The sequence below is a fragment of the Gulosibacter sp. 10 genome (assembly GCF_900163695.1).
Classification (GTDB): Bacteria; Actinomycetota; Actinomycetes; order Actinomycetales; family Microbacteriaceae; genus Gulosibacter.
Genome location: NZ_FUIC01000003.1, coordinates 114396 through 160750, shown reverse-complemented (window position 1 = coordinate 160750; position 46355 = coordinate 114396). Strand labels below are relative to the sequence as shown.

General features: G+C 69.7%; 44 protein-coding genes, 1 tRNA gene, 1 other RNA gene and 1 pseudogene. 16 read left to right on the top strand and 31 right to left on the bottom strand.

All coding sequences use genetic code 11. From position 1 onward, the window contains the following. Nucleotides 1-1039 (top strand): 2-oxoglutarate dehydrogenase, E2 component, dihydrolipoamide succinyltransferase (gene sucB / locus FM112_RS01195; RefSeq protein ID WP_087002425.1); only part of this gene is annotated, 1039 nt, incomplete at its 5' end. A gap of 300 nt (nucleotides 1040-1339) precedes the next feature. On the opposite strand, the gene FM112_RS01190 is transcribed toward sucB, so the two are convergent. Next, nucleotides 1340-3265 (bottom strand): FAD-binding monooxygenase, encoded by a 1926-nt coding sequence (locus FM112_RS01190; protein WP_087002423.1) that lies wholly within the window; start codon nucleotides 3263-3265, stop codon nucleotides 1340-1342. Nucleotides 3266-3512: 247 nt separating this feature from the next. Then, the gene (locus FM112_RS01185) at nucleotides 3513-5075 is read right to left on the bottom strand and encodes a hypothetical protein (RefSeq protein ID WP_140400526.1); all 1563 of its coding nucleotides are present in this window, start codon (nucleotides 5073-5075) and stop codon (nucleotides 3513-3515) included. Between the two features lie 114 nt (nucleotides 5076-5189). Here FM112_RS01185 and FM112_RS01180 point away from each other — a divergent pair, with 114 nt between their 5' ends. Continuing rightward, nucleotides 5190-5894, top strand: a complete 705-nt coding sequence (locus FM112_RS01180; RefSeq protein WP_176386613.1) for a DUF4191 domain-containing protein — start codon at nucleotides 5190-5192, stop codon at nucleotides 5892-5894. 121 nt (nucleotides 5895-6015) lie between these two features. On the opposite strand, the gene FM112_RS01175 is transcribed toward FM112_RS01180, so the two are convergent. Next, the gene (locus tag FM112_RS01175) at nucleotides 6016-6435 is read right to left on the bottom strand and encodes a hypothetical protein (protein ID WP_087002391.1); all 420 of its coding nucleotides are present in this window, start codon (nucleotides 6433-6435) and stop codon (nucleotides 6016-6018) included. Between the two features lie 165 nt (nucleotides 6436-6600). Here FM112_RS01175 and glnA point away from each other — a divergent pair, with 165 nt between their 5' ends. Beyond that, a complete protein-coding gene (gene glnA / locus FM112_RS01170) occupies nucleotides 6601-8025 on the top strand; it encodes a type I glutamate--ammonia ligase (protein ID WP_087002389.1) in 1425 nt (474 codons plus the stop codon). Nucleotides 8026-8096: 71 nt separating this feature from the next. Here the strand turns inward: glnA and FM112_RS01165 are convergent, their stop codons facing one another. Together FM112_RS01165 and FM112_RS01160 are read right to left on the bottom strand one after the other, a co-directional pair. Further along, nucleotides 8097-11102 (bottom strand): bifunctional [glutamine synthetase] adenylyltransferase/[glutamine synthetase]-adenylyl-L-tyrosine phosphorylase, encoded by a 3006-nt coding sequence (locus tag FM112_RS01165; RefSeq protein ID WP_087002387.1) that lies wholly within the window; start codon nucleotides 11100-11102, stop codon nucleotides 8097-8099. A gap of 11 nt (nucleotides 11103-11113) precedes the next feature. After that, a complete protein-coding gene (locus tag FM112_RS01160; protein WP_087002384.1) occupies nucleotides 11114-12439 on the bottom strand; it encodes a glutamine synthetase family protein in 1326 nt (441 codons plus the stop codon). Between the two features lie 70 nt (nucleotides 12440-12509). On the opposite strand from FM112_RS01160, the gene panB reads away from it, so the two are divergent. Beyond that, a complete protein-coding gene (gene panB / locus FM112_RS01155) occupies nucleotides 12510-13343 on the top strand; it encodes a 3-methyl-2-oxobutanoate hydroxymethyltransferase (RefSeq protein ID WP_087002382.1) in 834 nt (277 codons plus the stop codon). 97 nt (nucleotides 13344-13440) lie between these two features. Then, the gene (locus FM112_RS01150) at nucleotides 13441-14193 is read left to right on the top strand and encodes an SDR family NAD(P)-dependent oxidoreductase (RefSeq protein WP_087002380.1); all 753 of its coding nucleotides are present in this window, start codon (nucleotides 13441-13443) and stop codon (nucleotides 14191-14193) included. Between the two features lie 60 nt (nucleotides 14194-14253). On the opposite strand, the gene FM112_RS01145 is transcribed toward FM112_RS01150, so the two are convergent. Both FM112_RS01145 and FM112_RS01140 read right to left on the bottom strand, forming a co-directional pair. Then, a complete protein-coding gene (locus FM112_RS01145; protein ID WP_087002378.1) occupies nucleotides 14254-14892 on the bottom strand; it encodes an SIMPL domain-containing protein in 639 nt (212 codons plus the stop codon). Between the two features lie 42 nt (nucleotides 14893-14934). Further along, nucleotides 14935-15126 carry a hypothetical protein gene (locus FM112_RS01140; protein ID WP_087002376.1) on the bottom strand — a complete coding sequence of 64 codons (192 nt, stop codon included), beginning with the start codon at nucleotides 15124-15126 and terminating at the stop codon, nucleotides 14935-14937. Nucleotides 15127-15138: 12 nt separating this feature from the next. On the opposite strand from FM112_RS01140, the gene map reads away from it, so the two are divergent. After that, nucleotides 15139-16020 carry a type I methionyl aminopeptidase gene (gene map / locus FM112_RS01135; protein ID WP_087002374.1) on the top strand — a complete coding sequence of 294 codons (882 nt, stop codon included), beginning with the start codon at nucleotides 15139-15141 and terminating at the stop codon, nucleotides 16018-16020. Between the two features lie 45 nt (nucleotides 16021-16065). Beyond that, nucleotides 16066-16851, top strand: a complete 786-nt coding sequence (gene ppgK, locus FM112_RS01130) for a polyphosphate--glucose phosphotransferase (RefSeq protein WP_087002372.1) — start codon at nucleotides 16066-16068, stop codon at nucleotides 16849-16851. 30 nt (nucleotides 16852-16881) lie between these two features. Here the strand turns inward: ppgK and rnpB are convergent. From rnpB to FM112_RS01115, 3 genes are all read right to left on the bottom strand, one after another. Then, nucleotides 16882-17221, bottom strand: an RNA gene (gene rnpB / locus FM112_RS01125) — RNase P RNA component class A. A gap of 46 nt (nucleotides 17222-17267) precedes the next feature. Beyond that, nucleotides 17268-18002, bottom strand: coding sequence for a zinc ribbon domain-containing protein (locus FM112_RS17040; RefSeq protein WP_176386612.1), 735 nt, complete (start codon nucleotides 18000-18002; stop codon nucleotides 17268-17270). A 19-nt stretch (nucleotides 18003-18021) separates the two neighbouring features. After that, nucleotides 18022-18861: a Nif3-like dinuclear metal center hexameric protein gene (locus FM112_RS01115; RefSeq protein WP_087002368.1), complete on the bottom strand. Its 840-nt coding sequence runs from the start codon at nucleotides 18859-18861 to the stop codon at nucleotides 18022-18024. A 62-nt stretch (nucleotides 18862-18923) separates the two neighbouring features. Here FM112_RS01115 and FM112_RS01110 point away from each other — a divergent pair, with 62 nt between their 5' ends. From FM112_RS01110 to FM112_RS01100, 3 genes are all read left to right on the top strand, one after another. Next, a complete protein-coding gene (locus FM112_RS01110) occupies nucleotides 18924-19439 on the top strand; it encodes a PH domain-containing protein (protein WP_087002366.1) in 516 nt (171 codons plus the stop codon). Next, nucleotides 19436-19960: an adenine phosphoribosyltransferase gene (locus tag FM112_RS01105; protein ID WP_087002364.1), complete on the top strand. Its 525-nt coding sequence runs from the start codon at nucleotides 19436-19438 to the stop codon at nucleotides 19958-19960. The genes FM112_RS01110 and FM112_RS01105 overlap by 4 nt, the downstream gene beginning before the upstream one ends. A 104-nt stretch (nucleotides 19961-20064) precedes the next feature. Next, entirely contained in the window at nucleotides 20065-20415 is a 351-nt protein-coding gene (locus FM112_RS01100) for a hypothetical protein (RefSeq protein WP_087002362.1), read from the top strand. An 82-nt stretch (nucleotides 20416-20497) separates the two neighbouring features. On the opposite strand, the gene FM112_RS01095 is transcribed toward FM112_RS01100, so the two are convergent. The 5 genes from FM112_RS01095 to FM112_RS01075 form a co-directional block, all read right to left on the bottom strand. Further along, on the bottom strand, nucleotides 20498-20695 hold the full coding sequence (locus tag FM112_RS01095) for a hypothetical protein (RefSeq protein ID WP_087002360.1): 198 nt from the start codon (nucleotides 20693-20695) through the stop codon (nucleotides 20498-20500). A gap of 5 nt (nucleotides 20696-20700) precedes the next feature. Then, a complete protein-coding gene (locus FM112_RS01090) occupies nucleotides 20701-21579 on the bottom strand; it encodes a carbohydrate ABC transporter permease (RefSeq protein ID WP_087002358.1) in 879 nt (292 codons plus the stop codon). A 1-nt stretch (nucleotide 21580) separates the two neighbouring features. Next, nucleotides 21581-22678: a carbohydrate ABC transporter permease gene (locus tag FM112_RS01085; protein ID WP_087002356.1), complete on the bottom strand. Its 1098-nt coding sequence runs from the start codon at nucleotides 22676-22678 to the stop codon at nucleotides 21581-21583. Between the two features lie 88 nt (nucleotides 22679-22766). Continuing rightward, nucleotides 22767-24023: an ABC transporter substrate-binding protein gene (locus FM112_RS01080; protein ID WP_087002354.1), complete on the bottom strand. Its 1257-nt coding sequence runs from the start codon at nucleotides 24021-24023 to the stop codon at nucleotides 22767-22769. Between the two features lie 217 nt (nucleotides 24024-24240). After that, complete coding sequence (locus FM112_RS01075; protein WP_087002352.1) at nucleotides 24241-25647, bottom strand: PLP-dependent aminotransferase family protein; 1407 nt, start codon at nucleotides 25645-25647, stop codon at nucleotides 24241-24243. On the opposite strand from FM112_RS01075, the pseudogene FM112_RS01070 reads away from it, so the two are divergent. Continuing rightward, nucleotides 25646-26573, top strand: a pseudogene (locus FM112_RS01070) (DMT family transporter). The gene FM112_RS01075 and the pseudogene FM112_RS01070 overlap by 2 nt on opposite strands. A gap of 76 nt (nucleotides 26574-26649) precedes the next feature. On the opposite strand, the gene FM112_RS01065 reads toward FM112_RS01070, so the two are convergent. The 5 genes from FM112_RS01065 to FM112_RS01045 all read right to left on the bottom strand — a co-directional run bounded on the left by FM112_RS01065 (nucleotide 26650) and on the right by FM112_RS01045 (nucleotide 30058). Then, nucleotides 26650-26722: transfer RNA gene (locus tag FM112_RS01065), tRNA-Val, on the bottom strand. Nucleotides 26723-26828: 106 nt separating this feature from the next. Then, on the bottom strand, nucleotides 26829-27809 hold the full coding sequence (locus FM112_RS01060; protein WP_087002421.1) for an aldo/keto reductase: 981 nt from the start codon (nucleotides 27807-27809) through the stop codon (nucleotides 26829-26831). A 156-nt stretch (nucleotides 27810-27965) separates the two neighbouring features. After that, nucleotides 27966-28328 (bottom strand): cyclophilin-like fold protein, encoded by a 363-nt coding sequence (locus FM112_RS01055; protein WP_087002350.1) that lies wholly within the window; start codon nucleotides 28326-28328, stop codon nucleotides 27966-27968. Between the two features lie 17 nt (nucleotides 28329-28345). Then, a complete protein-coding gene (locus FM112_RS01050) occupies nucleotides 28346-29011 on the bottom strand; it encodes an SDR family NAD(P)-dependent oxidoreductase (protein WP_087002348.1) in 666 nt (221 codons plus the stop codon). Between the two features lie 147 nt (nucleotides 29012-29158). After that, nucleotides 29159-30058: a helix-turn-helix domain-containing protein gene (locus tag FM112_RS01045; RefSeq protein WP_087002346.1), complete on the bottom strand. Its 900-nt coding sequence runs from the start codon at nucleotides 30056-30058 to the stop codon at nucleotides 29159-29161. 136 nt (nucleotides 30059-30194) lie between these two features. Between FM112_RS01045 and FM112_RS01040 the strand changes: the two genes are divergently transcribed. After that, nucleotides 30195-31214, top strand: coding sequence for a zinc-dependent alcohol dehydrogenase family protein (locus FM112_RS01040; protein WP_087002343.1), 1020 nt, complete (start codon nucleotides 30195-30197; stop codon nucleotides 31212-31214). A gap of 68 nt (nucleotides 31215-31282) precedes the next feature. Then, nucleotides 31283-32524 (top strand): multidrug effflux MFS transporter, encoded by a 1242-nt coding sequence (locus FM112_RS01035; protein ID WP_087002341.1) that lies wholly within the window; start codon nucleotides 31283-31285, stop codon nucleotides 32522-32524. A gap of 143 nt (nucleotides 32525-32667) precedes the next feature. Here FM112_RS01035 and FM112_RS01030 read toward each other — a convergent pair whose 3' ends face one another. From FM112_RS01030 to FM112_RS01010, 5 genes are all read right to left on the bottom strand, one after another. Then, nucleotides 32668-33762, bottom strand: a complete 1095-nt coding sequence (locus tag FM112_RS01030) for an SDR family oxidoreductase (protein ID WP_087002339.1) — start codon at nucleotides 33760-33762, stop codon at nucleotides 32668-32670. 300 nt (nucleotides 33763-34062) lie between these two features. Continuing rightward, nucleotides 34063-35058 carry an aldo/keto reductase gene (locus FM112_RS01025; RefSeq protein ID WP_087002338.1) on the bottom strand — a complete coding sequence of 332 codons (996 nt, stop codon included), beginning with the start codon at nucleotides 35056-35058 and terminating at the stop codon, nucleotides 34063-34065. 17 nt (nucleotides 35059-35075) lie between these two features. Then, nucleotides 35076-36809: a cytosine permease gene (locus FM112_RS01020; RefSeq protein WP_140400525.1), complete on the bottom strand. Its 1734-nt coding sequence runs from the start codon at nucleotides 36807-36809 to the stop codon at nucleotides 35076-35078. Between the two features lie 93 nt (nucleotides 36810-36902). Continuing rightward, complete coding sequence (locus tag FM112_RS01015) at nucleotides 36903-37766, bottom strand: sugar phosphate isomerase/epimerase (protein ID WP_087002334.1); 864 nt, start codon at nucleotides 37764-37766, stop codon at nucleotides 36903-36905. 48 nt (nucleotides 37767-37814) lie between these two features. Continuing rightward, nucleotides 37815-38759 carry a sugar phosphate isomerase/epimerase gene (locus FM112_RS01010; protein ID WP_087002332.1) on the bottom strand — a complete coding sequence of 315 codons (945 nt, stop codon included), beginning with the start codon at nucleotides 38757-38759 and terminating at the stop codon, nucleotides 37815-37817. 303 nt (nucleotides 38760-39062) lie between these two features. Here FM112_RS01010 and FM112_RS01005 point away from each other — a divergent pair, with 303 nt between their 5' ends. Then, on the top strand, nucleotides 39063-39989 hold the full coding sequence (locus FM112_RS01005; RefSeq protein ID WP_087002419.1) for a helix-turn-helix domain-containing protein: 927 nt from the start codon (nucleotides 39063-39065) through the stop codon (nucleotides 39987-39989). A gap of 81 nt (nucleotides 39990-40070) precedes the next feature. On the opposite strand, the gene FM112_RS01000 is transcribed toward FM112_RS01005, so the two are convergent. The 5 genes from FM112_RS01000 to FM112_RS00980 are packed head-to-tail and all read right to left on the bottom strand — an operon-like array spanning nucleotide 40071 to nucleotide 43810. After that, the gene (locus FM112_RS01000; RefSeq protein WP_087002329.1) at nucleotides 40071-40712 is read right to left on the bottom strand and encodes a hypothetical protein; all 642 of its coding nucleotides are present in this window, start codon (nucleotides 40710-40712) and stop codon (nucleotides 40071-40073) included. Next, nucleotides 40709-41542: an ATP-binding cassette domain-containing protein gene (locus FM112_RS00995; protein ID WP_087002327.1), complete on the bottom strand. Its 834-nt coding sequence runs from the start codon at nucleotides 41540-41542 to the stop codon at nucleotides 40709-40711. Before FM112_RS00995 ends, FM112_RS01000 begins: the two co-directional genes overlap by 4 nt. Before the next feature lie 30 nt (nucleotides 41543-41572). Beyond that, the gene (locus FM112_RS00990; protein WP_087002325.1) at nucleotides 41573-42379 is read right to left on the bottom strand and encodes a hypothetical protein; all 807 of its coding nucleotides are present in this window, start codon (nucleotides 42377-42379) and stop codon (nucleotides 41573-41575) included. A gap of 1 nt (nucleotide 42380) precedes the next feature. Then, nucleotides 42381-43106 (bottom strand): hypothetical protein, encoded by a 726-nt coding sequence (locus FM112_RS00985; protein ID WP_087002323.1) that lies wholly within the window; start codon nucleotides 43104-43106, stop codon nucleotides 42381-42383. Next, nucleotides 43103-43810, bottom strand: a complete 708-nt coding sequence (locus FM112_RS00980; protein ID WP_087002321.1) for an ABC transporter ATP-binding protein — start codon at nucleotides 43808-43810, stop codon at nucleotides 43103-43105. Before FM112_RS00980 ends, FM112_RS00985 begins: the two co-directional genes overlap by 4 nt. Before the next feature lie 116 nt (nucleotides 43811-43926). Between FM112_RS00980 and FM112_RS00975 the strand changes: the two genes are divergently transcribed. Both FM112_RS00975 and FM112_RS00970 read left to right on the top strand, forming a co-directional pair. Next, nucleotides 43927-44772, top strand: a complete 846-nt coding sequence (locus FM112_RS00975; RefSeq protein WP_087002319.1) for a sensor histidine kinase — start codon at nucleotides 43927-43929, stop codon at nucleotides 44770-44772. Continuing rightward, entirely contained in the window at nucleotides 44769-45434 is a 666-nt protein-coding gene (locus FM112_RS00970) for a response regulator transcription factor (RefSeq protein WP_087002317.1), read from the top strand. Before FM112_RS00975 ends, FM112_RS00970 begins: the two co-directional genes overlap by 4 nt. Here FM112_RS00970 and FM112_RS00965 read toward each other — a convergent pair. Continuing rightward, nucleotides 45407-46333 carry a hypothetical protein gene (locus FM112_RS00965; RefSeq protein ID WP_087002315.1) on the bottom strand — a complete coding sequence of 309 codons (927 nt, stop codon included), beginning with the start codon at nucleotides 46331-46333 and terminating at the stop codon, nucleotides 45407-45409. The two genes, FM112_RS00970 and FM112_RS00965, sit on opposite strands and share 28 nt — an antisense overlap. Nucleotides 46334-46355 lie beyond the last annotated feature (22 nt).

Below are 46355 nucleotides of genomic sequence, written 5' to 3'. Positions count from 1 at the left end.
GCGAGGACTGCGCCGACCTCGACGGTCTCGTCCTCCTGGACGAGGAGCTCCTGCAGCGGCCGCGCCGGCACCCAAGGCGCCCTCGGCGCCGAAGCCCCCGCAGCGTCCCACCACGAAGAGCGACCCGCGCTACGTGACCCCGATCGTGCGCAAGCTCGCATCGGAGCACGGCGTCGACCTCACCCGGATCACGGGCACCGGCGTCGGCGGCCGCATCCGCAAGGAGGACGTGCTCGAGGCCGCGAAGTCGGCGGCATCGGCCGCGCCGAGCGCCTCGGCACCCGCCGCGGCCGCCGGTCCGACGCCCTTCGAGGTCTCGGACCTGCGCGGCACGACGCAGAAGATGTCCCGCCTGCGCAAGGTCGTCTCCACGCGCGCCGTCGAGTCGATGAACCAGACGGCGCAGCTCACGACCATCGTCGAGGTGGACGTGACGAAGATCGCGAACCTGCGCCAGGCGAAGAAGCAGGAGTTCCTCGAGAAGACCGGTTCGAAGCTCTCCTTCCTGCCCTTCTTCACCCTCGCCGCGGTCGAGGCGCTGCAGACGTACCCGATCATCAACGCGCACGTCGAGGACGACTCCATCGTCTACCCCGACGTCGAGAACGTCTCGATGGCGGTCGACACCGAGCGCGGCCTGCTCACCCCGGTGGTCAAGAACGCCGCCGGGCAGTCCCTGGCCGAGCTCGCGAAGAACATCGACGAGCTGGCGACGCGCTCGCGCGACAACAAGCTCAAGCCGGACGACCTGGCGGGCGGCACGTTCACCGTGACGAACACCGGTTCGCGCGGTGCGCTGTTCGACACCCCGCTGGTGTTCCTGCCGCAGTCGGCGATCCTCGGCACCGGCATCGTCGCGAAGCGGCCCGCCGTGGTGAAGACCGCGGACGGCCAGGAGACCGTGGCGATCCGCTCGATGGTCTACCTCGCGCTGAGCTACGACCACCGCATCATCGACGGCGCCGACGCGGCTCGCTACCTGAGCCAGGTCAAGCAGCGCCTCGAGGAGGGCGCGTTCGAGGGCGACCTCGGCATCTAGCCGGTACGTCGAGAGCACGCAGGGGCGCGGATCGCAGGATCCGCGCCCCTCTTGCGTCGCCCGGCGCCGACACGCCTCGACGGCCCCTCCGGCCTGGATCCCCGCCGGAAAGGCCGTCGATTGCGGGCCGGAGGTCGGGCCGGAGCACCCGGCATGCCATGTGCACGACTCCTGCACGTCCGCGGAGACGAGGCATTCGGCGCCGCGGGTGATCGCGACGTCTTCGCGCCTGCACACCCGCGGAGACGATCGTGCCCGGGCCCCCGTCCGGGGCCCGGGCACGATCCGCCGGCGCGCGAACTACCGCTGCGGCAGCATCGAGCGTCCGAAGAACTCGGTGAGCTCCTCGCGAGCATCCAGGGGCAGGATGTTCGCGACGTACTGGTCGGGGCGGACGATCACGATCGCGCCGTCCCGGCTGATCCCGCGCAGGTCGAAGATGTCCGGCTCCTCGCCGGCGCGCTCCGGGAAGTTGATGTCGGTGATCGTGCCCGCCGAGTAGACCCGGTAGTAGTCGCGCACGCCGAATTCGCCGGTCTTCGGACGGAACGTCGGGTGGGCGTCCGTGAACTCGAATTCGGTGTAGCGCTGCTGGTAGACGACGTCCACCTCGAAGCGCGCACCGAAGTCCTCGCCCTCGGGCGTGAACTTGAGGATGGGCGACTCCGGCGAGCTGCCGAGCCATTCGGCGAGGCGCTCGGTGCGGGAATCGGCGCCCGGCGCCTCGCGGTCGGCGAAGACGTAGATGCGGTACCTGCCGTCGGCGAACGCCTGATGCCCGAGCTGCGTCGGCAGGGCGTCGCACCGGCGGATGACCGGAGCGGCCTTGAAGCGCTTGCCGATCGGATAGCCCGAGGCCAGCGCCTGGTGCTCCGTCCCGCCCGTCAGCTGCCCCTCCGAGTACTCGGTCATGAAGCCAGCCGGGAACTCGGCGGTCTTCACGTAGAACTCCTCGATCTCATGGGGCTTCGAGAACTGCTCCGTCTTCGTCGCCATGAGCGTCGACCACTCCTTGTCGAAGTTGATGAGGTCGACGGCCACGCTCTGGCGCTCGGCGGAGTAGGTGTCGAGCAGCGACTCGGCTGCGCGGCCGGAGAGCACCTGGCCGAGCTTCCAGGCGATGTTCCAGCCGTCCTGCATCGACACGTTCATGCCCTGCCCCGCCTTGGCGCTGTGGGTGTGGCAGGCGTCGCCGCCGATGAACACCCGCGGGATGCGGCTGCCGGTCTCCTCGACCGGCACGTCGTCGAACTTGTCGGTGACGCGGTGCCCCACCTCGTAGATGCTGTGCCACGGCACGTCCTTCACCTCGAGGGTGTAAGGGTGGATGATCTCGTTGAGCTTCTTCACGACGTCCTCGAAGGGCGTCGCGCGGATCGCCTTGCTGCCGCCCTCCGGAACCTCGCCGAGGTCGACGTAGATGCGCGTGAGGAACCCGCCCTCGCGCGGGATGTGGAGGATGCTGCCCGCATCGGAGTGGATGATGCACTTCGTCCGGATATCGGGGAAGTCGGTCTCCGAGAGCACATCCATGACGCCCCACGCGTGGTTCGCGGAGTCGCCCTCGAGCCTGCGGCCGATCGCCTTGCGCACGCGGCTCGCCGCGCCGTCGCCGCCGAAGACGTACTTCGCTCGGACGGTGAACTCCTCGCCCTCGGCCTCGCCCTCGGTGCGGCGGAGCGTCACGAGCACCGGATACTCCTCGTCCTGCTGCACCTCGAGCGTCACGAACTCGTAGCCGTAGTCCGGGACGGTCCGGGCGGGGCTCCGGCGGGCGAACTCCGCGAAGTAGTCGAGCACGCGCGCCTGATTCACGATGAGGTGCGGGAACTCGCTGATGCCGTGCGCGTCGTCGCTCGTGCGGCCCGTCCGGACGATGTGCCCGGGATGCTCCGGGTCGGGATTCCAGAAGGCCGTCTCGGTGATGCGGTACGCCTCGTTGATGATCCGCTCGGCGAACCCGAAGCACTGGAAGGTCTCGACCGAGCGCGCCTGGATGCCGTCCGCCTGGCCCAGCACGAGCCGGCCCGGCCGGCGCTCGATGATGCGCGTGTGCACATCGGGGTACTGCGCCAGCTGCGCAGCCGCCACCATGCCCGCCGGTCCCGTGCCGACGATGAGGACGTCCATCTGGGCCGGGAGCTCCTCGGGCCGGTTCAGGCCGATGCCCGCCGCCTCCTGGATGCGCGGCTCGCCGGACACGTAGCCGTGGTGGTGGAACTGCATGTGATGCATGTGGATGATCCTCCTTGATTCCGCGCTCCGCACGGCGTCGATGCCGTGGAAGAACCGAACGATGTTCAACGATGACGTCGGGAACTGCTCCGCACCGAGCCCCCTGTCGGATGGAACCGAAGGGCCGCGCAGTCCGTTGCACTCCCGTGAATCGTATATCGTTTCGCGCAATAAATCTGCATTTGCAGAGGAAAAGTTCGCGGGAGCGCGATCCGAGCGGTCCGGACGCCCCCTCCCGCTATCGATCGGGCAGCCAGAGCTCGCGGAACCGCCACCCCTCGGGCGTCCGCTCGATCGACGCGCCGAAGCTCTCCTCGCCGTCGGCGCGCAGCAGCTGGACGTCGCCCAGCTCGGCTGCCACCGTCCAGCCCGTCTCCGGCAGCAGCCAGGGATCGGCCGCGTCGCCCGAGGCGATCAGCGATTCCACGAGATGGAGCTCGCCCTCGAGCCCGGAAGCGCCGGCCGCGTAGACGGTCGCGAGGCACTCCGGGTCGGTGCGGTCGAGGCAGCCGTTGCGCGCCGACGCGAGCTCCGAGATCGCCTCGAGCGGGTCCAGCTCCGCCGCCGCGATCGTCTCCCGCTCCCCGCCCGGAGCGCCGGTCGGCCCGGCATCGGTCGAGTCCCCCTCCCCGGCCGTGGGCGAGGGGCCGGCCGTGACGACCGTGTCCGCGCCGCCCTTGGAGGCCTCGACCTGACCGCCGCCCGTCATGGTCGCCGCGCCTCCGAGGGCGATCGCGCCGCCGGTAGCGACGAGTGCGAGCCACAGCGCAGGCCGGACCTTCGCGCTCGCCATCGCGAGCCGCTCCCGCAGCTCCGCCGTCCGCGGCACGCGAGCCCGAACGCCGCGCCCGCGGACCCGGACCGGCGCATCGAGCAGGGTCTCGTGCTCGGCCTCCGCCGCCGCACCATCCGCCCGCGCGGGACCCGGGCCGAGGAGGCCCCGCAGCACGGGGGCGGCCTGCGCAGGCGCCTCCTGCGCGCCCGGCTCCTCGAGCGGCACGGGCCCGGGCTCGGCCCACCGGAAGAGCGAATCGACCAGCCGTGCGGCCGCATCCGACGGCGTCACACCCTCCTGCAGCGCGTCGACCAGCTGCCGCAGCTCGCCGGAGGACGGAGCCTCGCAGCGCGCCAGCACGGCGTCCGAGACGCGTCCGAGCGCGCGGAGATCGGCGCCGATCGCGAGATCGGCCTTCATCGCCGGCAGGTCGTCCAGCCGTGCCGCGCTCCCCCAGCCGTCCACCCAGGGGCGGCCGTCGCCGTCCACGAAGCAGGATCCGAGGCCGAGCGCACCGTGGGCGAAGCCGTGCGAGTGGGCGAGCTGGAGCGTCTCGGCGAGCGGCACCAGCAGCGTCACCGCGGCGCCCGGCGCCAGCGTCGCGCCCCGCGCCACCAGGGAGGACCACGAGGTGCGGGGCCGCAGCGGGAAGACCGCGATGCGCACGCCCTCCTCCTCGAGCGTCTCCTCGGCGAGCTCCACGAACTCCGAGCCGATCGCGTCGAGCAGCGCGCACTCCCCGACGAGAGCGGCCCCCTCCCGCTCGCCCGCGGCGACCACCGCCCTCCTGCGTCGGAGGACGGAGGCCCCTTCCTCGTCGTATCCCCGCCAGTGCCCGCTGCTCGCGGCCGTCGCGGCCGAGGGCAGTTCGCAGACGGCGACGAACTCCCGTCGCGATTCCCCGCACGCCGGCAGCGCCCGCACGAGCCGCCAGCCCGCGATGACATCGCCCGCGGAAGGGCCCGCGGCTCCCCCGCTCGAGGCCCTCCCCCGTGATCTGCGCCGCTGATTCCGTTCGTTGCTCATGCGCGTATCGTGCCGCAGCCCCCGTCGCGCGACCACCGGGGCGCCGGCTGCTGTTGATAACTTCGCCCCGGCCCGTACCTGTGCACAACTCAGGACGGGTAAGCTATGGGCACTATGGCGAAATCCTCCGAACCGACGACGAAGGAGCCCGGTCGCTTCCGGCAGCTCGTTGACGTCTTCAAGATGACCGCGAAGTACGACAAGGCGGGCGTGGTCATGATCGCGGCCGTCTTCGTGCTGCCCATCGTGCTCGCGATCGTGCTGTCCATCTTCCTGTACCCGGGCAACTGGCTCATGTGGATCCTGTCCATCGTGCTGGGCATCCTCTTCGGCGTCCTCCTGGCGATGCTGATGCTCAACCGGCGCGCGGAGAAGGTCGCCTTCGACCAGCTCGAAGGCCGCCAGGGTGCGGTCGGCGCGGTGATCACCTCCGCGCTGCGGGGCAAGTGGCGCACGAGCGACATGCCCGTCGCCTTCAACCCGAAGACCCAGGACCTCGTCTTCCGCGCCATCGGCAAGCCGGGCGTCGTCCTCATCACCGAGTCGAACAGCGCGGCCAGCAAGCGCCTCCTCAACGACGAGCGCAAGAAGACCCAGCGCCTGGTGCCCACCGTGCCGGTGCATCACGTCCTCGTGGGCGAGGGCGGCATCAAGCTCACCGAGCTCAAGAGCGCGATGAAGAAGCTGCCCAAGCAGCTCCGCAAGGACGAGATCCTCGCGGTCGACACGCGCCTGGCCTCGCTCAAGCGCGATCAGATGCCGATCCCCAAGGGCATCGATCCCAACCGGATCCGGTCCTCGCGCTCGCAGATGCGCTGACCCTCCCCGCCCGGAACCGGCGGATGCGAAACGGGCGGAGCCCCTCCGGGGCTCCGCCCGTTCTTCGTCTCCGGGCCGCTCGCCTTCGCGCTCCCGGCCCTCGCCCTCTATCGGGTCGGGCCTATCGGAAGCGGCGCAGCACCGTGCCGGAGAGCAGCTCGTGCATCCCGCGCTGGTCCTCGTCCATCACGAGGGCGGGGATCACCGCCGCCAGCAGCAGCTGTCGCACCCAGGGCCGCCACGGCCCCGGGGCACGGCCGTCGAGCGTGTTGACGCGCATGCCGAGGATCGTGTGGCCGATCGAGCCCCCGATGAGCCAGATGCCGATCGCCGTCAGCACGAGGAAGGAGGCCGACACCGCGACGGGGTGGTAGTCGAACAGCAGCCAGCCGATGAGCATCGCGAGCCCCCAATCGACGACGAGGGCGGCGATCCGCCTGCCGAACCCCGCCACCGAGCCGATGCCCTCCTCGGGAAGCCCGAGCCGTTCGCCGGGAAAGCCGCTGGAGGGTACATTGGAGGGGTCTTGGCTCGGAGGCATTGCCTCAGTCTATCGGGAGCGATCGGCGCGAATCAGCGCGTCGATTCCCTTTGGCACGAGAGTGTGCGTAAACTGTCAGTTACATCGTGACCCGGTTGGTTTACAAGCGGGGCCGAGACGTAGGGCCAAAGCGCTCGAACACAACAACCGAGGAGGACCTCCCACATGTTCACCGAGCCCACCGAACTCATCTCGTTCATCAAAGAGAAGGGCATCGCGTTCGTCGACATCCGCTTCACGGATCTGCCCGGCGTGCAGCAGCACTTCAACATCCCGGCGTCGGCGGTGGACGACGACTTCTTCAGCGACGGGCAGCTCTTCGACGGCTCCTCGATCAGCGGCTTCGCCTCGATCAACGAGTCCGACCTGCAGCTCATCCCGGACCCGACGACGGCGTACGTGGACCCCTTCCGCGCTGAGCCCACGCTCGTGATCCTGTGCGACATCTACAACCCGCGCAACGGCGAGATCTACCACCGCGACCCGCGCCAGGTCGCGAAGAAGGCCGAGAAGTACCTCGCCTCGACCGGCATCGCCGACACCGCGATCTTCGCCCCCGAGGCCGAGTTCTACGTGTTCGACGACGTGCGCTACAACCTCGAGCCCAACCACACGTCGTACTTCGTGGACTCCGAGGAGGGCCCCTGGAACACGGGCCGCCAGGAGGAGGGCGGCAACCTCGGCAACAAGACCCCGCTCAAGGGCGGCTACTTCCCCGTCCCGCCGGTGGACAAGCAGGCCGACCTGCGCGACGCGATGAGCACCACGCTCATCGAGAGCGGCTTCGAGCTCGAGCGCGCGCACCACGAGGTGGGCTCCGCCGGCCAGGCCGAGATCAACTACCGCTTCAACACGCTCGTGCACTCGGCCGACGACATCCTCAAGTTCAAGTACCTCATCAAGGGCGTCGCCCACGACTGGGGCAAGGTCGCCACCTTCATGCCCAAGCCCCTGCACGCGGAGAACGGCTCGGGCATGCACACCCACCAGTCGCTCTGGAAGGACGGCTCGCCGCTGTTCTACGACGAGGCGGGCTACGCCTCGCTCTCCGACACCGCCCGCTGGTACATCGGCGGCATCCTGGCGCACGGCAGCTCGCTCGCAGCGTTCACGAACCCCAGCGCGAACTCCTACCACCGTCTGGTGAAGGGCTACGAGGCACCGATCAACCTCGTCTACTCGGCCGGCAACCGGTCGGCGGCGATCCGCATCCCCATCACCGGCTCCAGCCCGAAGGCCAAGCGCATCGAGTTCCGCGCGCCGGACGCCTCCGCGAACCCCTACCTCGCGTTCGCGGCGCTCCTCATGGCCGGCCTCGACGGCATCCAGAACCGCATCGAGCCCCTCGAGCCGATCGACAAGGACCTCTACGAGCTCCCGCCGGAGGAGGCCAAGAACATCCCGCAGCTCCCCACGAGCCTGAGCGACGCGCTGCGCGCGCTCGAGGAGGACCACGAGTACCTGCTCAAGGGCAACGTGTTCGACGAGGAGCTCATCAGCACGTGGATCGACTACAAGCGCGAGACCGAGGTGCTGCCGCTCGCCGAGCGCCCGCACCCCTACGAGTACCACCTCACCTTCGGCTGCTAGTCGCGCCGCGGCGCCGAAGACGGCGAAGGCCGGGTCCCGAGGGGCCCGGCCTTCGCCGTTCGCGCCGACGCTCAGTCGCCGTAGAAGAGCGTCTCGAAGACGCTCCGGGCGCGCCGGGTGGCCGTGAGATAGTCGTTCTCGAGCTCGAGCCCGCTGCCCGGGTCGTAGCCGAGCAGCCGAGCGACGCCGTCGAGCTCCGCGGGGTCGCCGGGCAGCACGTCCGTCTGCGCGTTCGCGTACAGGTAGACCGCGGAACGGATCCGGCTCGCGAGCTCCCAGGCGCCCCGGAGGATCTCGGTGTCCTCGTCGCCCACGAGGCCGTGCTCGCGCGCGACCTCGAGCGCCGCGAGCGTCGAGGGGGTGCGCAGCCCGGGGATGTCGTGGCCGTGGTCGAGCTGAATGGACTGCACGAGCCACTCGACGTCGGAGAGCGCGCCGCGGCCGAGCTTGAGGTGCCGCTTCGGATCCGCGCCGTGCGGGAGACGCTCGCTCTCGACCCGCGCCTTGATGCGGCGGATCTCGACGAGCTCGGACTTCGCCAGCCCCCGCGGGCGGTACCGCGTGCGGTCCGCGATCGCCATGAAGCCCTCGAGCACGCGCTCGTCCCCCGCCACCGGCACGGCCCGCAGCAGCGCCTGCGCCTCCCAGCCGAGCGACCACTTGCGGTAGTACGCGTCGTAGGCCGACAGCGAGCGGGCGAGCGGCCCGGCCTTGCCCTCGGGCCGGAGACCGGCGTCGAGGTCGATCGGCATCCGGACGTCGTCGAGGAGCGCGGCGATGCGCTGCACGAACCGCCGGGCGAGCCCCGCGGCCTCGTCCGTCGCGCGCTCCTCCGGGTCGTAGACGTACAGGACATCCAGGTCGGAGCCGAAGCCGAGCTCCCCGCCGCCGAACCGCCCCATCCCGATCACCGCGAAGGGCGGGTAGTCCACCTCGGCGTCGATGCTCCGGACGGCCTTGTCGGCGCAGCGGATCGTCGCGTTGGCGACGGCGGTGAGTCCACGCGCCGTGCTGCCCATGTCGTTCACGCCCAGGACGAACCCGATCGCGAGCCGGAGCACCTCCCGGCGGCGGACGCCCCGGATGACCCGGCTCAGGGAGGCCTCGTCGTCGTAGCGCGAGAGCGCCCCCTCCGTGATCTCGTGCTCGAGCGACTCCTCGTCCTTGGGCCGCAGCGCGTCATCGCCGTCGAGCCAGATGACGGCCTCCGGGAACACCTCGAGGAAGCCCGCGCAGAACTCGCTCGAGGAGAGGATGGCGCACAGCCGGTGCGCCGCGAGGTTCGAGTCGCGCAGCAGCCGCAGGTACCACGAGGCGTCGCCGAGCTGCTCGGAGAGCTTTCGGAACGCGAGCAGCCCCTGATCCGGCCGCGGACCCTCGGTGAACCACTCCAGCAGCACCGGCAGCAGGTTCCGCATCATCGTGGATCGGCGCGAGACGCCCTTCACCAGGGCGCGGATGTGGCCGAGCGCGCCCTTCGGGTCGCGGTAGCCGATCGCGCGCAGCCGCGCCTCGGCCTGCGCGCTCGTGAGCTGGTAGCTCTCGGTGTCGAGCGCGGCCGCCGCGGTGAGCAGCGGGCGGTAGAAGACCTTCTCGTGGATGCCGCGGACGCGCCGGCGCACGAGCTGGAACCGCTCCTTGAGCGTCTTCACGGTGCCGAGCCCGACGGCGCGGGCGAGGATGCGCTGCTCCGTCTCGTCCTCGGGGAAGAGGTGCGTGCGCTGCATGTGCCGCAGCTGCACGCGATGCTCGAGCAGCCGCAGGAAGCGGTAGTCCTCGCTGAACTGGTCGCTGTCCTCGCGGCCGATGTGACCGCTGCCGGCGAGCTCGTCGAGCGCCTCGAGCGTCGAGCGCACGTGCAGGGACTCGTCGACCTGGCCGTGGACGAGCTGGAGGAGCTGCACCGTGAACTCCACGTCCCGGAGCCCGCCCGGGCCGAGCTTCAGCTCCCGGTCCACCTCGTCCTTCGGGATGTGGCTGATTACCCGGGCGCGCATGGCCTGGACCTGGAGCACGAAGTCGTCGCGCCCCGCCGCGCCCCAGACCATGGGCGCGAGCCGGGCGAGCAGCTCGTCGCCGAGCTCGACGTCGCCCGCGATGGTCCGCGACTTGAGCAGCGCCATGAACTCCCAGTTGTGCGCCCAGCGCTTGTAGTAGGTCACGAAGCTGTCGATGCTCCGCACGAGCGCGCCGTCCTTGCCCTCCGGCCGGAGGTTCGCATCGACCTCCCAGAGCCCCGGCTCGACGCCGTAGTCGCTGATCACGTGCATCGCCGTCGACGCCAGCCTGGTCGCGATCTCGATCGTCTTCGGGGTCGAGAGCCCTCCCCCCTCCACCGGCTCCGCCACGTACATGACGTCCACGTCCGAGAGGTAGTTGAGCTCCTGCGCGCCGCACTTGCCCATGCCGATGACGGCGAACCGCACCTGGTCGACGAGCTCCGCCGGATACCGGCCGAAGCCGGCGGGCGGGCTCGTGATCTCGGCGCGCGCGATCGCCACGGCCGCGTCCATGGCGGCGGACGCGAGGTTGGCGAGCGCGGCGGCCACGCGGTGCAGCGACACGCCGGCATCCTGGAGCCTCGCGTCGTAGAGGGCGATCTTGCCGAGCTCCGTGCGGTAGGCCACCCGCAGCGCGGCCACGGCCTCCTCCCCGCCGCTCGCCGCCACCCGGTGGCCGGTCCGCTCGTCCGCCGACACGCCGACGGCCTCGTCGAGCCGGGACTGCAGCGTCTCGGGCGAGGCGAGGCTCCCGGCCTCCTCGTGCACCTCGCGGAGCGCCTCGGGATGCCGCATGAAGAAGCCGAGCGATTCGGTCGAGACGGCGAAGAGGGTGATCGCTGAGCGCAGCAGCGCCGGGTCCTCGCGGAGCGGCTTCGCGGAGTCGGGCTGCCGCTCCAGGAAGCGCACGAGCGATTCGAGCGCGCCGTCGGGGTCGGGATCGATGGGCTCGAACTCGCCCGCCACCGTGATCGGCTCGAGCCCCAGCAGCGCGCCGGCCTCCTCGAGGAGCTCGGCGGCGGCCAGGGGCGAGCGGAAGCCCACGCGGATGAGCTTGGTACGGATGCCTTCGCGCACGTCGCCTCCGCCTACAGGGTGCGGCGGAGCTCGAACTCCGTGACCTGCGAGCGGTATCCGAGCCACTCGTCGTGCTTGTTGCTGAGGAAGTGCTGGAACATCTGCTCTCCCAGCGTCTCGGCGACGAGCTCCGACTCCTCGAGCAGCTCGAGCGCGCCGTCGAGGTTCATCGGCAGGTTCTCGTAGCCGAGCACCTTGCGCTCGCGCGCCGAGAGGTCGCGCAGGTCGCCCTCGATCTCGTCCGGGATCTCGTAGCCGTGGCGGATGCCGCGCAGCCCGGCCTCGAGCAGCACGGCGTAGGCGAGATACGGGTTCGCGGAGGAGTCGATCCCCCGGTACTCCACCCGGGCGGATCGGCTCTTGTGCGGCTTGTACGTGGGCACGCGGACGAGTGCCGAGGAGTTGTTGTGCCCCCAGCACACGTAGCTGGGCGCCTCGTCGCCGCCCCACAGCCGGCGGTACGAGTTCACGTGCTGGCACGTGATCGCCGTGATCTCGCGGGCGTGGTGCAGCAGGCCGGCGATGAACTGGCGCCCCGTGCGCGAGAGCTGGTGCTTGGCCCCGGCCTCGTGGAACACGTTGGTCTCGCCCTCGAAGAGCGACATGTGCGTGTGCATGCCCGAGCCCGGCCATTTCCAGACGGGCTTCGGCATGAAGGTGGCGTAGATGTCCTGCTCGGACGCGGCCTCGTCGATCACCGTGCGGAAGGTGACGACGTTGTCGGCCATGGCGAGCGCGTCGGCGTAGCGGAGGTCGATCTCGTTCTGCCCCGGCCCCGCCTCGTGATGCGTGAACTCGACCGAGATGTCGAGGTCCTCGAGGAGCTTCACGGAGCGGCGCCGGAACAGGTCGACCACGTCGCCGGCCACGTGGTCGAAGTAGCCGCCGTTGTCCACCGGCTCGAGCCCGCCGGGGCCCGGCGTGCGCGATCTGAGCAGGTAGAACTCGATCTCGGGGTGGATGTAGAACGTGAACCCCAGGTCTTTCGCCCGCTCGAGCGTGCGCCGCAGCACCTGGCGAGGGTCGGCCGCCGCGGGCTGCCCGTCGGGGGTCGTGATGTTGCAGAACATCCGCGCCGTCTCGTCGTCGGCGTGCCACGGCAGCACCTGGAAGGTCGAGGGGTCCGGGTGGAGGAGCATGTCCGCCTCCGAGCGCCGGGTGAGGCCCTCGATCGAGGACCCGTCGAAGCCGACGCCCTCGGCGAAGGCGCCCTCGACCTCCGCGGGCGCGAGGGCGATGGACTTGAGCCGCCCGAGCACGTCCGTGAACCACAGCCGGATGAACTTGATGCCCCGGTCGCTGATCTGCTGCAGCACGTAATCCTGTTGTCTGCTCATCGGCCCTCCTGATGCGCCCTCGCCGTCATACGTGACCAGGCTACCGGTGGGCATCCATAGAATGGCCCCTATGACTGAGCAACCAGTAGTAAGGCGAGTGCGCACGCGCCACTTCGCACGGGCCAAGGCGGCCGGGCACAAGATCACCGCCCTCACGGCGTACGACGCGCCGGCCGCACGCATCTTCGATCAGGCGGGCATCGATCTGCTGCTGGTGGGCGATTCGGCGGCGAACGTCGTGCTCGGCTACGAGACCACGCTGCCGATCACGACCGACGAGCTCATCACGATGTCGCGGGCCGTCGCCCGCGCCGTGGAGCGCGCCTTCGTCGTCGCGGACCTCCCCTTCGGCAGCTACGAGACCTCGGACGAGCAGGCGCTGAGCACCGCCGTCCGCTTCATGAAGGAGGCCGACGTCCACGCCGTCAAGCTCGAGGGCGGCGAGCGGGTCGAGTCGCAGATCACGCGCATCACCGCATCGGGCATCCCGGTGCTCGCGCACATCGGGTACACCCCGCAGTCCGAGCACGGCCTGGGCGGACACGTCATCCAGGGCCGCGGGGACGCCGAGGCGCAGCTGCTCGCCGACGCCAGGGCCGTCGAGCGGGCCGGCGCCTTCGCGGTAGTCCTCGAGATGGTCCCGGCCGACGCGGCCGCGCGGGTCACCGAGGCGCTGAGCATCCCCACGATCAGCGTGGGCGCCGGGCCCCACTGCGACGGGCAGCTCGTGGTCTGGACGGATGCGTTCGGCTACGGCGAGGGGCGGACCCCCAAGTTCGTCCGCCGGTACGCGGATCTCGCCGGCGTACTGCGCGGCGCGGTCGAGCAGTACGCCGACGACATCCGCTCGGGCGCCTTCCCCTCGGAGGCCGAGTCCTACGACAACGCTCCCCCTGCCGAGTAGCCCCTCCCACCGCCAAGGGAATCCGACGCTTGGAGAGCCATACTGGGACTCGGGCGCGCCGGACGGCGCGCCCGAGTCTGCAGAAAGGACGCACACCATGGCATTCCAGGACAAGGTCGCGCTCGTCACCGGCGGCGGTTCGGGCATCGGCGAGGCCGTCGCCAAGGAGCTCGCGGCGCAGGGCGTGAGGATCGTCGTCGCCGACATCAACCTCGAGGGCGCGAAGCGCGTCGCCTCGGAGATCGAGGCGGCCGGCGGGCAGGCGGTCGGATTCGAGGCGAACAGCGCCTCCGCCGAGGACAACGAGAAGGCCGTCGCCTTCGCCGTGGAGACCTACGGCGCGCTGCACTACGGCGTGAACAACGCCGGCATCGCGGGCAAGCAGGCCCCCGCCGGCGAGGTCGAGATCGAAGACTGGGATCGCGTCATCGACATCAACCTCAACGGCGTGCTCTACGGCATGCGCTACCAGATCCCGGCGATGCTCGAGGCCGGCGCGGGCGAGAGCGCCATCGTCAACATGGCCTCCATCCACGGCGCCGTCGCCGCGCTCGGCAACGGCGCGTACACGGCCGCGAAGCACGCCGTCGTCGGCCTCACGAAGAACGCCGCCGCGGAGTACGGCCCCGCGGGCCTGCGCGTCAACTGCGTCGGCCCCGCCTACATCGACACCCCGCTGCTCGACGGGCTGCCCGCGGAGCAGAAGGAGGCGCTCGTCGCCAAGCACCCGATCGGCCGCCTCGGGCGCGCCGATGAGGTCGCGAAGGTCGTGCGCTTCCTGCTCTCGGAGGACGCCTCGTTCGTCACCGGCGGGTACTACCTCGTGGACGGCGGCTACACGGCCGTCTGATCCCGGGCCCGGGGCGGGGACGGATGCGTCCTCGCCCCGTCGAGGCTCGGCCGTCCGCCCTTATCGGGCCGGCGCCGTCTCGAATTCGCCGCGGACCGTGGCGCGCACCGTGATCTCGGGGATCGACACCTCGGCCTCGCCGCCGCCGGCGTTCGCCGAGGCGAATCGCGCCTGCGCGGCGAGGGGCGCCCCTTCCGCAGGCTCCTCCACGATCGCGACGCGGTCGATCCGCTCCCCCAGCGCATCCGCGTAGTCCTCCGCGCGAGCGCGCGCCTCCGCCACCGCGGCCTTCCGCGCCCGCCGCTCGCACTGCAGGCGGAACGCCTCCGTGAGCGCCCAGTCGACGCTCGTCCGGACGCCGGCCTCCGCCAGCTCCGTGACCAGCGAGGCGACGAGGTCGAGGTTCGCGAGCTTGATGCGCACGCGGCTCGAGGTGACGTACTCGAGGATCACCTTGGATTTCGAGCCCTGCTCGTAGGTCTTCCTCGTCCAGGTGCTGATCGGGTCCGCGGCATGCCATGTGGCGTCGCCGCGCTCGCGCAGCCCGTGCGCGCGCTCCGCGATCCGGTTGTGCAGCGAGGAGGCCTCCGCGATGCTCCGCGAGCGATCGCGCGACGCGACCGAGATATGGGCGCTGACGGTGGCGCGCTCGGCCCGGTGGTGGGACTCGCCGGTGCCGTGCGCGCGGATGGTGGTCATGCGGCCGCCCGCCGCTCGGCGGGGGCCGGGAACGGGGGCATCCTATTCATCCTCTTCCGCCGCCTCCTCCTCCGCCCACCGGCGGGCGTTCTCCGCGAGCCGCTCCGGGGCGCGGGCGGCCTCGGCCTCCGTCTCGAAGGGCCCGACGAGCTCGGTGGCGACGGACTGCTTGCCCGCCTCGACCTCGCCGGTGCGGGTGTTGTACCAGAATTCGTGTTGCGCGTCTCGAGTCATAGACTTGAGGGTATGCCCAAACACCTTGACACTGGCCTGCTCGTCCCCGGCACCGTCACCCCGATGCGCTCGGTTCCCCAGCACATCGAACGGCCGGAGTACGTGGGCAGGACGACGCCCAACGAGCCCGACGGCACCGGCGACTTCTACACGCCGGAGGAGCTCGACCGGGTGCGGAAGGCGAGCCGCATCGCCGCCGCGACGCTCGAGCACCTCGAGCAGTTCGTGCGGCCCGGCGTCACCACCGAGGAGCTCGACCGGCACGCGCACGAGTTCCTCGTGGCGCACGACGCCTACCCGTCGACGCTCGGCTACCGGGGCTTCCCGAAGTCGAGCTGCACCTCGCTCAACGAGGTGATCTGCCACGGGATCCCCGACGACACGGCGCTCGAGGAGGGGGACATCCTCAACATCGACGTGACCGCCTACGCCTTCGGCATGCACGGCGACACGAACCGTATGTATCTCGTCGGCGAGGTGGACGAGGAGTCGAGACTGCTGGTGGAGCGCACCCGCGAGGCGATGATGCGCGGCATCAAGGCGGCCCGGCCGGGCCGGCAGGTGAGCGTCATCGGACGCGTGATCGAGAAGTACGCCGGGCGGTTCGGCTATCAGTCGGTGCGCGACTACACCGGCCACGGGGTCGGCCGCTCCTTCCACTCGGGCCTGATCATCCCCCACTACGACGCGCCGCATTTCACCGACGTGATCGAGCCCGGCATGATCTTCACCGTCGAGCCGATGCTCGTCACCGGTTCGCAGGACTGGGAGCAGTGGGACGACGGATGGACCGTGGTCACGCGCGACGGCTCGCGCTGCGCGCAGTTCGAGCACACCGTCTTCATCACCGAGCAGGGGCCGGAGATCCTCACGCTGCCGCCCTCGCAGCTCTGACGCATCCCGAAGCTTCGGCGGGCCGGGCGGGGCTAGGCTGCTGCCATGGCAAAGAAGCACGCGCGTTATGCGGTCGGAATCGACATCGGCGGAACCGGGATCAAGGGCGGCCTGGTCGACCTCAAGCACGGGAAGCTCGAGGGCAAGCGTCAGAAGGTGAAGACGCCGCAGGGCGCACCCATCGACGCGGTCCGCGAGGCCGTCAGGGAGGTCTACGACCTCATCCTCGCGCAGGATGTCGCCGCGCAGCACGGCGAGGCCCCCGTCGGCATCTGCATGCCGGCCGTGGTCCGGCACGGCCGCTCCGAGTCGGCGGCGAACATCGATCAGGAGTGGATCGGCTTCGACGCGCGCGGCGCCTTCTCGGAGGTGATCGGCACGCCCGTATCGCTCGTGAACGACGCGGATGCCGCCGGCTACGGCGAGGTGCGCTTCGGCGCCGCCGCGGACAACACCGGCAGCGTGCTCGTGCTCACGCTCGGCACCGGCATCGGATCGGCCCTCGTCCACGGCGGCCGCCTCGTGCCGAACACCGAGCTGGGGCACCTGGAGCTCGACGGGCATCCCGATTACGAGCGCTACGCCTCCTCCAAGGTGCGCGAGCGCGAGGGGCTGAGCTTCGAGGAGTGGGGCGAGCGGCTCACCCCCTACTTCAAGCACCTGGACAGGCTCTTCAGCCCGGACGAGTTCGTGGTCTCGGGCGGCGTCTCGAAGCAGGCCGAGGACTTCCTCCACCTCATCGAGGTCGATGTGCCGGTGATCGCCGCGACGCTCCGCAACAACGCGGGCATCATCGGCGCCGGCCTCCTCGGCGCCGAACACTGGGACTGATCGTCCCGAGCCTGGCCGGCCTGCGGGGGTTGAGCGGGTCGGCCGATACGCCGGGTTCTGTACGGACACGCCGTGACGGCCATCTATCTCGGCGACGCGTTGCCGCGCCGCTCCAGCAGCGCACCCGGGGACTCGGCGAGCAGCGTCGACATCCCCTGTTGGCCTTGCTCCGGATGAGGTTTACCGTGCGATGCCCGTCACCGGGCACCCGGTGGGCTCTTACCCCACCCTTTCACCCTTACCCTTGCGGGCGGTCTACTCTCTGTGGCACTTTCTCGCGGGTTGCCCCGGGTGGGCGTTACCCACCATCCTGCTCTGCGGAGCCCGGACGTTCCTCGGGTCGTGGACCCGCGACCGTCTGGCCGGCCCGCTCAACGCATCCAGTCTACCGCGCCGCAGGCCGGCGTCGACCCCTGCTAGCCCGCCGAGCGCTCGGTGCGGACCAGGATGGCCCCGGTATCCGGGCAGAACTGCACCTCGTCGGCCGGCGCCTTCGTGATCCGGGCGAGGTCGGCGGCCTCGATGACCTCGTTCGACGCGCCGGAGACGTTGCCGATGAGCTCGGCCGCGCCGATGCCCTTGCGCTGCCGGCGCTCCTCGTAGAGCGCCACGAGGTCCGCGTCGATCGCGGCGGTCAGCGTCTTGCGGGCGAGCGCGAGCTCCTTCGCCTCCGTCTTGAGGTTCTCCCGCGCGAGGTCTCGGCGCTCGATGAGGTCGGCCGCCGTCTCCTCGATCTCCCGCATCGCGGTGCGCTTCGCCTCGTAGTCGGCGGTGAGGCGCTCGACGATCTCGAGCTGCTCGAGCTGCCGATCGTCGAGGGCGTCCTGGCGGCGGGCGATCGTCTGCAGCTCCGCCTCGAGGGCCGCGATGTCCTTCGTGGAGGTCGCGGTCTGGAGCCGCTGCTCGTCGCGGACGCGCCGTTCGGCGACCAGCTCGGAATCGGACTGGATCGTCGCGAGCTCCGACTGCGCGTCCTCGAGGGCCCCCAGCGATTCCGCGGTCTCGGCCCGGCGCCGGCGGCGGTCCTGCTCGATCGCCACCAGGTTGACCTGCTCCGGCATGTTCTTGGCGAGGTGCTGCAGGCGCGCGTGCTTCGCGTCGATCTGCGCGAGTTCCAGCAGGCGCAGCTGTGCTTTGGGGTGTGCCTTCATGACGTCCATTCTCTCGTGCTCAGCGCTGCTCCGTCACCAGGAAGGTCCACGGATCGGTGTTGGCGTTCGACACCCGCACCTCGAGGCCCGGGTGGGCGCTGCGGATGCGCTCGGCGGCGCCCTCCAGCCAGAGGTGCTCGCCGGCGGCGTGGGCCGTGTCCACGAGGGCGGGGCCGCCGCCCTCCAGCAGGGCCTGCTCCCGGGCCTCCGAGGCGGGGTGGTGGCGCAGGTCGCTCGTGAGGTAGACGTCGGCGGAGCGGACGAGCGGGTGCGAGAGGAAGGAGTCGCCCGCGCCCGAGCAGCATGCGACCCGCCGCACCTCCTGCTCGGGGTCGCCCGCCACGCGGACGCCTCCCGCAGTGGGCGGGAGGATCGAGGCGACCCGCTCCGCGAACTCGCGCAGCGTCGTCGGGGCGGGCAGGTCGCCGACCAGGCCGAGGCCCCGCTCGGGCGCGTCCGGGAGCGGCTCGAAGGGCGTCCGGTGCTCGGGGCCCGCCGGGATGCCGAGCCGGTCGAAGATCGTCCCCGTGGGGCCGGACTCGACGACGTCGGCGTTCGTGTGCGCCGTGTGCAGCGCGCACCCCGCGCGGATGAGCCGGGCGAGCAGCGCGCCCTTGTACCGGTCCTCGGCCACGGAGGTCACGCCCCGCAGCAGGAGCGGATGATGCGTGAACAGGAGGTCGGCGCCCCAGCCGATCGCCTCGTCGACGGTCGCGGCCACGGGGTCGACCGCGAGGAGCACCTTCCCGACGGCCGCCTCCGGATCCCCCGAGACCGTCCCGATCGCATCCCAGGACTCGGCGCCCCGGGCGGGGTACAGCGCTTCGATCGTGGTTTGCAGTGCTCGCAGCGTCGTCATCCCGCCAGCCTAGTCGCGGACCGCCCCGCGCTCCTGCGCGGGCCCGCGCTAGGCTGTTCCGCATGGGACTACCGCGCCGTTTTCTGGGTGAGCACGAACACGTCGTCTTCCACATGCGCACGCACTGGAAGCGGATCTTCGGCCACGTGCTGATCGGGATCGTGCTGCTCGCCGCCGGGATCGCCGGGACGATCTTCATGCCCGCCGCCGCGCAGCCGATCGGCTCGTACATCGTCTGGGGCGTGGTCGTCATCGCCTTCATCCCCGCGACGCTCTCCCCCGTGCTCAAGTGGCTCAGCTCGACGTTCACGATCACCGACCGCCGAATCATCACGCGCACGGGCATCCTCAACAAGCGCGGGCACGACATCCCGCTGAGCCGCATCGCGAACGTCTCGTACGAGCACTCGTTCATCGACCGCATCTTCCGCTGCGGCACCCTGATCCTGCAGACCTCCGCCGAGGAGCCGCTGCGCCTCGACGACATCCCGCGCGTCGAGCAGGTGCACGTGCGCATGACCGAGATGCTGTTCTCGATCCACCAGCAGGCCGGCTCGCAGCCCGGGGATCGCGCATGAGGCCCGAGCTCGAGCGCGCCTGGTCGCACATCGTCGAGATCCCGGACTACCCGGAGCCCGGCGTGCTCTTCCGCGACATCATGCCGCTGCTCACCGACCCGGCCGATCTCCGCGCCGTGGTCGAGGGGATGCTCGAGCCGTTCGCCGGCGGGTTCGACGCGGTCGCCGGCGTGGAGGCGCGCGGGTTCCTGCTCGCGGGCGCCGCCGCCGCGATCGCCGACGTCGGGCTCGTGCCCATCCGCAAGGCCGGCAAGCTGCCCCGACCGGCCGCGTCCGTGGCGTACGAGCTCGAATACGGCACGGCCGCGATCGAGATGCACGACGACGTCGCCCCGGGCACGCGCCTGCTCGTCCTCGACGACGTGCTCGCGACCGGCGGCACCCTGGGCGCGGCGATCGAGCTGGTCCGCAAGGTGGGAGCCGAGCCGATCGGCGTCTCCGCGCTGATGGAGCTCGAGGGGCTCGGCGGTCGGGTGCGGCTGGGCGACGCGGTGCCGGTCCGCACGCTCTTCATCGGCTGAAAATCGATTCGCCGGGCCTCAGGAAATCTCCATGCGCGATCCGCAATGATCGAGGAATGCGAAGCTGATGCATTGCTCGCTGGATAATCGAAAGGATACGTGCAATGAGCGTTCAACCGCGAAAAGCAGCCATTGCCCTGCTCGCCGAAATCGCCGGGCGGATCGATGAGCGAGTCGGTCGCCATACACTCCTCGAAGAGGCCGGGACCCCGTCGACGACGACGCGCCTGACCCAGGACTTCAACGCCTTCCGCGACCGGATCGCGCTCGTCGCCGGAGAGCTCCTCTCCGCCCCCACCGCGGCGCATATCACGACCATCCTCGACCGCGTGTCCGGCCCGGATTACGGCCTGCATCCGCATTCCGTGAAGGAGCTCACGGCACTCGGCAAGAAATTGCAGTGGGTGATCGAGGAATTGCGGATCATCGAGAAGCACCGGGATATGGTCGACTGAGCCGACGGCATTCCCGGAAAGGGCGGCGGGGATATTCCGCCGCCCTTTCCTCATCCCTGCGCTTCCCTCCTCCCCGCATTCCTCATCCGCGCCGATATCGCAGCCAGAGCAGGAGGAGCGTCACGAGCAGTCCGGCGGCGAGCAGCACCGCGGCCGGATCCACCGGGCGCCCCGTGACGAGCGCGACGAGGACCGAGAGCACGGCCATGGCGGCGAAGAACCCGACGAAGCCGAGCCACATCTCGAGCTGGTTGCGCCGCACCCCGCGGTTCCGGGCCATCCCGATCAGCTCTTCACGCCGCCGGCGGTGAGCCCGGCCACGATCCGGCGCTGGAAGATCAGCACCATGATCACGAGCGGCACCGTCACGATCGTGCCCGCGGCCATGATGGCCGCGTACGGCTGGATATAGGGGTTCGCGCCCGAGAACCTCGCGATCGCGACCGTGACCGGCTCCACGTTCGGCCGCGAGAGCTGGCTCGCGAGCAGGTACTCGTTCCAGGTGGCGATGAAGGCGAGGATCGCCGTCGTGAACACGGCCGGGGCGGCGAGCGGGAGGATCACCTTCGTGAACGCCTGCCCGCGCGTGGCGCCGTCGACGAGCGCGGCCTCCTCGAGCTCCCACGGGAGGTCGTGGAGGAACGCCGTGAGCGTGTAGATGGTGAGCGGCAGCGCGAAGGAGATGTTCGGGATGATCAGGGCCTGATAGGTGCCGAGCCAGCCGATGTCGGTGAACAGCTGGAACAGCGGCGTGACGAGCGCCACGCCGGGGAACATCGAGGCGGCGAGGATGACGCCGGTCACGAAGGACTTGCCGCGGAATTGCAGCCGCGCCAGGGCGTAGGCCACCGTGATGCCGAGCAGCACCGCCGTGGCGGTGGTGACGCCGCTGATGATCAGCGAGTTGGCGATGGAGGCGAGCAGGTTGTTGCCCGCGTCGGTGCTGAGCGCCGCGGCGAAGTTGTCGAGCGTCAGGTGGGTCGGCCAGGGGGTCGTGTCGAAGGTGAAGCGCACGTCGCGGAAGGCGACGACCATCATCCAGTAGAAGGGCAGCAGGCACCACAGCACGATGATGAGGCCGCTGAGATAGGTCCCCCAGCCGTTGGCCGGCCGGGGCTTGCGCAGCCGCGGCGTCGCGGGCGCGGTTCCGGTGGTCGCGCTCATGTCATCTCCCCTTCCCGCCGCGGTCGCCGTCGGGCATGACCACGGCCCGGGTCGAGCTGGTGTCCGCCTCGTCCGATCGCCCGCGCCGGCCGGTGTCGCCGAGCGTACGGGAACTGGGCTGCGAGGCGGCGACCGCGTTGGCGCCGAGCACCTTCACCATGATGAACGCGCAGGCGAAGATGATGAGGAAGACGATGGTCGACAGCGCCGAGGCGTTCGAGAACTGCCCCTCGCGCATCGACGCGGTCACGAGCAGGGACATCGTGGTGGCCGGGCCGGAGGTGTTGCCCTGCATGATCGCCGGGAGGTCGTACATCCGCAGCGCGTCCAGCAGCCGGAAGAGCACGGCCACGAGCAGCGCGGGCTTCACGAGCGGCAGGGTGATCTGGGTGAACTGCTGGCGGCGCGTGGCGCCGTCGATCTTGGCCGCGTCGTAGACGTCCTTGGGGATCATCTGCAGACCGGCGAGGATGAGCAGCGCCACGAACGGCGTCGTCTTCCAGACGTCGGCGATGATGACGGCGGTGATCAGCTCCCACGTGCCGGTGGTCCACTGCAGGTCCAGCCCGGTGAGGCTGTTGACGATGCCGTTCTGCGCGAAGATGAACGCCCAGAGCTTGGCGGTGACGGCGGTCGGAATCGCCCACGGCACGAGCACCGCGGCGCGCAGCAGGCCGCGGCCCCAGAGGCTGCGCCCCATGATCGCCGCCATCCAGAAGCCGATGACGACCTCGAGCGAGACCGTCACCGCCGTGAGGAGGAAGGTGACCCCGATCGAGTTCCAGAACTGCGCCGTCGTGGTCCCGGCGGGGCAGGAGTTCGCTCCCCCGCCGCAGTCCTGCAGGAGCCACCGGGTGTAGTTGGCGACCCCGGCGAAGCCGCCCTCCTGGAAGAAACCGGTGGCCTCGTCCAGCACGCGGTCCTGGTTGAAGGACTGCACGATCGCGCTGACGATCGGATAGCCGATCACCAGGGCCAGCACGACCATCGCCGGGGCGATGAGCCACGTCGCCTGCTTCGCCTCGCGCTGCGAGCGCCGTCGCCGGGGCCCTCCCCGGGTCCGGCCGTCCGGCTTCTTCACGGTCTCCGCCGTACTCATGTGCCCGTCCCCTCGATGATGCGGCATGCGGATGAGCGGTCGGCGATGCCGGGGACGTCCGCGCGGACGTCCCCGGCATCGCTGGGGGTCAGCCGGAGGTGCTCGCCGTGATGGCCTCGGTCATCGCGGCGACGGCCTCCTCGACGTCCTGGCCCTCGACGATGGCCGCGTAGGCGTTGTCGGCGATGGCCTTGGATACCGCGGCGTAGTACGGCGTGACCGGCCGCGGCTGCGCGTTGTCGAGCGACTCCTTGAGCGCGGGCAGGTAGGGGAACTCCTCCACGAGCGCCTCGTCCTCGTAGATCGAGGCGAGCACGGGCGGGAAGGACTGCTCGGCGAAGGACTGCTGGTTCTCCTCGGAGATCACGAACTGCACGAAGTCGAAGGCGGTGGCCTTGTACTCGGAGTAGACGTTGATGCCGTTGTTGTACCCGCCGAGCGTGGAGGCGCCGGGCCCGTCGGGGCCGACGATCGCCGTCACGTCGAAGTCGTCGCCGACCTCCGAGGTCGGCTCGCTCTTCGCGGTGTCGTACATGTACGGCCAGTTGTAGGCGAACACGGTCTCGCCGGCGAGGAATGCGAGGTTCGTCTCCTCCTCGGTGAACCCGTTGGCGCGCTCCGGGATGTCGCCGTTCGCGTAGGCGTCAGCCAGCGCCTGGATGCCCGCGACGGCCTCGGGGCTGTCCACGGTCGGGGTCGTGCCGTCGGCGTCGACCACGCTGCCGCCCCACGCGTTGATTGCCTGGGTGGTCTGCACCGTCAATCCCTCGTAGTTGCGCAGCTGCAGCGCGAGCAGGTCGAGCTCGGCCTCATCGGCGGCGTCGCGGTACTCGAGCAGCTCGTCCCACGTGGTGGGCGGCTCGTCGACGATGTCGGTGCGGTAGAACAGCAGCTGCGCGTTCGTGTTCTGCGGCACCGCGTACAGCGTGTCCATGTAGGTCGCGCTGTCGACGGTCGCGGGCAGCAGCGCCGAGGTGTCGAGGGCGAGGTCGCCCTCGAGCTGCTGCAGCCATCCGTTCGCCGCGAACTCCGCGGTCCAGGTGACGTCGAGCGCCATCACGTCGTAGTCGCCGCTCTGGGCCTGGAGTGACTGCACGAGCGTATCGCGCTGGGCGTTCGCCTCCTGCGGCAGCTCGACGAGCGTGACCTCCTCCTCGGGGTGCTCCTCGTTCCACGCCTCGATGACTGGCTTGAGCTTGCCCGCGTCGTTGGTGCCCATCGCGAACGTGATCGGGCCGCGGTCCTCGAGGCCCGCCTCGGCCTCGCCTCCGCCCGTGCCGCTGCAGCCGGACAGCACGAGCAGCGCGGCCGCGCCCATCGCTGCGATACCGATCCTTCGATTCATGACCTGCTCCCTTGCAATGCACTGTCGAATCCGCGGGCCCGCCCGTCGGATGCGCTTCGTCGCGCCATCGACTCGCGGGGCCGCCTGAATGGTGTGACATAGCCTACTCCTTGTCAACGTCGGAGGTGGCCGCCGTTCCGCCGGAGGTCGACGGAACGCGTACCCGGGAGCCGCGCCGCTTCCCTGCGGCGCCGTTCTCAGCCCTCGGAACAGCCCGTCAGTGCGCGCCGAGCGTCTCGCCGATCACGCGCGCCGCCTCGGGGAAGCCGCCCGGGTTCGGGCCCGCGTAGTTGAGCCGGAGGTAGCGGCCGGCGGGCTCCGCGGGGAACCAGTCGTCGCCCGAGGCGACCATCACGCCGCGAGCCTCGCATTCGCGGGCGAACCGCGAGGGGTCGGTGTCGTCGGGCAGGCGGAGCCACAGGTTCAGGCCGCCGCGGGGCACGGCTTCGAGGTGTGCCTCGGGCGCGTGCTCCCGCAGCGCCCGGACGAGCAGGTCGCGACGCGCCTCGAGCCGCTCGCGCAGGGATCGGAGATGGGTGCGCCACGCGGGCTGGGCGACCACGTCGAAGGCCGCCTGCTGCAGCACCCCGCTCACATACATCGACTGCGCCTGGGCGTCGGCGAGGATGCGGGCGCGAGCGGGGCCGCGGGCCACGAGCCCGGCGACGCGGATCGCGGGCGAGACGCTCTTCGTGAGAGAACGGAGGTAGACGACGTGCCCGCCGTCGTCGCGCGCGGCGACGGGGACCGCATCGGCGGCGATCCCGAAGTCGTGCGCCCAGTCGTCCTCGATGAGGAACGCGCCGTGCTCGCGCACGATCGTCAGGATGCGCTCGGTCAGGGCGGAGGACCACTGCGCGCCGGTGGGGTTGGCGAAGTTCGGCTGGGCGTAGAAGGCGCGTGCGCCGGTGCGGGCGAATGCGCGCTCGACCTCCTCCGCATCCGGGCCCTCCGGGCCGCTCGGCACCGGGACGAGGCGCACGCCGACCTGCGCGGCGGCGAGGACGGCGCCCCAGTAGGTGGGCGACTCGATGAGGAGCGCGCCTCCCGCTCCGACGAGCGTCCGGAAGAGCGTCCCGAGGCCGCTCTGGCTGCCGGGCAGGACGACCACGTCGCCCGCGCCGGGCGCCGCTGCGCCGCCGACGCCGGAGGCGGCGAGCTCCGCCGCGAACCAGGCCCGCAGGTCGGGCAGCCCCGCGGCGGGCATCCGGTCGAGCGCGCCTTCCCCTCGCGCGGCGCGGACGAGCGCCGAGCGCACGAGCCGATCCGGCAGGAGCTCGCGATCCGGGTAGCCGGAGTGCAGGGCGATCGCGTCGTCCGGCGTCGAGCGCATCGCCGCGGCCGTGAGCGGCAGGTGCTGTCGGGGCGCGCCGAGCGCGACGGTCTGCCAGCCGTAGTCGTGCGGCCGTGGAGTCCGGCTGTCGCGCACGAAGGTGCCGACGCCGGGCCGGGACTCGACGAGCCCCTGCGCGATCAGCGTGCGGAGCGCCTGCTGCACGGTGACGGGGCCGACGCCGTGCTCGGCGACCAGCGCGCGGGTCGACGGCAGCCTCGCCCCGGCGGGGGCCGTGGCGACCCACTTGCGGAGGGCTGCGGCCACTCGAGCACTGCTACTATTGGTCATGAGACTAGAGAGTAGCGCTACTGTAATTTCCCGCGATCCGCTATCAACGCGACGGAGCGGCGTCGGCTGGGGCCTGCTCGGCGTCGCGGCGTTCTCGTTCACGGTGCCCTTCACCCGGGTCGCGGTGGAGGCGGGCCACATGTCGGCGTTGTTCGTCGGCTCCGGCCGGGCCGTGGTCGCCGCGGTGCTCGCCGCGGCGGCCCTGCTCATCACCCGGCAGCGACTCCCCCCGCGGTCGGCAGTGGCTGCAGGTGGCCGTCGTGGCGGGCGGCGCGGTCGTGGGATTCCCGCTGCTCACCTCCTTCGCGCTGACATCCGCGCCCGCGAGCCATGGCGCCGTCGTGGTCGCGCTGCTGCCCGCGGCGACGGCGGTGGTCGCGGTGCTGCGGACCGGGGAGCGCCCGGTGCGCTCGTTCTGGGCGGCCGCCGTGTGCGGGGCGATCGCGGCGGTCGCCTTCGCGCTCGCGCAGGACGGGGCCTCGGCCGGGGTCGGCGTTCCGGACCTGCTGCTCTTCGGCGCGGTGGCGGTGTGCGCGATCGGCTATGCGGAGGGCGGGCTGCTGTCCCGCAGCCTGGGCGCGTGGCAGACCATCTCGTGGGCCCTGGTGCTCGCCTCGCCGCTGATGGTGCTGCTGAGCGGCCTCGCCATCGCGCAGCGACCGCCGACCGGGACACTCGCGGAATGGGGCGCGTTCGCCTATCTCGCGGCGGTGAGCATGTTCCTCGGATTCTTCGCCTGGTACCGCGGGCTCGCCATCGGGCCGATGGCGCAGGTGAGCCAGGTGCAGCTCGCCCAGCCGGTCATGAGCATCCTCTGGGCCGGACTCCTGCTCGGGGAGCGCATCGGCTGGCCGACCGTGCTGGGCGGCGCGGCCGTGATCGGATGCGCGCTGCTCGCGGTGCGTGCCAGGAACCGCGATTCGTGACGGTCCGGGGACGAATGCGTGCGAAACGGATTCGATACGGGAACGGCCCCCGCTCCTGGGAGCGGGGGCCGGGCGGTGGGTCCTACCGGGCTCGAACCGATGACATCCACGGTGTAAACGTGGCGCTCTACCAACTGAGCTAAAGACCCGATCCGCGTCGGCGACGAGGGCCGATGCGACCATGCAAGCCTAGCATCCTGGCCGAGCCAGCCCGCGCGTCGGCCGGAGCGCGCCCCGGGACTTCGTCTTCCCCGATCACCACGCGTAGGACTGCGGTGCGGTGCCGGGGCCCGGCCAGATCCGGTCGAGTTCGGCCAGCGCCTCGGCGTCGAGCTCGACGCGCAGCGCCGCGACGGCCACCTCGAGCTGCTCGACCGTGCGCGAGCCGGCGATGAGCGTGGACACGATCGGCTGGTGCAGCAGCCAGGCCTGCGCCACCTCGGCCGGAGTGCGGCCGAGCTCCGCGCAGAAGATCTCGTACTCGGCCAACTGGTCCGAGAACCGCTCGTACGGCTGCGACTGCAGGGCTCGACGCACGGTGGGCTCGCCGTTCTTCGGCCGACCGGCGAGCACGCCCATCGCGAGCGGGCTCCACGGGATCAGGCCGATGCCGAAATGCTCGAGCGCCGGGATCAGCTCCTGCTCGATCGCGCGATTCGTGAGGTTGTACAGGCTCTGCTCCGAGACCAGGCCCAGCGCACGGCGGCCGTTCGCGGTCATCTGCGCCGTGGCGACGTCCCAGCCCGCGAAGTTCGAAGAGCCGACGTAGGTGATCTTGCCTTCGGCGATGAGCTGCTCCATCGCCTGCCAGATCTCCTCGTACGGCGTCGCCCGATCGACGTGATGCATCTGGTAGACGTCGATGTGGTCGGTCTTCAGGCGGCGCAGGCTCGCCTCGCACGCGCGCTTGAGATGATAGGCCGACAGGCGCCGGTCGTTCGGGCCGAGCCCCATCGGCTGATACGCCTTGGTGGCGAGCACGATCTCGTCGCGCCTGCCCGACCGCTCGAGCCAGTCGCCGATGATCTCCTCCGAGGTGCCGTAGCCCTTGAGCATGTCGGGCCTCTGCGGGCCGCCGTAGACGTCGGCGGTGTCGAAGAAGTTGACGCCGAGCTCGACGGCGCGGTCCATGATCTCGAACGCTTCCGGCTCGCCGGCGGCGTCGCCGAAGTTCATGCAGCCGAGCCCGATCGCACTGACCCTGAGCCCGGAACGCCCGAGGTGCCGGTATTCCATCGTGGTGTCGTTCATGCCGTCGACGCTACGGGGACGGACGGCGGAGAGGGAGTCCCTCCCGGTACCCCTCTCGACAGGGCCTCCGACGCCCGCTCAGGGGATGACGGCGCCCGAGCGCGGCGGGGCGCCGGTCGCTGCCCCGCCGCCCTGCCCGTCTCAGTCCGCGAGCTCGATGCGGGCGGGCTTCGACGCGTCCCATCCGCGGAGGACCGACGCATCGACGTGCAGACGGCCGAGTACCGCGGTGCCGGGCCAGAAACCGATCCTCGAATAGTGGAGGACGATCACTCGATTGCCGTGGTTGTAGCCGATGTCCGCGATCTCGGGGTCGCAGCCGTGCGGCATCCCCTCCATGGTGAGCCGTTCGGGCAGCTCGGCGAGCACTTCCTGCCGGGCGTAGTCGCGGAACTCGAGGTCGAGCGGCAGTTGCGCCCGGAGCGCGTCCGCGGCCGGGTTGTCGTGGAGCACCGCGTCGATCGTCCGGCCGTCGAGCGTGATGCGGATCGGGGTGTCCGCCATGGACGCCTCCTCTCGGTTCAGGCTTCGTCCGCGCCGACGGTGATGCGGAACGCTCCGGGCCGCGCGTGGAGCAGCCATAGACGCTCGGCGAGCGCGGCGGAGGCGAAGAGCGGATCGCCGCCGTCGATCGCCCCGGGGATGATGAGCTGCGCGACATGGACGCCTTCCGGCGCGAGGGCATCGTGCAGCATCGCCCCGTACGCGGACTCTCCGGCGAACGCGACGGAGGTGCCGGCGACGTCGCCGTTCGGGACGGCGGCGCTGGAGCCGTTGGGCAGGATGATCGTGCCGCGGCCCGCCTCGCGCATTCCCGGGAGGACGGCGCGGATCGCCGTCGCGGAGCCGAGGATCGACAGCTCGACGGCGGCCTCCAGATCCTCCACCGCGGTGTCGAGGACGGGCTTCAGGAAGGGCGCGCTCGGCACTGGGCTGAACTGCAGCACCTCGATCCGGCCGAGGTCTTCCGCGGCGCTCCGCAGCGCGGCCGCGAGAGCCGAGCGGTCGCCGATATCGGCGACATAGCCTTTCGCGGTGATTCCCTCCGCGGCGAGCCGCTGCTCGAGCGACTCGAGCTTCCGCATGTTGCGGGAGATGAGAGCGACCGCGAATCCTTCGCGGCCGAACCTCGTTGCTACTGCGGCTCCGAGTCCGGGGCCGGCTCCGACGATTGCGATAACAGCCATGCCTCCACGCTAGAACCGATGCTCCGGACGAGGGAGTCCCTGGCAATACCCCTCTCCCCCGGTTCGGACGACGCCCCCTCGCCGGGCGGTGAGGACGCGACCGGCGTCATCGTGGCGTCCACCGCCGACGACCGGCGGGTCCGGAGCCTACGCCTGCCTGCGGTCGGCAGGGGCGTCGTTCTGCCGGTCGGCCTCGTACTCCTCGGTGGCGGCGAGGTTCGCGAGCAGCTGCATCCGCTCGGCCGACGCGGAGCCCGGCTCCGGGGTGTAGGTCGTGAACGTGAGCCCCGGCTCGGAGATGAGATCGAGCGATTCAAACGCCAGCGTCAGATCGCCCACCACCGGGTGCCGGAAGTATTTGAACCCGGCCCCGTGCCGGAGCACGTCGTGGGAGGCCCACCGTTTCGCGAACTCGGGACTGCGCGTGCACAACTCTCCGATGAGTTCGTGGTGCTCCTTGTCGTACGGGTTGCGCGCCCCCTCCGCCCGCAGGATCCTGACCGCCGTGTTCGCCGCACGGTCCCACTCGAGATGGAAGGCGATTCCGCGCTCGTCGAGGAAGATGTACTTCGCGAAGTTCGGCGCGGTACCCGGCATGTCGAACAGGTCGCTGTAGAAGGCGCGGGCGAGCGCATTCGCCGCCAGCACGTCCATGCGGCCGTTGCGCACGACCGCGGCGGCCCCCGTGATCGAGTCGAGCATCCATTGCAGTTCGCGCGGCGGCGTCCATTCCCGCTGCCTCCTGCTCCGCACCGGTCGTGCCGCGGGGCTCGCCGCATGCGCGAGATCGAAGAGATAGGCGCGCTCGTCCTCCTCGAGCTTCAGGGCCCGGGCGATCGCATCGAGCACCTCGGGCGATGCGCCCCCGATGTGTCCGCGCTCGATGCGGGTGTAGTACTCCACGCTCACACCCGCCAACGAGGCGACCTCGCTGCGGCGGAGGCCCTTCACACGCCGGTTCTGACCGACCGGCAGCCCGACCTCCTGCGGGGTGATCCGTTCGCGCCGAGTCGCGAGGAAGTCCTTCACCTCTGCCCGATTATCCATATCGCCACCATAGGCCGACGGGGTTCGCGGAAGGAGGCCCTGCCAGTACCTCTTTCAACGGGGTCTCCCCCGTCGTCCCGGCCGGTGCTGTGATTCCCAATACCCGTGAAACCCACCTGCTGCGAAGGAGCCCCCCATGCGCGCCGTCATCATGCACGCCCCAGGAGATGTCCGCGTCGAAGACCGCCCCGATCCCGTCATCGAGGAGCCCTCCGACGCGATCATCCGCGTCACCGCCGCCTGCATCTGCGGCTCGGACCTCTGGCCCTACCGCGGTGCCGAGCCCGTCGAGGACGCCCCGATGGGCCACGAGTACATCGGCGTCGTCGAGGAGATCGGCGCGGATGTGCGGAACGTCGCCGTGGGCGACTACGTCGTGGGCTCCTTCGTCGCCTCCGACAACACGTGCGAGATCTGCGAGGCCGGCTTCCAGTCGCGCTGCATCCACCAGGTGATGATGGGCGCGATCGGTACCCAGGCCGAGAAGGCCCGCATCCCGCTCGCCGACGGCACCCTCGTGACGGTGCCGGGACGGCCCACCGAGGCGCAGGCCCGCAGCCTGCTCGCCGCCAGCGACGTGCTCGGCACGGGCTGGTTCGCCGCGGTCGCCGCCGAGGCGGGCCCGGGCAAGACCGTCGCCGTGGTCGGCGACGGCGCCGTGGGCCTGCTCGGCGTCCTCGCCGCCGCGCGCCTCGGCGCCGAGCGGATCATCGCCATGTCCCGCCACGCCGACCGTCAGGCGCTCGCACGGCGGTTCGGCGCCACCGATATCGTCGAAGAGCGCGGCGAGGCCGGCATCGCGAGGATCAAAGCGCTCACGAACGGGTACGGCGCGCACTCCACGATCGAGGCCGTCGGCACGCAGGAGTCGATGCTCCAGGCCATCGGCGCGACCCGGCCCGGCGGCCGCGTCGGCTACGTCGGCGTCTCCCACGGCGTGGAACTGCGGGGCGAGGACCTCTTCTTCGCCACCGTCGGCCTGCTGGGCGGCCCCGCCCCGGTGCGCCGCTTCCTGCCCGAGCTGATCGACCTCATCATGACCGATCAGATCGACCCCGGCATCGTGTTCGACCTCGAGCTCCCCCTCGAGGAGGCCGCGGCCGGCTACAGGGCCATGGACGAGCGCCGCGCCACCAAGGTGCTCCTCACCCTCTGATCCCGACGGCGAGCGCCCCGCGGCCGTTCGCCGCGGGGCGCTCGTCCACGCCTACACGAAAGACGTTCATGACCACTGCTCAACCCGAGGCCCGCAAGGTCGGGCCCGCGCTCGCCACGCTGCTCCTGCTGCTGACCGTGTTCGGTCCCATCTCGATGGACCTCTACCTGCCGGTGCTGCCGGCGCTCACCGCGGAGCTCGGCACCGTCACCTCGATGGCGCAGCTCACGCTCACCGCCTGCCTCGTCGGCCTCGCCGTCGGCCAGCTCATCGCGGGCCCCATCTCGGACCGCTACGGCCGCATGCGCCCGCTGCTGATCGGTCTGGTGGCCTATATCGCCGCCTCCGCGCTCTGCGCCTGGAGTCCGACGGTCGAGACCCTCATCCTCGCCCGGCTCGTGCAGGGGCTCGCCGGATCCGTCGGCATCGTCATCGCCCAGGCGGCCGGCCGCGACAGCTACGAGGACGGCGCGCTCATCCGCTTCTACGGCCGCGTGACCGTCATCGGCGGCCTCGCGGCGATCATCGGCCCGGTCATCGGCGGGCAGCTCGCCCGCTTCATGGACTGGCGCGGCATCTTCCTCTTCCTGGCGGGGCTCGGAGTGCTCATCATGGCCGCGACGCTCATCGTCTACCGCGAGACCCTCCCCGTCGAGGCCCGCACGAGCGGCGGGATGAGGCAGTCGGGACGGGACTTCACGAAGCTCTTCTCCGACAGGGTCTTCATCGGCGCCGTCCTCATCTGCGGACTCACCCATGCCGCCCTCTTCGCCTATCTGAGCGGCGCCACCTACATCCTCCAGGACGGCTACGGGCTCTCGCCGCAGGGCTACGCCTTCGCGTTCGGCGCGAACTCCGCCGGCTACATGGTCTTCGGCTGGGTCGCCGGTCGCGCCGCCGACGCCTGGTCGGAGCGCGGCGCCCTCGCCGTCGGCGTGCTCATGACCGGCGTCGGCGCCCTCGGCATCCTCGCCACCGGCCTGTGGGCACTCCCTCTGCCGGTGATCCTGGTGTCGCTGTTCGTCATGGCCTCCGGCGTCGCCTTCGCCGCTCCCCCGTCGGCCTCGCTCGCGCTGGCCGGCTACCCGGAGCTCGCGGGCACCGCCTCCTCGGTGCTCGGGCTCTCCCGCTTCGGGCTCGGTGCGATCGCGGCGCCGCTCGTCGGCATCGCCGGAGCCACCGCGGTCGTGCCGCTCGGCATCATCACCGTCCTGTGCACGGCGCTCTCGCTCGTCGCGCTGATCGCCCTCGTCGGCAGGAGGCGCGCTACTCGGGCCTCGCAGCCCTCGGTGAGGACCGATGCGACGTGAGTCGCGGCGGCCCGGCCGGGTTCAGCGGGACGTCCCTCAGCGGCTGCACCAGGGTCGGGCTCGCGGCCACGAGGACGACCGCGGTCGTGGCACGAGTCGGCAGTATGGCTGCTCTCGGATGGCCGGCCGGCGCATACCGCCGCTCAGTCTCCCGGTCGTCGCGGTGGAACGAGTCCCTCCTTCTCGTATCGCTCGAACAGCTCGAGGAAGGACCGTTCGGTGCTCACATAGGTGCCGAAACCGGCCAGCCGGCTCTTCGTCATGTCCGCGACGACCTCCACCTCGACTCCCAGATCGCTATCGGTGTGCCAGAACGATGCGACACGATCGAGACGAGATTCCCGGAGGCCGTATTTCTCCGCGATCTCGCTCCACAGCTGTTCCATGCCATGCATCTGATCCACGAGCGGCCTCGGCTCATGAGACGGCCCTTCCCAGCCGACCCCGAGCGCCTCGGCGAGCCGCGGCCACAGCCAACGCCAACGGAACACCTCGCCGTTGGTCACATTCCATGCCTCGTTCCCGATGCCGGGGGTCGTCGAGGCCCAGATCATCTGCTCCGCGACGACCCGCGAATCCGAGATATCCGTGAGGGAATTCCAGACGACTTCAGTACCGGGGAACACCATCGGCTTCCCCGTTTCTCGGGCGATCGCACCATGCACGGCTAATGTCAAGGCAAAATTCATCGCGTTGCCCACTGCGTGCCCGGTCACGGTGTGCGCTCGATGCACGCTCCAGGTGAAGCCTTCACGGGACGCCGCCTCGAAGAGTTCGTCTTCCTGCGCATAGTAGAAATTCGGAGTGGCGAGTCGTTCCTCCTCCTCACGGAACGGTGTTTCGCGCATCTCGCCGGTGCCGAAGGCTTCGAACGGCCCCATGTAGTGCTTCAACCCGGTCATCAGTGCGGCGTGCCTGATGGTGCCTGCGCCTGCGAGCGCTTCGAACAGGTTCCTCACCATCATTCGATTGACTCGGATGTTCTCGGCTTCGCTTGCCTGTCGTGACCACGCGTTGATGAACACATGCGTCGGACGCACGCCTTCCAATGCCCGTGTCACGCTCCGGGGGTCCGTAAGGTCCGCGACGACCTGCTGCACGCCCGTCGGCAGCTCGTGCGGGGAACGCGACAGCCCGTAGACGTTCCAATCGTTCCGGATCGAGAGTTTGCGTGCGATTTCTGAACCGGTGATGCCGTTGACACCGACGATCAGCGCAGTCGATACGTAATCATGCATGGATTCTCCTCTTCATCTGCAGCCGTCGCGCGACCCGTGCTTCGTCACCGGCTGCTCATCGGTCCCACCGGTCGGGCCGCGGCGTTATCAGCCTGGTGGGGAATATCGGCCGAAGCAATCCGCCCAACGCTGGTACGAACCCGGTTCCTACCACTCGTGGAAGCAGGATGGCCGCCGCCGTCCGCACGCGATCCTCGGCGACGGATCGATGCGAACTCCGAATACCGGGCGTCTCCCCCCTGCCCAGAGCGTCGACTGTTCTCGATCTGCAGTCGCCGCTCCGGGGAGGGAGCGTCGGCATCACCGCGATGCAGTCCGGGGTCGAAGGTCTTCTCTTGCGAAGCGGATGTCGAATGTCCGGGCAGCCTCCTGGATCGAAGCCTCGTCGAAGGGGCCGTACAAGGGCACGCAGGGAAACTCCTCCGCGGAAAAGTATCCGAGCACGACGTTGGTCACCGCGCAGTCGTATTTCTCCGCGAGCTCCACCACGCGCTTCGCGGTGTCCAGGTTCTTCTCAGTAGCGTAAGGGCTGTTGGCGACGGCCTCCGCCCCCTTCGCTGCGTAGATGTGGAAGAACCCGCTCGCGTTCGCCATGAACGGCATCATCATCGTATTGCGGTTGCGCCGATGGTAATCATAGAGCTCCCCCTCACAGACGACCATGGTGTCATCCGCAAGCGGCTTCATGTGTTGTGATCCCAAATTCAACAAGCTTTGGTCGGCCACTGCTCCTCGATACCCTTGCTCTTCGCAGTACGCCATTGCAGCGATCTGACGCTCGGCCGACCAATTGGAGACGCCGAAGTATCGGATCTTGCCCTCGCGGATGAAGTCCTGCATGGTTTCCACCATGATTTCGACCGGGATGCTCGGATCATCACGGTGGTAGAAATAGATATCGATATAGTCCGTCTGCAGGATCTCAAGTGAGCCCTCGAGATCTCCCCGCATGTCTGCGGGAGTGCAACGGTTGATGTGCAGGTCATGATGGACGCTCGTGAACACCGGATGACCGCCCTTGGTTATGAGGACGACATCGTCGCGGGTTCCGTTACGCTTCATCCATTGCCCGGTCACCCGTTCACATCGACCGATTTCATGGACGCCGTCGACCGCTACCCAATCCGAATAGACATGTGCGCAATCGATAAGGTTACCGCCTTGCTCGATGAATGTGCCGAAGATGGAATCGGCGTTATGGGAGTCCTTACCCCATCGCACGCCGGCGTCGACGGTGCCCAGCCCCATCGGGGAGACTCGCAGGTCGGTGTCCGGAATGATGATATTGCTCTTCATGAAAACTCTCCTTTAATTCAGGTGAGGGCGGCGGGTTCGTTCTTATAGTTGATATATGTCGCGGTCCCGTTCAGGACGAAATAGACGACGGTGAGCCCGAAGGCCACCACCTTGAATGAATCCACGGCCATGGCCTCCGCATAGGTGAAGAAGCCGGTGACGATGATGCCGGCAAGCGCTGCATAAGCCACGATTGCGAGAACCCCGGCGACTCTTCCCGATGTCTTCGTATCCTTGTTTTCACCCTGGCTCAGCTGTTCTTCCATCTCTTCGTCGACAAGGTCTTTGAGCTCCTTCTGGAATCGCTCCTCCCGAAGTTCTTCCGCGCGATAGTCATCTCGCGCGCCCATGATTCGAGCAAGCACCAAATAGCACGCTCCGGCGATGAAGAACTCCGGTATGAAGATGAAGTTGGGATGCATGGCGCCCGTGCCGAGCATGATCAATACGAACAGGATGCTGACACCCCAAGCGATCATCGCAGCCCAGTTGATTTTGACACCGCGATACATCGCCCAGTATCTCGTGAAACCGATCTTGGGGAAGAGGAACTGTTCGATGATGATGATCGCGCCGATTCCGACCGTCGCCCAGCCGAGCACTTGCACGACATTGCCGATATTCGTCATGGCGGGGAAGCAGGCCAATACCGTCATAATAACCCCGACCCCATAGGTGAACTGCCGATGCGAAAGCCGCGGGAGGACGGTGTTCAAGGAGAGCGCGGCGCGGTAGATCGTGGGATTCGCCGTCGTCCATCCCGCGACGATTACTGCGGTGATACCCGTGAGACCGAACACCGTATTCGTCACCGCACCCGGGTCCAATACGGTTAGCGATTGGCCGAGCACTGCAGCCGCGGCCGCTCCCATAATGGCAACCATCACCCAGGCGAAGTAATGTCCGACGAACATGCCGATGGCGCTGAGGTACCCGTATTTGTAGTTCTTCGCAAACCGGAACAGCCCCATATCGTTCGAACCGACATGCCAGGCGAGATTGATGAGCCAGGCGAAGCATGCGACGTGGAAGATCGTCATGGGTTCCGCATCGGGGTTACCGCTCCCGCTGCCTACATTGCTGTCGAAAATGGCCCAGATATCGGCGAACGAGCCGATCGAGGCGCCAGTGGCTGCGGCGAGCTGCGGCAGGGCGACGAGAGCGCCGACGAAGAAGATCACGATCATCCAGGGCACGGCGGCCGAGGCGAACCTCGCGCATGCCTCGAACCCGTTCGCCGCCACGATGGCCACCACCAGTCCCATGATCACCGCGGCGACGACGAACGACATACTCGTCGGGTACCATTCGGTCTGGATCGGCGCCCCGATCACTTCCCGGAGGGCCGTAGCGGCGACCGCGATCCCCGAGCCGGCGAGTGCGATGCTGCACAGCCCCCAGACGAGATTGTAGAAGCGCTGCGCGTAGGGCCCGATCACCTTCTTGAGGTAGGCGTAGAGGGTGAGGCGCGTGCTGGTGCCCATCACTGCCGCGAAGAAGGTGAACGAGAGCACCGCGAGCAGGTTGCCGATGAGCAGGCCAAGCAGGATGGTTTTTGCGGGCACTCCCCACATCACCAGAGTCGCGCCGAAGATGAATTCGGTCGCGGCGATATGCTCACCGCCGTACAGGCCGAGGAAGTTTTTGACCCCGGAGAGATTCTTCTCCGATACGGGTCGCTCCGTCTTCGGAACAGCCCGCGGATCTAGATTTCTTACAGGCCAACGCCCTGAAGGAGTAGTAGTTTTCATGTTGTCTTCTTCTCTATGGCGAGTAGTGATCCTCGCATGTAGTTTAAGGAAACGGTCTAGACGACAGTGATCGAGCGGATCATGCCTCTGGAATCACTGTTCGGTTAAATACTGCTCGACGAACGACTTCGTCTTTCGATAGGCAGTTGAAACATTCTCATCGACGCTCAGCTCGTAGTACTCCGGACGAAATACTTCCACTGCCGCGGGAACCGTCGAGGTGTCGAATCCGCTCGCGTGAAGAGCTTCGGCCAGACGTGCCTTGTCAACGCATCCGTCTCCCGGCCAGAGCCGCTTCTCATCGGTGAGATAAGGGGCGCCGATGGGGAGATGCTCGACGTCGTTGAGATGCAAGTTAATAATCTTTCGACCGTCGGACTCGGCGAGATCCTTGCAATCCGATCCCATCGCGTGAAAGTGAAAAACATCGAGTGCTATCCCGACGCTCGTCCGGTTCACCGTCGATACGATGTCATAGGCCGTATCGAAGCGGTTGATCGTAAATGCACCGGATCCGATGAACTCGAGGGCGACCGAGATTCCGTGAGGCTCGCACAGGTCGGCGATCTTATTCAGCATGACGACCGCATCGTCTTCGATCTCCCCTACTGTCGCGTGCTCCGCGATGTTCGCGCTCGGAATGACTGCTATAGTCTTGAGATCGATCGAGTTGAATACCGGGATCAGGCGCCGCACCTCGTCGAGCAGCTCTTGTCTATCTGCCCTGCTCCGTCTCCAGTTGAAGAACATCAGGGCGCTGTACGTGTGAGGTTTCAAACGGTGACTTCTGAACCATTCTGCGAGGTCCTCCGGAGCGCTGCTCCTGAGGTATGCATCCAGGGTGTCGGAGCGGAGATCGATATAGTCGAAACCATATCTCTCGGCGGCCTCGAGGTCCGCCAGCATCGAGTGATCTCGGCACTGTTCGGATGACGCTTGATTGAAACAGAGCTTCATTGCTTCCTCTTCGACGTGTGAGTGGACGATGACGCATCGCTGCGGAATCTACTGATAGTCGGCGAGCAACGGGCTGATGAATTCAACGGCTTCCCGCAGCGGGTTCTTGGGATAACCGGTGTAGTCCTCGAGCTCCACCGCCAGGATGCCGTCATAACCGGCGGTCTTCAGCGTGTCCAGGAACAGCGACCACCACTCCGCGTCGCGCCCCTTGCCCGGCACGTCGAAACTCCACGAGCGTTCGGAGATATTCGCGCCCTGCCTGAAATCGAGGTTGCCGTCGACGAGCTGCTGGTGCTCATGGAAGACCACGTCCTTCAGATGGACGTGGAAGATCGATTCGGGGGCTCGCCGGACCAGCTCTCGACCGTCGCCTCCCATCCACATCAAATGGCTCGGGTCCATGTTGATCCCGAGTACATCCTTGCAATCGCCGATTCGCTCGCAGAGGTGCTCGAATGTGGAGAGGTTGTAGAGCAGACAGGTCGGATGCAGTTCGAACGCGATGCGCACCCCAAGGGCTCGAGCCTCCTCGACGATCTCCCGCCATACCGGAATCGCGACCTCGTCCCACTGGTAGGCGAGAATCTCGTGGTTCTCCGGAGGCCAGTGGGTCGTCACCCAGTTCGGCCGGCGATCCGTCGGCGATCCGCCTGGGAGCCCTGACGTGGTCACGACGGTGTTCACGCCGAGCATCGCGGCGATGCTCATCGTGCGAGACAGGCCGTCCCGATGCGCAGCTCCCTCGATCGGATGAAGAATATTCCCGGAGCAGTTCAGCGCATCGATTTGCACGCCATGCCGTTCGAACTGGTCCAGATACTCCTCCCGACTCGTTGCTCCTGAAAGCAAGTCCTCCACCGGCACATGCGGGGCCTTCGACCAGTTGGCGCAACCGAGTTCCACTCCTCGGATGCCCAGCTGCTCGCAGGTCATCAGCATGTCCGTCAGGCCGTACCGCTCGAACCCGTCGGTAAAAACACCAATATGCATCTCTGCACCTCTCGTCGTCTACGGTTGTCGCCGCCGCTCGTGCCATATGCATGGGGGACGGAGTCGGTTCGCGAACCTCGTGCGATCCCGCTTCGCGTTCGCCTCCCCCTTCGGAGACGGATGCTCGACGGCGATCCCTGGGACGTCGTGTCGGATCTCGGGAGCCGACGCCTCGTTCGCCAGTTCCCACAGATTCCACGTGTCGGGTCGCATCGAGCCAGATACCCCTTGATCGTGCGATGCCGATTGGTACTACTGACAGGGTCACACTGATCGGCCCCGATCGTGCCTATTCTGATGGCTATGGTTGCTTCAGGGGAACGACAGGCTTCCGGCAGTCTGGGCGACTTTCTGAAATCACGCCGGGCAGCGCTCTCCCCGACCAAGGCGGGAGTCGAGGACTGGGGCAAGCGCCGCCGAGTGCCCGGTTTGCGACGCGAGGAAGTGGCGCAGCTCGCAGGGGTTTCGGTGGCCTACTACATTCGGCTGGAACAGGGGCTGCCGCATAACGCCTCCGACGAGGTGCTGCTTTCGCTGGCCCGTGCGCTCCAGCTGACATCGACCGAGACCGAGCACCTCCTCGACTTGGCAAAACCGTCGCCGATCAGGCCTTCGGCGGATGCGCGTCCGGAGCATGCGCATCCGCATGCTCTCGCCATGCTGGATGCTATCGGCGACAAGCCGGCGGTGCTGCTCGGACGGCGAAGCGATGCTCTCGCATGGACCCCGACCGGGCATGCGTTGCTGGCACCGCACGTGCCGTTCGATACGAGTGATCCCCGCACCCGCCCCTCCCTGCCCCGGCTGCTGTTCCTCGACCCGAGCGTTCGCCGGTCATACGCGGATTGGGAGTCCGAAGCCCGCCTCTTCGTCGCCTACCTCCGACTGATCAGCGGCAAATACCCTGATGACAGTCGTCTGGCCGAACTCGTCGGAGAGCTCTGCATGAAGGATGCCGATTTCGCCGCAATGTGGGCATCGGGTCGCGTCGGTCAATGCACTGCCGGTTTGAAGCACTTCGAGCACCCGCTCGTCGGAGCGCTGACCGTGGAGTACCAGCTCTGGCTTCAGGCGGACAGCCCCGATCATCGCATCGAGGTGTACAGCCCGGCGAATAGCGAAGCGCAAACGGCACTCGAACGTCTGAGCGCTCTCGTCCGTGAGAAGTCCGAGTCGAAACCCGGGCAGGACCGGAACGGTGCCCGGTCCATCGGCGAGGAACAGGCATGATTCGAGTCCGGTAGGCATCTCGATGCTCGCCGAGACGATGGATGTGCACGCTCTGATCAGGTCGAGCATAGGCGTCGCGACTCAGCGCGACCGTCGCGTGCATACCGTCGCGAGCCCCACGGCGAGCACCGCGATCGGCACGGACGCCGCGTTCCGCAGCAGCGCGGCGCCGCAGGCGTGCGCGGACGGGGACAGCAGCGCCTCCAGCGCGATGCGCACGGGCGGCGCGTGCGGCACCACGACGGCGAGCAGCATTATCAGGACGATCGCGAGGAGCGCCCATCCCGGTCGTGCCGGCGCGAGCGCGCCGAGGAGCACGCCGATGCCCGCGCCCGCCGCGAGGATGAGCAGCAGGTTCGCGAAGGCGAGCGCGCCGGCAGCGGCCGGGAGCCCGCTCGAGACCGCCCCGACTGCGATGACGAGCAGCGGGACGGGCACGACGGCTCCGGCCGCGGCGAGCCCGCGCGCGACGAGCATCCGGGCGAAGGAGCCCATCGCGCTGATCGCGATCTCCTCCTGGCCCGCATCCTCGGCGCAGCAGGCCGAATAGGCCAGCCACATGACCGCCGGGAGGCTCAGCGCGAGCATCGCCGCGACCGCGGAGGCGTCGACCGGCGGCGACCCCAGCAGCAGCCAGGCGATCACGCCCTGGCCGAGCACGGGCGGCATCCAGCGCTGCCCGTGGAAGAGCACCGCCCAGCAGTACGCGACGGCGGCGGTCACCGCTCGGCCCGCCGCTCGACCCGCAGCACCTCGCCGCCCGCGTCCAGCGTCGCGCGCAGCAGCGCGGACGCCTCGCGCTCCGGGACGGAGAAGTCGAGGAGGTCGCCGTTCACGAGCATCGGCCGGGCGGGCAGCGTCCGACGCCCTCCCTCGACGAGGCGGACCCGCACCGCGACCCGCGCCCCGGCCGCCACGGCCTCCTCGACGAGCCGCCCGTGCCGCAGCGACAGTCGACGGTCCGGTGCCAGGAGCTCCGGACCGTGCGAGACGACGAGCACCGCCGCGCCCCGGCCCGCCGCCGCCCGGATGAGCCCCGCGCTCGTCTCCGCGGCTGCCGCGTCGAGCCCGTCGAAGGGCTCGTCGATGAGCACGAGATCGGCGCCGGGCAGGAGCGCCTGCACGAGCAGCACCTTCTTCCGGCTCCCCGTGGACAGCCGCGCGAGGCGCGCACGAGGATCGAGCCCGAGCGACTCGGCGAGGCCGCGCACCGCCGAGCGGTCGGCCGGCGTCCACCGACCGCGAAGCCGAAGAATGTGGCGGAGATACGCGTGCGCGGTGAATCGGCTCTCCTCGAGCGCCGCGACAGGGGCGTAGGCGACCGCCCCGCACCGCTGCACGCGACCGCCTGTCGCCCGCGCCAGCCCCGCCGCGATCCGCAGCAGCGTCGACTTGCCGGCTCCGTTGCCGCCGCGGAGTTCGACGACGCTCCCCGGCCGCACGGCGAGGTCGACGCCCCGGAGGACGGGCGGGGCGCCCCGCCCGTATCGCTTGACCACCCCTTCGAGGAGCAGCCGCGGCGAGGCGCGGTCAGCGCCGCCGCTCGTACACACCCGCGGCCTCCCTCCGCGGGACCGGCGGCGTCACGTATCCCGCCTCCGGAACACCAGCGCGGCGACCGCCGCGGCGCCGAGCGTCCAGGCGAGCACCACGATCCAGCCGACGAACGGCGGCGGCGCCCCGGGCTGCGAGATCACGTACCAGAACGTGTACGAGGCCATGTCCGGCAGGAAGTACCACCGCAGCCCCTGCAGCAGCGGGCTCACGACGAGCAGGTAGACGACGAGGATGGCCGCGGCTGGCACCGTCTTGCGCACCAGCGATCCCACGGCCGCCGACAGGACGGCCATGCACGCGAGATACCCGGCGGCGCTGCACAGCACCCTGGCGGTGAGGGCGGGTTCGAGCGCCTCGAGCACCGTGCCCGTGCTCGCGAGCACGACCCCGACGCCGGTCGCGGCGGCGAGGAGCGCTCCCGGAAAGACGAGGACCGCCAGGGCGAGCATGGCGGCGGTCTTCTGCACGAGCCGGTTCGGGACGGCGAGGAGCGTCGTGCGGATCTGCCCGCCGACGTACTCCGAGGTCGCGGCCAGCACTCCGGCGAGGAAGAACCCCACCTGCGTCCAGCCGAGCCCGACCACGCCGAAGTCCAGCAGATGCGGGGTCTCGCCGGAGGGATCGGCCTCGACGGTGAACTCGGCGTGCTGCGTGAGCAGCGCCGTCGCCACCGCGGTGAGCGCGATCGTGCCCGCGATGACCGCGCGGAACGACCCGAGCGAGAGGAGCTTCGAGAGCTCGGCCCGGAACGCGTCCAGGAATGCCCCCGGCGCGCTCCTCGGCGCCTCCGAACGCGTGGCAGCGCCTGCGGATGCGGATGCGGATGCGCCCATCTCACGCGTCCCTTCGCGCGAAGACCACCGTGGCCGCGACGAGCAGCGCGGCCGCCCAGGCGGTCATGACGAGCCCGCCCATGACGGGCGTCATCGCCGTGCTCGTCTCCAGCGCGGTGAACATGCGCATGCCCGCGAGGTCGGGGAGGTAGTCGGCGGCCGGGAACCGCTGCGCGAGCAGGTAGGTGACGGAGACCGCGGAGGAATTCGCGACCAGGACCGCCATCGGGATGACGCCGCTGCGGGTGAGCGCGGTGAGCGCGAACGCGAGGAGCGCCATCAGCACCCAGAACACGACGGCGCCGCCCGCGCGCGCCGCCGTCCCCGGGTCGAGGGCCGGCCCCGCATCGGTCAGCAGCCCGACGGTCGCGAATACCGCGACCACGGCGGCGGCCGCCGTGCCCGCCGCGAGGAGCGCGACGGCCGCGGCCTTGGCGAGCAGCAGCCTCGTGCGCGCGGCGGTGGCGGTAAGGGTGGTGGTGATCTGCCGTCCGGCCGCGGACTCCTCCCCCTCGGTCGTGTACTCGCTGCCGATCGCGACGGCGCCGAGCACGATGGCCCCGGCGACGCCGATGGCGATTTCCGAGAACCCGGTGTTCTCGTCGGGGCTCGTCGTGAGGCTGGTGATGACGGCGATGCCGGTCGGGAGGGCGAGGCCCGCGGCGACGGCGAGCCAGGTGAACGGCAGCGTCAGGAGCTTCGACAGCTCCGAGCGGAAGACCCTCAACGCCCATCCCCCTCGCCGGTGAGCGCGAAGAACGCGTCCTCGAGGCTCCCGTGACCGCCCGTGACCTCCTCGAGGGTTCCGTCCGCGACGATCTCGCCGCGGCGGATGACGACCACGTCGTCCACGGTCTCCGCGAGCTCCCCCATCAGGTGCGAGGAGAGCAGCACGGTCCGGCCCTGCGCCGCCTGCTCGCGGAGGAACCGGCGGGTCCAGCGGATGCCCTCCGGGTCGAGGCCGTTGACCGGCTCGTCGAGCACGAGCGCCTCCGGGTCGGCGAGCAGCGCCGCGGCGAGCCCCAGCCGACGCCCCATGCCCAGCGAATAGGTGCCGACGCGCTTGTCCGCGGCGTGGGCGATGCCGACCGTCTCGAGGAGCGACTCGACGCGCCGGTTCCCGACGCCCGCGGCCCGCGCGACCCAGCGCAGATGCGCCCGGCCGGTGCGGGAGCGGTGGGCGCCGGAGCCGTCGAGCATCGCGCCGACCTTGCGCATCGGATCGCGGAGGGTCTGGAAGCGGCGCCCGTCCACGAGCGCGGTGCCCGATGTAGCGCGGTCGAGTCCGAGCAGGATGCGCAGGGTCGAGGATTTCCCCGCGCCGTTCGGCCCGAGGAATCCGGTCACCCTTCCGGGGCGGGCCCGGAAGGTCAGCCCTCGGAGGATGTCGCAGCCGCCGCGCCGCTTGGCGAGTTCGTCGAATGTGAGCATGGGCACCATCCCACCGGCGCGGAGGCCCGGGCGCATGAGCCGGCGGTGCAGTCCTGCCCGCCGGCCCTAGACCCGGGTGCAATGCCGGCCGCAGGATTCGTCCATAGGCTTGAGGCATGGAGGAGATGTCGCGGCCGCGCTGGACGTCGCGGGCCTGGGCCGCGGCGTGCGCGCTGCTCGCGCTGCTCGCCGTGCTGCTGCTGGTCTTCCCGATCGGCCGAGTCGCGCAGTGGGGCGCGCCGGCCGTCATGCTGGTCATGGCCGGGGTGGTCTGGTGGGCGCTGCGCACGACGCGCCGCCGGCGCGCCCGCTACGAGCAGCGGCTGGAGCGGTGGGCGCGCGAGCGCGCAGCGGCGGATGAGCGGCTGCGCCTGGCCCGCGAGCTCCACGACCTCGCCTCGCACGGCATCGGCGTCATGACCGTCAGGGCGTCCACCGCGAAGCTCGCGGACGAGCAGGAGCGGCTCCGCGCCCTCGACGACATCGAGCGGGTCGGGCGGCGGTCCACCGAGCAGCTGCGCAGCATGCTCACGGTGCTGCGCGCCGACGACGGCGGCACTCTCCGCCCGCCGTGCGGCGTCGCCGATCTCGCGGCGATCGTCGACTCCGCAGGGCAGGCCGGCCTGGAGATCGACGCGGCGTTCGACGAGGACGGACTCTCGGACCTCGCCCCCGAATTGCAGCTCTCCGTCTGCGCCATCGTCCGCGAGGCACTGTCGAACGCCGTCCGCCATGCGGGCCGCACCGCGGTCCGGGCGAGCGTCGAGCGGCGGGAGGACCGCGTCGTGATCGTGGTCCGCGACGCCGGTCCGGCGCCCGGCTGGCGACCGCGGCCGGGTACCGGCACCGGCCTCCTCGGCCTGCGGGAGCGCGTCGCGCTGCACGACGGCTCGCTCGTCGCCGGGCCGTGCGAGGGCGGCTTCCGCCTCGCCGCCGAGCTCCCCGCCGGAGGGCGGTCGTGAGCGCCGAGCCGATCCGCGTGCTCCTCGCGGACGACGAGCCGCTGCTCCGGCGCAGCCTGGGCATCGCGATCGATCGTGCGCAGGGGCTCCGAGTCGTCGGCGAGGCCGAGGACGGCGCCGACGCCGTCGCCCAGACGCGCGCCCTGCGCCCGGATGTCGTGCTCATGGACATCCGCATGCCCAGGCTGGACGGCATCGACGCGACCGGGCGGATCGCCTCCCAGCCCGCGCTGCGGGGCACGCGGGTGATCGTGCTGACGATGTTCGAGCTCGACGAGTACGTGTACGGCGCGCTCGCGGCGGGCGCCAGCGCGTTCCTGCTCAAGGACACGGAGCCCGAGCGGCTGATCGACGCGATCCGTCGGGTCCACGCCGGCGAGTCGCTGTTCACGCCGCAGATCATGCGCCGGCTCGTCGAGCACTTCGTCGACCGCCCGGTCGCGCCAGGGGCGGCGCCTCGGATCGACGGGCTGACCGCGCGCGAGCACGAGGTGCTGGCCCTCGTCGGCCGAGGCCTCTCGAACACGGAGATCGCGGAGGCGCTCACCGTCACGATCCACACCGTGAAGGCGCACATCGGCGCGCTCCGGGCCAAGCTCCACGCCCGCGACCGGGCGCAGCTGGTCATCGCGGCCTACTCGCACCGGCTCGTCGAGCCCTGAGCCCCGGCCCGCCCCGCCCCGCCCGGCGGGAGCCCGTCAGCCGGCGACGCCCCGGCCGCCACCGGCGGTCGCGCGCCAGTGCGCAGCAGCCACAGGTTCGCCGTCACGGTCAGCAGCGCCACGCCGGACAGCCCGCACACCGCGATGACGGTCACCCACGGGCCCTCCGGCAGCAGTCCCGCCCGGTGCGCGAATCCGGCCGCCACCGCCGCGAGCACCGCCGCCGCGCCCGCGACGGCGAGCACCGGCTCGGCGAGGGGCCGCCCCGGAGGGTCGGGCTGCGCGCCGTGCGGGCCGGCGAGCATCAGGGCGAAGGCGCTCACGGCCGTGACCAGCATCATGGCCCCCGCGATGTCGCTCGGGCGGTGCCAGCCGTAGTACAGCAGCTGCCCTCCCACGATGCTGAGCAGGATGCCCGAGCCCGCCGCCACCGCCGACCGGGCCCGAGGCGGCGCGGTCATGAGCAGCCCCGCCGCCACGGAGGCGAACGCGATCATGTGCCCGCTCGGAAACGTGTTGGGATCTTCGCCGTCGAGCGCCGGGCGGACGAGGATCACATGCTTGAACAGCTGGCCGAGCACGTTGCAGACCGCGACGACCGAGACGGCGACGAGCGCCATGAGCCGTCGCCCGGCGAGGACGCCGAGCAGCGCGACGGCCGCGGCGGCGATGAGCAGATGCGGGACGCTCACCACGGTCAGCAGGGGCGCGTGCTGCTCGAAGACCGAGGCGTCCAGGAAGCGCCGCTCCACCCGCTGGCCGCGGGCGGTGAGCACGCCGAGCCCGTAGACGCCGGCCACGCCGAGCACCGCCGAGACGAGCACGAGCAACCGGCGCCGTCGCAGCCGCCGCTCCATCGGCCCGCGCAGCGCAGGGGCGACGTTCCGCACCACCGACATCCTCCCGATCGTTCCTACCCGG

Coding starts and splice junctions, on each gene's coding strand:
- FM112_RS00990 (WP_087002325.1), bottom strand. CDS start 42,379: ATGGGCGCATCCGCATCCGCATCCGCAGGCGCTGCCACGCGTTCGGAG.
- FM112_RS00965 (WP_087002315.1), bottom strand. CDS start 46,333: ATGTCGGTGGTGCGGAACGTCGCCCCTGCGCTGCGCGGGCCGATGGAG.
- FM112_RS01110 (WP_087002366.1), top strand. CDS start 18,924: ATGGGACTACCGCGCCGTTTTCTGGGTGAGCACGAACACGTCGTCTTC.
- FM112_RS01040 (WP_087002343.1), top strand. CDS start 30,195: ATGCGCGCCGTCATCATGCACGCCCCAGGAGATGTCCGCGTCGAAGAC.
- FM112_RS01030 (WP_087002339.1), bottom strand. CDS start 33,762: ATGCATGATTACGTATCGACTGCGCTGATCGTCGGTGTCAACGGCATC.
- FM112_RS01185 (WP_140400526.1), bottom strand. CDS start 5,075: ATGAGCAACGAACGGAATCAGCGGCGCAGATCACGGGGGAGGGCCTCG.
- FM112_RS01095 (WP_087002360.1), bottom strand. CDS start 20,695: ATGGCCCGGAACCGCGGGGTGCGGCGCAACCAGCTCGAGATGTGGCTC.
- FM112_RS01175 (WP_087002391.1), bottom strand. CDS start 6,435: ATGCCTCCGAGCCAAGACCCCTCCAATGTACCCTCCAGCGGCTTTCCC.
- FM112_RS01035 (WP_087002341.1), top strand. CDS start 31,283: ATGACCACTGCTCAACCCGAGGCCCGCAAGGTCGGGCCCGCGCTCGCC.
- FM112_RS00980 (WP_087002321.1), bottom strand. CDS start 43,810: ATGCTCACATTCGACGAACTCGCCAAGCGGCGCGGCGGCTGCGACATC.
- glnA (WP_087002389.1), top strand. CDS start 6,601: ATGTTCACCGAGCCCACCGAACTCATCTCGTTCATCAAAGAGAAGGGC.
- FM112_RS01020 (WP_140400525.1), bottom strand. CDS start 36,809: ATGAAAACTACTACTCCTTCAGGGCGTTGGCCTGTAAGAAATCTAGAT.
- FM112_RS01115 (WP_087002368.1), bottom strand. CDS start 18,861: ATGACGACGCTGCGAGCACTGCAAACCACGATCGAAGCGCTGTACCCC.
- FM112_RS01055 (WP_087002350.1), bottom strand. CDS start 28,328: ATGGCGGACACCCCGATCCGCATCACGCTCGACGGCCGGACGATCGAC.
- FM112_RS01045 (WP_087002346.1), bottom strand. CDS start 30,058: ATGGATAATCGGGCAGAGGTGAAGGACTTCCTCGCGACTCGGCGCGAA.
- FM112_RS01190 (WP_087002423.1), bottom strand. CDS start 3,265: ATGCAGTTCCACCACCACGGCTACGTGTCCGGCGAGCCGCGCATCCAG.
- FM112_RS01160 (WP_087002384.1), bottom strand. CDS start 12,439: ATGAGCAGACAACAGGATTACGTGCTGCAGCAGATCAGCGACCGGGGC.
- FM112_RS01150 (WP_087002380.1), top strand. CDS start 13,441: ATGGCATTCCAGGACAAGGTCGCGCTCGTCACCGGCGGCGGTTCGGGC.
- panB (WP_087002382.1), top strand. CDS start 12,510: ATGACTGAGCAACCAGTAGTAAGGCGAGTGCGCACGCGCCACTTCGCA.
- FM112_RS01005 (WP_087002419.1), top strand. CDS start 39,063: ATGGTTGCTTCAGGGGAACGACAGGCTTCCGGCAGTCTGGGCGACTTT.
- FM112_RS01025 (WP_087002338.1), bottom strand. CDS start 35,058: ATGAAGAGCAATATCATCATTCCGGACACCGACCTGCGAGTCTCCCCG.
- FM112_RS01085 (WP_087002356.1), bottom strand. CDS start 22,678: ATGAGTACGGCGGAGACCGTGAAGAAGCCGGACGGCCGGACCCGGGGA.
- FM112_RS01080 (WP_087002354.1), bottom strand. CDS start 24,023: ATGAATCGAAGGATCGGTATCGCAGCGATGGGCGCGGCCGCGCTGCTC.
- FM112_RS01105 (WP_087002364.1), top strand. CDS start 19,436: ATGAGGCCCGAGCTCGAGCGCGCCTGGTCGCACATCGTCGAGATCCCG.
- FM112_RS01075 (WP_087002352.1), bottom strand. CDS start 25,647: ATGACCAATAGTAGCAGTGCTCGAGTGGCCGCAGCCCTCCGCAAGTGG.
- FM112_RS17040 (WP_176386612.1), bottom strand. CDS start 18,002: ATGAAGGCACACCCCAAAGCACAGCTGCGCCTGCTGGAACTCGCGCAG.
- ppgK (WP_087002372.1), top strand. CDS start 16,066: ATGGCAAAGAAGCACGCGCGTTATGCGGTCGGAATCGACATCGGCGGA.
- FM112_RS01050 (WP_087002348.1), bottom strand. CDS start 29,011: ATGGCTGTTATCGCAATCGTCGGAGCCGGCCCCGGACTCGGAGCCGCA.
- FM112_RS01090 (WP_087002358.1), bottom strand. CDS start 21,579: ATGAGCGCGACCACCGGAACCGCGCCCGCGACGCCGCGGCTGCGCAAG.
- FM112_RS01015 (WP_087002334.1), bottom strand. CDS start 37,766: ATGAAGCTCTGTTTCAATCAAGCGTCATCCGAACAGTGCCGAGATCAC.
- FM112_RS01010 (WP_087002332.1), bottom strand. CDS start 38,759: ATGCATATTGGTGTTTTTACCGACGGGTTCGAGCGGTACGGCCTGACG.
- FM112_RS01060 (WP_087002421.1), bottom strand. CDS start 27,809: ATGGAATACCGGCACCTCGGGCGTTCCGGGCTCAGGGTCAGTGCGATC.
- FM112_RS01140 (WP_087002376.1), bottom strand. CDS start 15,126: ATGACTCGAGACGCGCAACACGAATTCTGGTACAACACCCGCACCGGC.
- FM112_RS01100 (WP_087002362.1), top strand. CDS start 20,065: ATGAGCGTTCAACCGCGAAAAGCAGCCATTGCCCTGCTCGCCGAAATC.
- map (WP_087002374.1), top strand. CDS start 15,139: ATGCCCAAACACCTTGACACTGGCCTGCTCGTCCCCGGCACCGTCACC.
- FM112_RS01145 (WP_087002378.1), bottom strand. CDS start 14,892: ATGACCACCATCCGCGCGCACGGCACCGGCGAGTCCCACCACCGGGCC.
- FM112_RS00975 (WP_087002319.1), top strand. CDS start 43,927: ATGGAGGAGATGTCGCGGCCGCGCTGGACGTCGCGGGCCTGGGCCGCG.
- FM112_RS01180 (WP_176386613.1), top strand. CDS start 5,190: ATGGCGAAATCCTCCGAACCGACGACGAAGGAGCCCGGTCGCTTCCGG.